Source organism: Pseudoduganella sp. jia 12 (assembly GCF_055502675.1).
In genome coordinates this window covers 1-57,671 of the sequence record NZ_JBUXKP010000016.1, presented here as the reverse complement: position 1 = coordinate 57,671, position 57,671 = coordinate 1, and the positions used below count along the sequence as shown (strand labels likewise).

The 57,671-nt window shown below is 65.0% G+C and carries 46 protein-coding genes and 1 pseudogene (1 of these 47 running past the window's edge); 29 read left to right on the top strand and 18 right to left on the bottom strand.

Annotation, left to right across the window (positions count from 1 at the left end; all coding sequences use genetic code 11):
* The 4 genes from ACY65G_RS27520 to gcl all read right to left on the bottom strand — a co-directional run.
* On the bottom strand, positions 1–687 hold the 5' portion of the coding sequence (locus tag ACY65G_RS27520; protein WP_465000465.1) for a glycerate kinase type-2 family protein. It extends 576 nt beyond the left edge of the window; the window shows 687 of its 1,263 coding nt (coding positions 1–687); its start codon is at positions 685–687; its stop codon lies beyond the left edge, outside the window.
* On the bottom strand, positions 684–1,586 hold the full coding sequence (locus tag ACY65G_RS27515; protein ID WP_465000464.1) for a 2-hydroxy-3-oxopropionate reductase: 903 nt from the start codon (positions 1,584–1,586) through the stop codon (positions 684–686). The genes ACY65G_RS27520 and ACY65G_RS27515 overlap by 4 nt, the downstream gene beginning before the upstream one ends.
* A gap of 72 nt (positions 1,587–1,658) precedes the next feature.
* Positions 1,659–2,435: a hydroxypyruvate isomerase gene (gene hyi / locus ACY65G_RS27510; RefSeq protein WP_465000463.1), complete on the bottom strand. Its 777-nt coding sequence runs from the start codon at positions 2,433–2,435 to the stop codon at positions 1,659–1,661.
* A gap of 79 nt (positions 2,436–2,514) precedes the next feature.
* Positions 2,515–4,302, bottom strand: coding sequence for a glyoxylate carboligase (gcl, locus tag ACY65G_RS27505; protein ID WP_465000462.1), 1,788 nt, complete (start codon positions 4,300–4,302; stop codon positions 2,515–2,517).
* A gap of 103 nt (positions 4,303–4,405) precedes the next feature.
* On the opposite strand from gcl, the gene ACY65G_RS27500 reads away from it, so the two are divergent.
* Positions 4,406–5,320 (top strand): LysR family transcriptional regulator, encoded by a 915-nt coding sequence (locus tag ACY65G_RS27500; RefSeq protein WP_465000461.1) that lies wholly within the window; start codon positions 4,406–4,408, stop codon positions 5,318–5,320.
* Positions 5,321–5,504: 184 nt separating this feature from the next.
* Here ACY65G_RS27500 and ACY65G_RS27495 read toward each other — a convergent pair whose 3' ends face one another.
* On the bottom strand, positions 5,505–6,338 hold the full coding sequence (locus ACY65G_RS27495) for a 3-keto-disaccharide hydrolase (protein WP_465000460.1): 834 nt from the start codon (positions 6,336–6,338) through the stop codon (positions 5,505–5,507).
* Between the two features lie 220 nt (positions 6,339–6,558).
* On the opposite strand from ACY65G_RS27495, the gene ACY65G_RS27490 reads away from it, so the two are divergent.
* From ACY65G_RS27490 to ACY65G_RS27435, 12 genes are all read left to right on the top strand, one after another.
* Positions 6,559–8,172 carry an EAL domain-containing protein gene (locus ACY65G_RS27490; protein WP_465000459.1) on the top strand — a complete coding sequence of 538 codons (1,614 nt, stop codon included), beginning with the start codon at positions 6,559–6,561 and terminating at the stop codon, positions 8,170–8,172.
* A 118-nt stretch (positions 8,173–8,290) separates the two neighbouring features.
* The gene (locus tag ACY65G_RS27485) at positions 8,291–9,172 is read left to right on the top strand and encodes an AraC family transcriptional regulator (RefSeq protein ID WP_465000458.1); all 882 of its coding nucleotides are present in this window, start codon (positions 8,291–8,293) and stop codon (positions 9,170–9,172) included.
* A gap of 92 nt (positions 9,173–9,264) precedes the next feature.
* Positions 9,265–9,867, top strand: a complete 603-nt coding sequence (locus ACY65G_RS27480; protein WP_465000457.1) for a gluconate 2-dehydrogenase subunit 3 family protein — start codon at positions 9,265–9,267, stop codon at positions 9,865–9,867.
* Positions 9,868–9,869: 2 nt separating this feature from the next.
* A complete protein-coding gene (locus ACY65G_RS27475; protein ID WP_465000456.1) occupies positions 9,870–11,609 on the top strand; it encodes a GMC oxidoreductase in 1,740 nt (579 codons plus the stop codon).
* 28 nt (positions 11,610–11,637) lie between these two features.
* Entirely contained in the window at positions 11,638–12,480 is an 843-nt protein-coding gene (locus ACY65G_RS27470) for a sugar phosphate isomerase/epimerase family protein (RefSeq protein ID WP_465000455.1), read from the top strand.
* A 1-nt stretch (position 12,481) separates the two neighbouring features.
* Positions 12,482–13,972, top strand: a complete 1,491-nt coding sequence (locus tag ACY65G_RS27465; RefSeq protein ID WP_465000454.1) for a sugar ABC transporter ATP-binding protein — start codon at positions 12,482–12,484, stop codon at positions 13,970–13,972.
* Positions 13,950–14,963, top strand: a complete 1,014-nt coding sequence (locus tag ACY65G_RS27460; protein ID WP_465000453.1) for an ABC transporter permease — start codon at positions 13,950–13,952, stop codon at positions 14,961–14,963. The genes ACY65G_RS27465 and ACY65G_RS27460 overlap by 23 nt, the downstream gene beginning before the upstream one ends.
* Positions 14,964–14,980: 17 nt before the next feature.
* Positions 14,981–15,928 (top strand): substrate-binding domain-containing protein, encoded by a 948-nt coding sequence (locus tag ACY65G_RS27455; protein ID WP_465000452.1) that lies wholly within the window; start codon positions 14,981–14,983, stop codon positions 15,926–15,928.
* A gap of 11 nt (positions 15,929–15,939) precedes the next feature.
* The gene (locus ACY65G_RS27450) at positions 15,940–16,995 is read left to right on the top strand and encodes a sugar phosphate isomerase/epimerase family protein (RefSeq protein ID WP_465000451.1); all 1,056 of its coding nucleotides are present in this window, start codon (positions 15,940–15,942) and stop codon (positions 16,993–16,995) included.
* The gene (locus tag ACY65G_RS27445; protein ID WP_465000450.1) at positions 16,992–18,158 is read left to right on the top strand and encodes a Gfo/Idh/MocA family protein; all 1,167 of its coding nucleotides are present in this window, start codon (positions 16,992–16,994) and stop codon (positions 18,156–18,158) included. The genes ACY65G_RS27450 and ACY65G_RS27445 overlap by 4 nt, the downstream gene beginning before the upstream one ends.
* A gap of 32 nt (positions 18,159–18,190) precedes the next feature.
* A complete protein-coding gene (locus ACY65G_RS27440) occupies positions 18,191–18,826 on the top strand; it encodes a CatB-related O-acetyltransferase (RefSeq protein ID WP_465000449.1) in 636 nt (211 codons plus the stop codon).
* 182 nt (positions 18,827–19,008) lie between these two features.
* The gene (locus ACY65G_RS27435) at positions 19,009–21,201 is read left to right on the top strand and encodes a TonB-dependent siderophore receptor (RefSeq protein WP_465000448.1); all 2,193 of its coding nucleotides are present in this window, start codon (positions 19,009–19,011) and stop codon (positions 21,199–21,201) included.
* A 105-nt stretch (positions 21,202–21,306) separates the two neighbouring features.
* Here ACY65G_RS27435 and ACY65G_RS27430 read toward each other — a convergent pair whose 3' ends face one another.
* On the bottom strand, positions 21,307–24,171 hold the full coding sequence (locus ACY65G_RS27430) for a TonB-dependent receptor (protein WP_465000447.1): 2,865 nt from the start codon (positions 24,169–24,171) through the stop codon (positions 21,307–21,309).
* Between the two features lie 500 nt (positions 24,172–24,671).
* Between ACY65G_RS27430 and ACY65G_RS27425 the strand changes: the two genes are divergently transcribed.
* The 9 genes from ACY65G_RS27425 to ACY65G_RS27385 all read left to right on the top strand — a co-directional run bounded on the left by ACY65G_RS27425 (position 24,672) and on the right by ACY65G_RS27385 (position 35,413).
* Positions 24,672–25,091 (top strand): hypothetical protein, encoded by a 420-nt coding sequence (locus tag ACY65G_RS27425; protein WP_465000446.1) that lies wholly within the window; start codon positions 24,672–24,674, stop codon positions 25,089–25,091.
* A gap of 178 nt (positions 25,092–25,269) precedes the next feature.
* Positions 25,270–26,511, top strand: a complete 1,242-nt coding sequence (locus ACY65G_RS27420; protein WP_465000445.1) for an efflux RND transporter periplasmic adaptor subunit — start codon at positions 25,270–25,272, stop codon at positions 26,509–26,511.
* Between the two features lie 12 nt (positions 26,512–26,523).
* Complete coding sequence (locus ACY65G_RS27415) at positions 26,524–29,673, top strand: efflux RND transporter permease subunit (RefSeq protein ID WP_465000444.1); 3,150 nt, start codon at positions 26,524–26,526, stop codon at positions 29,671–29,673.
* Positions 29,670–31,118, top strand: a complete 1,449-nt coding sequence (locus ACY65G_RS27410) for an efflux transporter outer membrane subunit (RefSeq protein ID WP_465000443.1) — start codon at positions 29,670–29,672, stop codon at positions 31,116–31,118. The genes ACY65G_RS27415 and ACY65G_RS27410 overlap by 4 nt, the downstream gene beginning before the upstream one ends.
* The gene (locus tag ACY65G_RS27405; protein WP_465000442.1) at positions 31,115–31,795 is read left to right on the top strand and encodes a winged helix-turn-helix domain-containing protein; all 681 of its coding nucleotides are present in this window, start codon (positions 31,115–31,117) and stop codon (positions 31,793–31,795) included. Before ACY65G_RS27410 ends, ACY65G_RS27405 begins: the two co-directional genes overlap by 4 nt.
* Before the next feature lie 25 nt (positions 31,796–31,820).
* Positions 31,821–33,200: a sensor histidine kinase gene (locus ACY65G_RS27400; protein ID WP_465000441.1), complete on the top strand. Its 1,380-nt coding sequence runs from the start codon at positions 31,821–31,823 to the stop codon at positions 33,198–33,200.
* Positions 33,201–33,405: 205 nt separating this feature from the next.
* Positions 33,406–33,576 (top strand): hypothetical protein, encoded by a 171-nt coding sequence (locus tag ACY65G_RS27395; RefSeq protein ID WP_465000440.1) that lies wholly within the window; start codon positions 33,406–33,408, stop codon positions 33,574–33,576.
* Between the two features lie 16 nt (positions 33,577–33,592).
* Entirely contained in the window at positions 33,593–34,030 is a 438-nt protein-coding gene (locus ACY65G_RS27390; protein WP_465000439.1) for a hypothetical protein, read from the top strand.
* Positions 34,031–34,717: 687 nt separating this feature from the next.
* Complete coding sequence (locus tag ACY65G_RS27385; RefSeq protein ID WP_465000438.1) at positions 34,718–35,413, top strand: DUF2268 domain-containing putative Zn-dependent protease; 696 nt, start codon at positions 34,718–34,720, stop codon at positions 35,411–35,413.
* Between the two features lie 54 nt (positions 35,414–35,467).
* On the opposite strand, the gene ACY65G_RS27380 is transcribed toward ACY65G_RS27385, so the two are convergent.
* The 3 genes from ACY65G_RS27380 to ACY65G_RS27370 all read right to left on the bottom strand — a co-directional run bounded on the left by ACY65G_RS27380 (position 35,468) and on the right by ACY65G_RS27370 (position 41,242).
* Positions 35,468–37,084: a SagB/ThcOx family dehydrogenase gene (locus tag ACY65G_RS27380; protein WP_465000437.1), complete on the bottom strand. Its 1,617-nt coding sequence runs from the start codon at positions 37,082–37,084 to the stop codon at positions 35,468–35,470.
* Entirely contained in the window at positions 37,081–39,327 is a 2,247-nt protein-coding gene (locus ACY65G_RS27375; protein ID WP_465000436.1) for a TOMM precursor leader peptide-binding protein, read from the bottom strand. The genes ACY65G_RS27380 and ACY65G_RS27375 overlap by 4 nt, the downstream gene beginning before the upstream one ends.
* A gap of 208 nt (positions 39,328–39,535) precedes the next feature.
* Positions 39,536–41,242 (bottom strand): hypothetical protein, encoded by a 1,707-nt coding sequence (locus ACY65G_RS27370; RefSeq protein ID WP_465000435.1) that lies wholly within the window; start codon positions 41,240–41,242, stop codon positions 39,536–39,538.
* A gap of 959 nt (positions 41,243–42,201) precedes the next feature.
* On the opposite strand from ACY65G_RS27370, the gene ACY65G_RS27365 reads away from it, so the two are divergent.
* On the top strand, positions 42,202–42,525 hold the full coding sequence (locus ACY65G_RS27365) for a hypothetical protein (RefSeq protein WP_465000434.1): 324 nt from the start codon (positions 42,202–42,204) through the stop codon (positions 42,523–42,525).
* Between the two features lie 154 nt (positions 42,526–42,679).
* Here ACY65G_RS27365 and ACY65G_RS27360 read toward each other — a convergent pair whose 3' ends face one another.
* Entirely contained in the window at positions 42,680–43,624 is a 945-nt protein-coding gene (locus ACY65G_RS27360) for an alpha/beta hydrolase (RefSeq protein ID WP_465000433.1), read from the bottom strand.
* Positions 43,625–43,793: 169 nt separating this feature from the next.
* Here ACY65G_RS27360 and aspS point away from each other — a divergent pair, with 169 nt between their 5' ends.
* Positions 43,794–45,599, top strand: a complete 1,806-nt coding sequence (gene aspS / locus ACY65G_RS27355) for an aspartate--tRNA ligase (protein ID WP_465000514.1) — start codon at positions 43,794–43,796, stop codon at positions 45,597–45,599.
* Between the two features lie 72 nt (positions 45,600–45,671).
* Here aspS and ACY65G_RS27350 read toward each other — a convergent pair whose 3' ends face one another.
* From ACY65G_RS27350 to ACY65G_RS27325, 6 genes are all read right to left on the bottom strand, one after another.
* The gene (locus tag ACY65G_RS27350; protein ID WP_465000432.1) at positions 45,672–46,553 is read right to left on the bottom strand and encodes a hypothetical protein; all 882 of its coding nucleotides are present in this window, start codon (positions 46,551–46,553) and stop codon (positions 45,672–45,674) included.
* 33 nt (positions 46,554–46,586) lie between these two features.
* A complete protein-coding gene (locus ACY65G_RS27345; RefSeq protein ID WP_465000431.1) occupies positions 46,587–47,012 on the bottom strand; it encodes a hypothetical protein in 426 nt (141 codons plus the stop codon).
* Positions 47,006–47,422 carry an alpha/beta hydrolase gene (locus ACY65G_RS27340; RefSeq protein WP_465000430.1) on the bottom strand — a complete coding sequence of 139 codons (417 nt, stop codon included), beginning with the start codon at positions 47,420–47,422 and terminating at the stop codon, positions 47,006–47,008. The genes ACY65G_RS27345 and ACY65G_RS27340 overlap by 7 nt, the downstream gene beginning before the upstream one ends.
* 283 nt (positions 47,423–47,705) lie before the next feature.
* Positions 47,706–48,446: an LrgB family protein gene (locus ACY65G_RS27335; protein WP_465000429.1), complete on the bottom strand. Its 741-nt coding sequence runs from the start codon at positions 48,444–48,446 to the stop codon at positions 47,706–47,708.
* Positions 48,439–48,786, bottom strand: coding sequence for a CidA/LrgA family protein (locus ACY65G_RS27330; RefSeq protein WP_465000428.1), 348 nt, complete (start codon positions 48,784–48,786; stop codon positions 48,439–48,441). Before ACY65G_RS27330 ends, ACY65G_RS27335 begins: the two co-directional genes overlap by 8 nt.
* A 31-nt stretch (positions 48,787–48,817) precedes the next feature.
* On the bottom strand, positions 48,818–49,753 hold the full coding sequence (locus tag ACY65G_RS27325) for a LysR family transcriptional regulator (protein WP_465000427.1): 936 nt from the start codon (positions 49,751–49,753) through the stop codon (positions 48,818–48,820).
* A 62-nt stretch (positions 49,754–49,815) separates the two neighbouring features.
* Between ACY65G_RS27325 and hmgA the strand changes: the two genes are divergently transcribed.
* Together hmgA and fahA are read left to right on the top strand one after the other, a co-directional pair.
* Positions 49,816–51,126 (top strand): homogentisate 1,2-dioxygenase, encoded by a 1,311-nt coding sequence (gene hmgA / locus ACY65G_RS27320; protein WP_465000426.1) that lies wholly within the window; start codon positions 49,816–49,818, stop codon positions 51,124–51,126.
* A gap of 9 nt (positions 51,127–51,135) precedes the next feature.
* Positions 51,136–52,437: a fumarylacetoacetase gene (fahA, locus tag ACY65G_RS27315; RefSeq protein ID WP_465000425.1), complete on the top strand. Its 1,302-nt coding sequence runs from the start codon at positions 51,136–51,138 to the stop codon at positions 52,435–52,437.
* A gap of 118 nt (positions 52,438–52,555) precedes the next feature.
* Here the strand turns inward: fahA and ACY65G_RS27310 are convergent, their stop codons facing one another.
* Both ACY65G_RS27310 and ACY65G_RS27305 read right to left on the bottom strand, forming a co-directional pair.
* A complete protein-coding gene (locus ACY65G_RS27310) occupies positions 52,556–53,857 on the bottom strand; it encodes an ATP-binding protein (RefSeq protein WP_465000424.1) in 1,302 nt (433 codons plus the stop codon).
* 9 nt (positions 53,858–53,866) lie between these two features.
* Positions 53,867–54,553, bottom strand: coding sequence for a response regulator (locus ACY65G_RS27305; protein WP_465000423.1), 687 nt, complete (start codon positions 54,551–54,553; stop codon positions 53,867–53,869).
* Positions 54,554–54,725: 172 nt separating this feature from the next.
* Between ACY65G_RS27305 and ACY65G_RS27300 the strand changes: the two genes are divergently transcribed.
* The 3 genes and pseudogenes from ACY65G_RS27300 to ACY65G_RS27290 all read left to right on the top strand — a co-directional run bounded on the left by ACY65G_RS27300 (position 54,726) and on the right by ACY65G_RS27290 (position 57,663).
* Positions 54,726–54,983, top strand: coding sequence for a hypothetical protein (locus ACY65G_RS27300; protein WP_464977524.1), 258 nt, complete (start codon positions 54,726–54,728; stop codon positions 54,981–54,983).
* Positions 54,984–55,073: 90 nt separating this feature from the next.
* The gene (locus ACY65G_RS27295) at positions 55,074–56,276 is read left to right on the top strand and encodes an acyltransferase family protein (protein WP_465000422.1); all 1,203 of its coding nucleotides are present in this window, start codon (positions 55,074–55,076) and stop codon (positions 56,274–56,276) included.
* Positions 56,277–56,485: 209 nt separating this feature from the next.
* A pseudogene (locus ACY65G_RS27290) lies at positions 56,486–57,663 on the top strand (IS3 family transposase).
* Positions 57,664–57,671: the final 8 nt, after the last annotated feature.

Sequence of the window (57,671 nt, the reverse complement as noted above, 5' to 3'; positions counted from 1 at the left end):
TTCCAGCAGGCGGCGCGCGCCGGCGGGCAGCTCGATGCCATAGCGCTTGACGATGGCCAGCGCATCCGCGCAGGTCGTCGCGTCGCCCACGGTCGGACCGGAGGCGATGTCGGCCGGGTGGTCGCCCGGCACGTCGGAAATCAGCAGGTTGACCACGCGCGCCGGGTAGCAGGCCGCTGCCAGCCGGCCGCCCTTGATGGCGGACAGATGGCGGCGCACGCAGTTCATCTCGGTGATCGTGGCGCCGGAGGCCAGCAGCGCGCGGTTGATCGCCTGCTTGTCCTCCAGCGTAACGCCCTCGCCCGGCAGCGGCAGCAGCGAAGAGCCGCCGCCGGAGATCAGGCAGATCACCAGGTCGTCGCTCGTCAGCCCCTGCACGGCGCCGAGGATGCGCTCGGCCGCAATGCGGCCGGCCGCGTCGGGCACCGGGTGCGCCGCTTCGAGGATCTCGATGCGTTCGCACGGTACGGCATAGCCGTAGCGGGTCACGACGATGCCGTCGATCTTGCCCGGCCAGTTTTTTTCCAGCGCCTGGGCCATCGCCGCCGACGCCTTGCCGGCGCCGATGACGATCGTGCGGCCCTTGGGCGCGGGCGGCAGGTACTTGCCGATGGTGAGCGATGGCTGCGCCGCGTTCACGGCGGCGGTAAACATTGCCCCTAACAGTTCACGCGGCGCGGCGATCATTTCGAGTTCCCTGCCTGCTGGCCGATCTCGAAGTTGGCCATCACTTCCAGGGCACGCACCATGGCCGAGTGATCCCAGCCGCCGCCGTCGCGCGCGGCGCAGGCGTTGAACAGTTCCTGTGCGGTCGCGGTGTTCGGCAGCGACATGTTCAGCTGGCGTGCGGTCGTCAGGGCCAGGTTCAGGTCCTTGCGGTGCAGGTCGATGCGGAAGCCCGGATCGAACGTGCGCTTGATCATGCGCTCGCCGTGCACTTCCAGGATGCGCGAATTGGCGAAACCACCCATCAGCGCTTCGCGCACGCGGGCCGGATCGGCACCGGCCTTGGCGGCCAGCAGCAGCGCCTCGCCGACCGCTTCGATCGTCAGCGCCACGATGATCTGGTTGGCCACCTTGGTGATCTGGCCGTCGCCGTTGCCGCCCACCAGCGTGATGTTCTTGCCCATCAACTGGAACAGCGGCTTCACTTTCTCGAACGCTTCCGGGCTGCCGCCGACCATGATCGTCAGCGAAGCGGCCTTGGCGCCGACTTCACCGCCGGATACCGGCGCATCCAGGTATTCGCAGCCCAGCGCGTTGATGCGCTTGGCGAAATCCTTCGTGGCGACCGGCGAGATCGAGCTCATGTCGACGACGATCTTGCCGGCGGTGAGGCCTTTCGACAGGCCGTGCTCGCCGAACAGCACGTCTTCCACGTGCGGCGTATCCGGCACCATCACGAAGACGATGTCGGCGGCCTTGGCCACGTCGGTACCGCAGGCGCACACGTTGGCGCCGGCTTCGATGAGGTTCGACGGGGTCGGGGTCTGCGAGTACGTGAACAGCGTGTTGCCGGCGTCCGCCAGGTGTTTCGCCATTGGGGTGCCCATGATGCCCAGGCCGATGAATCCGATATTTGCCATGATGTTCTCCTCTGTGTTCTCTTCAGTTGTCCGGGGTGCTGCCATATGTACTGCGTGTACTGCGTGTACTGCTTACTTGACGTCCTGCAGCCAGCTCAGGCCTTCGCGCGTATCGCCGGCCGGCTTGTATTCGCAGCCGATCCAGCCGTCGTAGCCGATCTTGTCGATATGGCGGAACAGCCAGCCGTAGTTGATCTCGCCGGTACCCGGTTCATTGCGGCCCGGGTTGTCCGCCACCTGGATGTGGCCGATGCGGTTCAGGTGGCGCGTCAGCGTGGCCCCCAGTTCCCCTTCGGTGCGCTGGGCGTGGTACACGTCGTATTGCACGAACAGGTTGTCGGAGCCCACGTCGTCCAGCAGGCGCAGCGCCTGTTCGGTGCGATTCAGGTAGAAGCCGGGAATGTCGTACGTGTTGATCGGTTCGACCAGCAGGCGGATGCCCGCTTCCTTCAGTTTGGCCGCGGCGTATTTCAGGTTGTCCACGACCGTCTGGCGCAGCACTTCCTCGGTGACGCCGGCGGGCGCGATGCCGACCAGGCAGTTCACGGTGCGGCAGCGCAGCGCGGTGGCGTATTCGATCGCCCGGTCCACGCCTTCGCGGAACTCTTCCACGCGGTCCGGATGGCAGGCAATGCCACGCTCGCCCTTTTCCCAGTTACCGGCCGGCAGGTTGTGCAACACCTGCGTGAGGCCATGCTGCTCCAGCTGCGCCGCCAGTTCTTCCTTGGCGAACGGGTACGGGAACAGGTACTCGACGCCCTTGAAGCCCGCGTCGGCGGCGGCCTTGAAGCGTTCCAGGAACGGCAGCTCGTTGAAGAGCATGGTCAGGTTGGCTGCGAATCTTGGCATGTGGTTCTCCTTGTTTGCTCGTGCAATGCTTGTTGCGACCATCCCGGCACACTGCCGGGATGGTCTACTGTTGCTTCTGTTACTTCGCTTGCTTCAGGCGCGGCGCGACGGCGGTCGGTGCATCGCCCTCTTCCGTGGCCAGCGCCTCGAACTCGTTGATGGCGTTGATCTCGGTGCCCATCGCGATGTTCGTAATACGTTCCAGCATGATCTCGACCACGACCGGCACGCGGAATTCCTTCATCAGCTCCTTGGCCTTGGCGAATGCCGGCTGGATGTCGGCGATTTCACGGACACGGATCGCCTTGCAACCCAGGCCTTCGACGACGGCCACGTGGTCGACGCCGTACACGCCCAGTTCCGGCGCGTTGACGTTCTCGAACGCCAGCTGCACGCAGTAGTCGATGTCGAAGTTGCGCTGCGCCTGGCGGATCAGGCCCAGGTATGCGTTGTTGACGACGACGTGCAGGTAAGGCAGGTTGAATTGCGCGCCCACGGCCAGTTCCTCGATCATGAACTGGAAGTCGTAGTCGCCCGAGATGGCCACGACCTGGCGTTCCGGATCGGCGGCGCACACGCCCAGCGCGGCGGAGATGGTCCAGCCCAGCGGGCCGGCCTGGCCGCAGTTGATCCAGTTGCGCGGCTTGTACACGTGCAGGAACTGCGCGGCGGCGATCTGCGACAGGCCGATCGTGCTGACGTAGCAGGTTTCCTGGCCGAACGCCCTGTTCATCTCTTCGTACACGCGCTGCGGCTTGATCGGCTCGTTGTCGAAGTGCGTCTTGCGCAGCATGGTGCGCTTGCGTTCCTGGCACTCGGCGACCCATTGCGAACGGTCCGGCAGCGCGCCCAGCGCGTCCAGGCCGCAAGCCACGTTGATCAGCTGGTCCAGCGCGGCGCCGGCGTCGGAGACGATGCCGAAGTCCGGGCCGAACACGCGGCCGATCTGCGTCGGTTCGATGTCGATGTGGACGAACTTGCGGCCTTCCGTGTACACCTCGACGGAACCGGTGTGGCGGTTGGCCCAGCGGTTGCCGATGCCGATCACGAAGTCCGATTCCAGGATCGTGGCGTTGCCGTAGCGGTGCGACGTCTGCAGGCCGGCCATGCCCGCCATCAGCGGGTGATCGTCCGGCAGCGCGCCCCAGCCCATCAGGGTGGGGATGACCGGCACGTTCAGGATCTCGGCGAATTCCTGCAGCTTGGCTGCCGCGTCGGCGTTGATCACGCCGCCGCCGCAGACGATGACCGGGCGCTTGGCCGCGTTCAGCATTTCCAGCGCTTTCTCGGCCTGGGCACGCGTTGCCTGCGGCTTGTAGGCCGGCAGGCTTTCGTACGTGTCCAGGTCGAATTCGATTTCGGCCATCTGCACGTCGAACGGCAGGTCGATCAGCACGGGGCCGGGGCGGCCCGAACGCATGATGTGGAAGGCTTGCTGGAATACGCGCGGCACCAGCGCCGGCTCGCGCACGGTGACGGCCCACTTGGTGACCGGCTTGGCGATCGACTCGATGTCGACGGCCTGGAAATCTTCCTTGTACAGGCGGGCACGGGGAGCCTGGCCGGTAATGCAAAGGATAGGTATCGAATCAGCCGACGCGGAGTACAGGCCGGTGATCATGTCGGTGCCGGCGGGGCCGGAGGTGCCGATGCAGACGCCGATGTTGCCGGCCTTGGCGCGGGTGAAGCCCTCGGCCATGTGCGAGGCGCCTTCCACGTGGCGTGCCAGCACGTGCTTGAAGCCGCCTTCCTTCTTCATTGCCGAGTACAGCGGGTTGATGGCGGCGCCCGGTACACCGAATACCGTGGATACACCTTCTTTTCGCATCACTGCTGCTGCTGCATCGATCGCTCTCATGCGGGCCATGCTTGTCTCCTGGGGGTTAATGTCAATGGACCCATCCTACGGAGATGGCGCAATCTGTTGAATTGCTGCTAGTATTCGATCAGTCGATACTTGGAGTATGCAATTGGACCGTTACACAGAAATTCGCAGTTTTTTGCTCGTTACCGAAAAAGGCAGTTTTGCCGCTGCCGCCGTCGCCGAAGGCGTCACGCCCGTGGTGATGGGCCGCCGCCTCGATGCACTCGAACGCCGCCTGGGCGTGCGCCTCATGCACCGCTCCACGCGGGGCCTGACCCTTACCGCGCTGGGCGAACAATTCATCGAACCGTGCCGCCAGCTGTTGCGCGATTTCGACATCGCCGAAAACAGCATCAGCGCCGGCCGCGCCACGGTGCGCGGCCACCTGGTGGTTTCCGCGCCGGCCGCCTTCGGCCGCTCGCACGTGGCGCCGCACGCGCCGGCGTTCCGCTCCAGCCACCCGGAACTGAAAATGTCGTTCAACCTGACCGATGGCGTGGTGGACCTGGTGCGCGAGGGCTACGACATGTCGATCCGCATCGGCGAAGTGACCGATCCCAATTACGTGGCCGTGCCGCTGTTCCCGAACCGCCGCGTGGTATGCGGCACCACCGCGTATTTTGAACGCCACGGCATTCCCCGTACGCCGGACGACCTGGTGCGCCACAACTGCCTCGCGTTCAACCTGCAGGGCGGCCAGCAGCGCGGCTGGATTTTTCAAAACGAAGGAAAGCCGTTCGCCGTGCGCGTGGACGGCGACCTGTCGTGCAACGACGGCGAACTGCTGTTCGACTGGGTCAAGCAGGGCCTGGGCATCGGCTGGCGCTCGACCTGGGAAATCCAGTCCGAACTGAAACGGGGGGAACTCGTGACGGTGCTCGACGAATACGCCGTGCCGAGCTACCCGATCCAGGCCGTGTATCCGCAGCAGCGGTATTTGCCGGCGAAGATCCGGCATTTCATCGATCACCTCAAGCTCGTGTACAACTCGCCGGGATACTGGGAAAAAGCACGCACCTGATTCGCCGAGGAAAAACTGGGGACGGACCCCTGTTTCTGGGAAACAGCGGCCAGCCAAGCGATGCGGCGAGTCGGAACATTGCGTGGAAACAGGGGTACGTCCCCTGTTTGCAGGAAAGACCGGGCTCAATTCGATGGAGCCGCTATGTTGCCTTGAAACAGGGGTACGTCCCCTGTTTTGCTGATCAGAACTTCGCCACCGCCGCCGGCCCATCGAGCTGCTTCACGACGATATTGCGGTAGAAGGTCTCGGCCCCCTCCGACTGGATCTGGAACTTGCCGCGCGCCAGCGGCACGGTCTTGCCATCGACCTTCTGCAGCGAGTTTTCGCCGCGGAAGACTTCGTGACCGTTGACGATATGGATCAGCGTCTTGCCATCGGCGATGACTTCCATCGTGTTCCATTCGCCCGACGGTTTCTCGTAGTTGCCCTTCTTCAGGATACGGGCGGCCAGGCCGGTGCGCAGCGGCTGGGATGGGTGGTAGCGGAAGAACTTCCAGTCGCCCTGGTTAGCATCGCCCACGCGGGCGTCGACGGTCACGCCGTCGAGGCTGTGGTAATCGCCGCAGTCGCCTTCCTGGATCTGGAATTCATGGCTGCGCATCCAGTGGCCGCTTTGCGCGCCTTCGGGGCCGACGGCGTAGTACAGCAGGCCGCTGTCGCGCGGGGCGTCCAGCCGCGGGAACCATTTTTTCTCGCCCCACTTGACGTCGAACTTCAGGTGGAAGTTCGCGTACTCGCCCGTGGTCGTCACCCCGCCCCACTCTTCTCCCGATACCCGCAACATGCCGTCGACCACCGAGAACACCTTTTTCGGATCGTTGTTCGCCCCGCGGATCGTAGTCGGCGTCTTCATGTTGTCGGAGGTGGGCTGCATGCTGACCCACGTGGTCCAGCCGCTCAGGTCCTTGCCGTTGAAGAGCGATTTCCATGTGCCGTCGGCGGCACTGGCGTGGCCGGCAAAGGCGATGGCGGCGGTCATCAGGCCCAGGCGGGCGGTACGGAGCAGGAAGGTCATCGGTGTCTCGCAGTATTGTAAATGGTAGCGCAATCTAGCACGACGCAAGCATGGCTGGATAGCATGGAATCGGCAGATGCACGTGTGCGCCGGGCAGCTTGGCGAGCATAACCGCGCGGCCCCGGCTTGCACTTGTCACTATACTGGCCGCGGATGTCGACGAAGCGCTGGCGCCGCACCCGGCGGGTGCACGCAGGGCGCACGGGAGGTGCGAAACCTGATGAAGAACGCGATCCGGAAACGGTTCCTGCTGGCCTGCACGATGCTGGCCGCGCTGGCGGCACTGCTCGCCCCTCCGTGGCTGGCGTGGCACGAGGCCGAGCGCCATGCCTACGCCACGCAGGCCGACCTGGCCCTGCAGTATGCGCGCCAGGTGCGGCACCGGTCCGACGAGATGGTGCGGCCAACGCTGGCCGGCATCCGCCAGCTGGCGCGGTCCCCTGCCGCGCCGTGCACACCCGACCAGCTGGCGCTGATGCGGCGCATCGACCTGACGTCGACCTACATCCAGGCCATCGGCCACGTGCGCGACGGCGTGATCCGCTGCTCATCGCTGGGCGACACGCCGATACCGCTCGGCGACCATGTCCTGCGCTCGTCCGACGGCATAAGGGTCTACTCGCACATTCCCGTCGACGGCGATTCCACGACACGCATGATGGCCATCGAGCGCGATGGCTATGCGGCCCTGCTCCACAGCGACCTGCCGCTCGATGCCAGCAGCGCCGTTCCCGGCATGTCGCTGGCCGCGCTGCACCTGGAACGCCGTCCGGACGAACCGCTGTCGATGTCGACCGGTTTCGTCGACAGGGCGTGGCTCAAGCGTTTGGGCAACCAGCGCGAGGTCACGTTCACGGACGGCCGCTACCTGGTTGCCGTAACCCGGTCGCAGCTGTTTCCATCGGCCGGCGTGGCGGCGCTGCCCCTGGAAGAGTTGCCGGCGCTGCGCAACGCCATCGCGCTGCGGCTGGTGCCGGCCGGCGCGGTCGCGGGCATCGCCATGGCCGCGGCTTTCCTGCTGCTGGCCCGCAGGCAGACGTCGCTCGCCACCGCATTGCGCCAGGGCTTGCGTGACGACGAGTTCTTCATGCTCTACCAGCCGGTCATGGCATTGCAGTCGGGCCGGTGCGTCGGTGCCGAGGCGTTGCTGCGCTGGCGCCGGCCCAACGGGGAACTGATCGGCCCCGACGTGTTCATTCCGCTTGCCGAGCAGACCTGTACGATCACGGCACTGACCGCGCGTGTCCTTGAACTGGTCGAGCACGATACAAAGCACTTCCTGGCCCGGCACCCCGACTTCCACGTGGCCGTCAACGTTTCCACGACCGACCTGGAGTCCGATCCGATCGTCGAGATGTTCGACGCCATGCTGGCGCGCGGGGGCATCGTGGCCGGGAACCTCATCGTGGAAATCACCGAGCGCGGCATCCTCGACATCGGGGCCGCGCGGACGGTCATCGGCGCACTGCGCGCACGCGGCATCAAGGTCGCCATCGACGATTTCGGCACCGGCTACGCCGGCCTGTCCTACCTGGAATCGCTGCAGGTCGACGCGCTGAAGATCGACCGTTCGTTCATCGAAGCGATCGGCACCACGGCGCCGACCAACCAGGTCGTCAGCCATATCATCGCGATGGCGTCCGCGATGCGGCTGGTGATGGTCGCCGAGGGGGTGGAAACGCCCGCGCAGGCCGATTACCTGCGCACCCGCGATGTCGAGTATGCGCAGGGCTGGCTGTATGGCCACCCGCAGCCTTTCGAGGCCGTGGCGGCGTTGGCCGAGAGCGATACCGCCGCCCTGCCCCAGCTTGCGAGAGCGGCCACGCACGGTTAGATCCGTCGCACGGCCAGGCACCCGCGCCGAATTCGTTATAAATTTTTCCGATTTTCTGACACGCCGAAAATTACCGGAATGCTACTATCCGGACATAATGAAAACGGAGACAGCCACGATGAGCACGATCGTCATTGGCAGGGGAGTGGTGGTATCGCAGGGCGCGCCCGGCGAGCGCCTGCAGGCGGGCACCGATACCCGCACCGGCGCCGCCACGCAGGCGGATTGTGCCAATTTTTTCGCAGCCCACGGGATCTCCAAGCCCAGCGCGCTGTTCGACACCCTGTCCGACATGTACTACTTCGCCAAGAACAGGGCGGGCCAGTTCGTGTGGGGTAACCGCCTGCTTCAGGAACAGCACGCGGTTGGGGATGTGAATCGGGCGGACGTGAACGACATCCTCGGCAAGACCGACCACGATTTCTTCCGGCGCGACATCGCCGACCGCATCCGCGCCGACGACCTGTCGGTGATGGAACGGGGCGTCACCGTGAAAAACAAGCTCGAAGTGCTCGGCAGCGAAAGCGGCGAGCTGACGTGGCTGTTCACGACGAAGGCGCCGATCCGCGACCGGCATGGCGAAATCGTCGGCATCGAGGGCTTCTCGCGCGACGCCAAGCGCTCGCAGGACGTCATCGCGCCCTTCCACGAATTCCGCGCCTGCATCGAATACCTGCAGGAACACCTGATGGAAAACGTCAGCATCGAGCATCTCGCGCGGCTTTCATGCATGTCGCTGTCCACGTTCGAACGCAAGTTCAAGCAGCATTTCTCGCTCACACCCAAACAGTACATCCTGCACCTGAAAGTGCACGAGGCATGCCGCCTGCTGCCGCAGGTGAACAACATCGCCCGTGTGGCGGCCGAAACGGGCTTCGGTGGACAGAGCTACTTCACCAAGCAGTTCCGCACGGTGGTGGGCATCACGCCGAAGCAGTACCAGCTGTCGCTCGTCGGCCGCGGCACGGCCGCGCGCCGCCCCAGGCTTACCCCTGCCTGATTTACCCACGCCTGAGTCGCCGAGGCACCCGCCCGGCAACCACGCAACGCGTTGAACCACGCTTGAAATCGTTGTCTTATTGGAGGAGATGCATGTTCCATCCTGGAGAAAAAGGGCCGCGAGAGCCCGCCGAAACAACCATTGTTCATGCACGCCGTTCCGCCCTGCTGCGCATCGGTGCGCTGTGCGGGCTGGCACTGTCCGGCGACATCCTCGCCGCCGTGGCCGCACCCGGCAAGAACGCCGCGCCGGAACTGCTGACGCGCGACGAACTCGCGCTGACCGCCGTGCTGGCCGAACTGATCATCCCGCAGACGGACACGCCGGGCGCGCTGGCCGTGGGCGCGCACCGCACGATCGACCACCTGCTGAAGGCCTGCGTGCCGGAGCCGGATCAGGCCGCATTCCGCGCTGGCCTGGCGCGCATCGAGTCCGTGGCCCAGGCGCAGGGCGGCAAGCGCTTTGGCGCCCTGCCCCATGCGCGCCAGGTGGCGCTGCTGCATGCCATCGATACCGGCACGGCGCCGTTCAATGCCGACGATATCGGGTTCTTCCGCCGGCTGAAAGGCTACGTGGCGTTTGCCTACTACACGTCCGAAGCCGGCGCGTCGAAGGAACTGGCGTACCTGCCCTTCCCCGGCGGCTATACCGGCAATGTCAAGATCAACCGATCCACACGCACCTGGGCACTCTGAACATGGAACCTGTCTCGTCGTTTTACATCAAGAACAGCCCGGAGACGTTCGACGCGATCGTCGTCGGCTCGGGCATCACGGGCGGCTGGGCCGCCAAGGAACTCACGGAGCGGGGTCTGAAAACGCTGATGGTCGAGCGCGGCCGCCCCGTCGAACACGGTGTCGACTACATCGGCGAGAACAAGGACCCGTGGGTCATGCCGAACCGCGGCAAGGTCGACGCGAAAGTGGCCGACGAACAGTTCTTCAACCAGAAGGCGTGCTACGCGTTCGACGAGCACACGCAGCAGTTCTTCAACAACGACCGCGACATGCCGTATTCCACGCCCGAGGGCCGGCCGTTCAGCTGGATCCGCGGCAACCAGCTGGGCGGCAAGTCGCTGATGTGGGCGCGCCAGTCGTACCGCTGGAGCGACCTGGATTTCGAGGCGAACCTGAAGGATGGCCACGGTGTGGACTGGCCGATCCGCTATGCGGACCTGGCGCCGTGGTATAGCCATGTCGAGCGGCACGTCGGCATCAGCGGCAGCAAGGAAAACATGGCCGTGCTGCCGGACAGCGAATTCCTGCCCGCGTTCGACTTCAATACGGTGGAACTGGCGCTGAAAAAGCAGTTCGACGCGAAATATGCGCCGGCGCGCATGATCATGGGGCGCACTGCCAACCTGAGGACGCCGGGCGAAACGCAGCTGGCGCAGGGCCGCGGCCAGTGCCAGGCGCGCAGCCAGTGCCACCGCGGCTGCTCGTTCGGCGCGTACTTTTCCACGCAGAGCTCCACCTTGCCGCCGGCGATCGCCACCGGCCGGCTGCGCATCGCCACCGACAGCATCGTGCACAGCGTGATCTACGACGCAAGGACGAACCGCGCCACCGGCGTGCGCATCATCGATGCCAACACGATGGAAATGCGCGAGTTCCACGCGAAGGTCGTGGTGCTGTGCGCCTCGACCCTGGGCTCCACGGCGATCCTGCTGAATTCCACCTCCGAAGCGTTCCCGAACGGGCTGGCGAATTCGTCGGGGGTGCTGGGCCACTACCTGATGGACCACCTGTTCGGCGCGGGCGCCAGCGGCCGGATCGAAGGCTTCGAGAACGATTACTACCAGGGCCGCCGCCCTACCGGGCCGTATATCCCGCGCTTCCGCAACGTGCTGGAAAAACACGAGAAATTCCTGCGCGGCTATGCGTTGTCCGGCGGGGCGGGCCGCGAAGGCTGGACGTCGGCGGCCTACAAGCCCGGCTTCGGGAAGGACTTCAAGGCCATGATCAGGAAGCCCGGCGCCTGGCACTTCGTCCTGGGCGGCCAGGGCGAGATGCTGCCCCGCTACGAGAACATGGTGAGCCTGCACCCGACGAAGAAGGACAAGTGGGGCATGCCGCTGCTGCACATCGACTGCAGCTATTCGGACAACGACCGCAAGATGCAGGAGGATATCGCCGACACGGCCGCCAACATCCTCGAAGACCTGGGCCTGAAGGAAATCCGCAAGCACATCAAGTCGCTGGAAGACTGGCCGCCCGGCCTGTCCATCCACGAGATGGGCACGGCGCGCATGGGCCGCGATCCGAAGACTTCCGTGCTGAACGGTTTCAACCAGGCGCACGACGTGCCGAACCTGTTCGTGACGGACGGCGCCGCCATGGCTTCCTGCGCGTGGCAAAACCCCTCGCTCACCTTCATGGCCATGACAGCCCGTGCCTGCGCCCACGCGGTGGACGAGCTGAAAGCCGGCCGCATCTGATAACCCGTCCACACATCACGGAGACAACATGAAAAAGATCCATATCACGGCGCTGCTGGCGCTGGCCGGCGCAGCCACTCTTGCCCAGGCGGCGCAACCGCGCCTCGGCGTGCAACTGTGGTCCGTCAAGGACGAGATCAAGCAGGACTTCGAGGGCACGCTGGCGAAAATCGGCAAGCTGGGCTTCCAGGGTGTGGAATTCGCCGGCGAGTTCGGGCCGTACAAGGACAACCCGGCCGGCCTGAAAGCCTTCCTGGAGAAGAACAAGCTGCAGTGCGCCGGCGCGCACATGCACTTCGATGCGCTGGCCGATGCGAAATTCGAAGCCACCACGGCGTTCTACAAGACCCTGGGCTGCTCGAACCTCGTCATCTCGATGGATGCACGAGGCAAGACCACCGAGGGCAGCGCGGACATGAGCAAGCAGCTCACCGCCCTGTCGGGCAAGCTGGCCGGCAAGGGCATGCGCATCGGCTACCACAACCACGCCGACGAATTCGCCGGCGCCGTGGGCAGCACGCCGTGGGACGTGATCGCGAAGAACACGCCGAAGTCGTCGATCATGCAGCAGGACGTGGGCTGGACGACCTATGCCGGCAAGGATCCGGTCGAATACGTGCAGAAGTACCCGGGCCGCACCACCACCACGCACTTCAAGGCCAAGCTGGCCGAGGGCGTGGCCGGCACGCCGATCATCGGGCAGGACAAGACCGACTGGGCCGGCCTGGCGCGCGCCGTGCGCCAGGTGGGCGGCACCGACTGGATCATCATCGAGCAGGAAGAGTATCCGAACGGCATGGGCCAGCTGGAAACCGTGGCCGCGTCGCTGAAGGGCCTGCAGGCCGTGCTGGCGAAACTGCCGAAGCAATAAGATGAGCCTTTCCGTACGCTTCAGCCACGTCGTCAAGGAATTCGGCCCCGTGCGCGTGCTGCACGGCGTCGACTTCGCGCTCGAGGCGGGCCGCGTCGTCGGCCTGCTGGGCGAGAACGGCGCCGGCAAATCCACGCTGATGAAGATCCTCGCCGGCTACGAGCGCCCCACCGGCGGGCAGCTCGTCGTGGACGGCGTCGAGCGCCGATTCGCCAGCGCGCGCGACGCGGAGGCGCTCGGCATCGCGCTGATCCACCAGGAATTCAACCTGGCCGAGCACCTCTCCATCGCCCAGAACATCTTCCTGGGCCACGAGAAAACGCGTGGCTGGCTGCTCGATCACCGTGCCATGGCGCGCGAAGCCGCCCAGTACCTGCAACAGGTGGGGCTCGACGTCGATCCGGATACCCGCGTATCGGAACTGATCGTGGCGGAAAAGCAGCTCGTGGAAATCGCCAAGGCCGTGTCGCGCAAGGCGCGCCTGCTGATCATGGACGAGCCGACGGCCACGCTGTCGCCGGGCGAAACGGCCAAGCTGTTCACGCTGATGGCCCGGCTGAAGAGCGAAGGCGTGACGATCGTCTACATCTCGCACAAGCTCGACGAGATGGAAAAGCACACCGACGAAGTGGTCGTGATGCGCGACGGTAAGTTCGTCACCCGCGCCAACACGGCGGACGTGACGCGCCAGCAGATGGCCAACCTGATGGTGGGCCGCGACGTCTCCGACATGTTCCTGGCGAAGGCGCCACCGCCCGCCAGCGCGCCGGTGCTGCTGGGCGTGTCGAGCCTTACCGTGCCGGGCTGGGTCGAGAACCTGGGCTTCGATGTGCGCGCCGGCGAGATCCTCGGCTTCGCGGGGCTGGTCGGCGCCGGCCGCACCGAGGCGTTCGAAAGCATCGTCGGGCTGCGCCCCCGCAGCGCCGGCACCATCACGATCGCCGGCAAAACGGTAAAAATCCGCAGCCCGCGCGAGGCGATGGAACATGGTCTGACTTACCTGAGCGAAGACCGCAAGGGCAAGGGGCTGCACATGGACCTGGGCCTGCGCGAGAACCTGACGATGATGACCCTGGAACAGGATGCCAGACCCTGGGTCGACCCGAAAGCGGGCCGCGCCGCGCTGGACCAGGCGATCGCCGACTTCGGCATCCGCCTGCGCGATCCGGACTGCGCGGCCCGTTCGCTCTCCGGCGGCAACCAGCAAAAGCTCGCGCTGGCGAAATACCTGCGGCCCGGCCCGAAGGTCGTGGTGCTGGACGAGCCGACCCGCGGCGTGGACGTGGGCGCCAAGCGCGACATCTATGCGCTGATCCACCGGCTGGCGGCCGAGGGCCGTGCCGTCGTCGTCATCTCGTCCGAACTGATCGAACTGATCGGCCTGTGCCACCGCGTGGCCGTGCTGCACGGCGGCCGCCTGAACGCCGTGCTCGGACCGGACCAACTCACCGAAGAAAACCTGATCTCCCATGCAACCAACACCCACCACTGAGCGCAGCCCCGGCCAGCCCGCTTTTGCCAGCCTGTTTTCCAGACTCAAGGGAGCGGGCCCCGTCATCGCATTGGTCCTGCTGTGCATCGCCGGCGCCGCGCTGAACCCGGATTTCGCCACCGTCGACAACCTGATGAACGTGCTCACGCGCACGGCCTTCATCGGCATCATCGCCGTCGGCATGACCTTCGTGATCGCCTCGGGCGGCATCGACCTGTCCGTCGGCTCGATGGCGGCGCTGATCGCCGGCGTGATGATCGTGGCCATGAACGCGCTGGCGCTGGGTGCCTCGCCGCCCTCCCCCCTGGCGACCGTGGTGCTCGGCATCGCGCTGGCCCTTGCCTTCGGGGCCGTGGCCGGCGGCGCGCACGGCTTCCTCGTCACGCACGGCAGGATCGAGCCGTTCATCGTCACGCTCGGCACACTGGGCATCTTCCGCGCCGTACTCACGTGGCTGTCCGACGGCGGCGCCATCACGCTGGACTACAACCTGTCCGAGACATATGGCCCGGTGTACTACCAGAGCCTGCTGGGCATCCCCATCCCCGTGTGGATCTTCGCGCTGGTGGCCGTCGCCGGCGTCGTCATCCTGAACCGCACGCCGTTCGGCCAGCACGTGCAGGCGATCGGCTCGAACGAGCAGGTCGCGCGCTATGCGTCGATCCGCGTGGACCGCGTGAAAACGCTCACTTACCTGCTGCTGGGCGTGTGCGTGGCCATCGCCACGATCCTGTACGTGCCGCGCCTGGGCTCGGCCACGCCGACGACCGGCATCCTGTGGGAGCTGGAAGCCATCGCCGCCGTCGTCGTCGGCGGCACGTCGCTCAAGGGCGGCTCCGGTCGCATCATGGGCACCGTGATCGGCGCGATCCTGCTGTCCGTGATCGGCAATATCCTGAACCTCACGAGCATCATCAGCGTGTACCTGAACGCCGCCGTGCAGGGTGTCGTCATCATTACCGTGGCCTACCTGCAGCGTGGCCGCCGCTAGTCTTCAAAGGAATCGTCATGCATTTACTGAACAAGATCACTGTCGCCTGCCTGCTGGCCGGCGCCGGACACGCGCTTGCAGCGCAACCCGTCACCCTCGGCGTGGCCATCCCGACCGCCACCCACGGCTTCACCGGCGGCATCGTGTGGTGGGCCAACCAGGCCAAGAAGGAACTGGAAGCGGCGCATCCCGGCCTGAAGGTCATCGTCAAGACGGCCGGCAGCACGCCCGAACAGGCCAACCAGGTGCAGGACCTGCTGGTCGTGAACAAGATGAATGCGCTGGTGATCCTGCCGCTGGAATCGGCCTCGCTCACGCAGCCGGTGGCGCAGGTCAAGAACAAGGGCGTGTACGTGACGGTCGTCGACCGCGGCCTCACGAATCCGGCCGCGCAGAACGCCTACGTCGCCGGCGACAACACGGCCTTCGGCCGCCTGCCCGCCGAGTACCTGGCGAAAAAGCTGAACGGCAAAGGCAATATCGTCGTGTTGCGCGGCATGCCCAGCACGATCGACAACGAGCGCGTCAACGCGTTCAATGCCGAAATCAAGAAGCATCCCGGCATCAAGGTGCTCGATGCGAAGTACGGCAACTGGAACCGCGACGATGCGTTCAAGGTGACACAGGATTACCTGACGCGCTTCAAGTCGATCGATGCCGTATGGGCAGCCGACGACGACATGGCCATCGGCGCACTGAAGGCCATCGAGCAGGCGAAACGCACCGACATCAAGGAGGTGTTCGGCGGCGCCGGCGCCAAGTTCGCCGTCAAGAAGGTGATCGACGGCGACAAACTGATCCAGGCGAACGTTTCCTACTCGCCGAAGTTCATCTACGACGCGATCAAGATGACGGCCAACGCGCGCCTGAAGGGCGAAACGCTGCCGGCCAAGACGATCATCCCGTCGGTACTGATCACGCGCGCCAACGCCAGCCAGTTCTACTACCCGAATTCTCCCTATTAAGAAAGACCAGCATGAAGACCATCAAGGGACCGGCGATCTTCCTCGCCCAGTTCATGGGCGGCGAAGCGCCGTTCGACACGCTGGCCGGCCTGGCCGGCTGGGCGAAGGGCCTCGGCTACGAAGCCGTGCAACTGCCGACCGACCCGCGCCTGATCGACCTGGACAAGGCCGCCGAGAGCCAGACGTATTGCGACGAGATCACCGGCGTGCTGGCCGAACACGGGTTGCAGATCACGGAACTGTCCACGCACCTGCAGGGCCAGCTCGTTGCCGTGCACCCCGCCTACGACAAGCTGTTCGACGGCTTCGCGGCCCCGCACGTGCGCGGCAATGCGCAGGCGCGGCAGGAGTGGGCCGTGGGCCAGGTGAAGGCCGCGGCAAAGGCTTCGCGGCGCCTGGGCCTGACGACGCATGCGAGCTTTTCCGGGGCGCTGGCCTGGCCTTACCTGTACCCGTGGCCGCAGCGCCCGGCCGGCCTCGTCGAGGAAGCGTTCGGCGAGCTGGCCAAGCGGTGGAAGCCGATCCTCGACGTGTTCGACGACGCGGGCGTGGACATCTGCTACGAGCTGCACCCCGGCGAGGACCTGCACGACGGCGTGACATTCGAGCGCTTCCTGGCCGCCGTGGACAACCACCCGCGCGCCAACATCCTTTACGACCCGAGCCACTTCGTGCTGCAGCAGCTCGATTACCTGGCGTTCATCGACATCTACCATGAGCGCATCAAGGCGTTCCATGTAAAGGATGCCGAGTTCCGGCCCGATGGCCGGCAAGGCGTGTACGGCGGCTACAGCGGCTGGGTGGACCGTGCCGGAAGGTTCCGTTCGCTGGGCGATGGCCAGGTCGATTTCACCGGCATCTTTTCGAAGCTGGCGCAATACGACTACACCGGCTGGGCCGTGCTGGAATGGGAGTGCTGCCTGAAGCACCCGGAAGACGGCGCCCGCGAAGGCGCGGAGTTCATCCGCCGCCATATCATCCGCGTGGCCGAACGGGCGTTCGACGACTTTGCCGGCAGCGGCACCGACCGCGCCGCCGTGCGCGAACTGATGGGACTGCAGGCATGAGCACACCCCGCAAACTCCGCCTCGGCATGGTCGGCGGCGGCGACGGCGCCTTCATCGGCGCCGTCCACCGCATCTCGGCCCGGCTGGACGACTGCTATGAAGTCGTGGCCGGCGCCCTGTCCAGCAACCCGGAACGCGCTGTCGCCAGCGGCACGGCGCTGCGCTTCGATCCGTCGCGCTGCTACGCCGACTACCGCGAGATGGCCCGCGCCGAAGCCGCGCGGCCCGATGGCATCGATGCCGTGGCCATCGTCACGCCGAATTACCTGCACGCGCCCGTGGCCACCGCGTTCCTCGAAGCGGGCATCCACGTCATCTGCGACAAGCCGCTCGGCATCACCACGGCCGAAGGCGAGGCGCTGGCGGCTCTGGCCCGCGACAGGAACCGCGTGTTCGCGCTGACCCACACGTACAGCGGCTATCCGATGGTGCGGCATGCGCGCGAACTGGTGGCGTCCGGCGCCATCGGCGACGTGCGCCTGGTCCACGTCGAGTATGCCCAGGACTGGATGGCCGAAGCGGGTCCGCAAAGCGAGCAATTCCAGCGCACGAACTGGCACAACGATCCCCAGCGCGCCGGCCCGACCGGCTGCACGAGCGACATCGGCACGCACGCGTTCCACCTCGCCGGGTTTGTCAGCGGCATGCAGCCCAGCGAACTGCTGGCCGAACTGCACTCGTTCACGCCGAACCGCGTGCTGGATGACCATGTGCAGGTAATGCTGCGCTATCCGAACGGCGCGCGCGGCATGCTGTGGTCGAGCCAGATGGCGACCGGCTGCGAGAACGCGCTGGCGCTGCGCGTGTTCGGCACCAAGGCCAGCCTGTCGTTCGACCAGGAAAACCCGAACGAGCTGTGGCTGACTCCCCAGGGGGGCAGCGCGCAGCGGCTCACCCGCGGGCGGGTACGCGGCGCCGCGGCCGAACATGCGACCCGGGTGCCGTCCGGGCACCCCGAGGGATACCTGGAAGCGTTCGCGCAACTGTACCGCGATGCCGCTGCCCGTATCCATGCCGTGGATGCCGGGCTGCCGGTGCCGGCCGAAACGGCCGACCTGCCGACCGTGGACGACGGCGTGGCCGGCATGCGGTTCATCGATGCCGTGCTGGAGAGCGACCGGGCGGGGTCGCGGTGGGTTGGACTGGACGGGCGAACAGGGTAGAGTTGCATTCCAGTTCCTTCGAAAGGTGTGCCATGTACGGTCCCGATCCCGCCAATCCGTTCCCCATGCCGGGTTTTCCGCAGGTTTGCTACCTGAAGAACGTGATCGACGATCCGCATATCGAGATCGGCGACTATACGTATTACGACGATCCCGATGGCCCGGAGCAGTTCCGGCGCAATGTGCTGTATCACTTCCCGTTCATCGGCGACCGGCTGCGGATCGGGAAGTTCTGCGCGCTGGCCCGCGGCGTGCGGTTCATCATGAACGGCGCCAATCACCAGATGAACGGCATCTCGACCTACCCTTTCGGCATCTTCGCCAATGGGTGGGAGTCGGCCATGCCGGCGCAAGGCGACCTGCCGTACAAGGGTGACACGGTGATCGGCAACGACGTGTGGATGGGCTACGAGGCGCTGGTCATGCCCGGTGTGTCGATCGGCGATGGCGCCATCGTTGCCGCTTGTTCCGTGGTGAGTGCCGACGTGCCGCCTTACACGATCGTCGCCGGCAATCCGGCCCGTCCCGTTCGCGCCCGCTTCGATACGCAGACCGTGCGGCGCCTCACGGCGATCGCATGGTGGGACAGGCCGGTCGAATGGATCGGCGCGCACCTCGACCTGATCCGCGGCGCCGATGTCGATGCGCTGGAGCGTGCCCTGCCCTGAAGCCGCGCTGCCGGAAACCGCGAGCGCGAAGCACTGGCGTCTGCCATCGAAAATATTGTCGTCCAGTTACATTGTTTACATTGACATAAGAATGCGAATCGTTATCATTCACGTTCCTTAGTCAACTGACCGCCGTTGCGTGCCGTTTTGCGCACGCCTGTGCATCGCCAACTGGACAAACAATGAAGAAAAATCCCCGCGCCGCCGGCAGCAAGCTGGCCCGCCTCCCCCTGTACGCCGGCCTGGCGATGCCGCTGGCCGCCCTCGCCCAGGTTGCCGAGCAGTCGCAGCCCGTCATGCCGACCGTCGAAGTGCAGGCGCAGAAGGAAGGCGATGCCGGCTACACCACGCGCGTGACGGGCACCGCCACGCCGCTGGGCCTGTCGATCCGCGAAACGCCCCAGGCGGTTTCCGTGATCACCCGCGAGCGCATGGAAGACCAGGGCCTGGCCACGATCACGGACGTGGTCAACAACACCACCGGCGTCTCGGTGAACCAGTATGAAACGCACCGCGCCGGCTTCACGGCACGCGGCTTCGATATCACCAACCTGCAGATCGACGGCATTCCCACCACCTGGGAACAGTCGTGGAGCGCCGGCGAAACGCTGGGCAGCCTGGCGATCTACGAACGTGTGGAAGTGGTGCGCGGCGCGACCGGCCTGATGACCGGCGCCGGCAATCCTTCCGCCGCGATCAACCTGATTCGCAAGCGCGCCACCAGCAAGGAACTGAGCGGCACCGCCGAACTGGGCATCGGCCGCTGGAACGAGCGCCGCGCCATGGTGGACGTGGGCACGGGCCTGAACCAGAGCGGCAGCGTGCGCGCCCGCGTGGTCGGCGAATACAGCAAGTCGGACAGCTGGGTCGACTACCTGGAAAACACGGACAAGACGGTGTTCGCGACCGTCGAGGCGGACCTCGCCCCCGGCACCCTGCTGTCGGCCGGCTTCAGCCGCCAGGAAACCGATCCGAAAGGTTCGATGTGGGGCGGCCTGCCGTACTACTACACCGACGGCACGCCGACCAACTGGGACCGCTCGAAGACCACCGCCGCCGACTGGACGACGTGGAGCAGCAGCTACAACAACGCGTTCGTCACGCTCGAGCACAACTTCGCCAACGGCTGGCAGGTGCGCGGTTCGTACAGCCGCGGCGATCGCCGGGGCGACACATACCTGCTGTACCTGTCGGGCGTTCCCGACCGCGTGACGGGTCTCGGCGTGTCCGATTTCTCCGGCTCGTACAACACCCGCGTCAAGCAGGACGACTTCAGCCTGCACGCCAGCGGCCCGTTCGCGCTGGGCGGCCGCCAGCACGAGGCGGCATTCGGCTACCTGCACTCGAAGCAGGAGTTCAATTCGGACAGCCGCGCCGCGGACTACGGCAATGCCAATCACGCCGTGGGCGACTTCAACAACTTCAATCCCGGCGCATACCCGGAGCCGAGCTGGGGCCCGCGTACCTTCTACGAACGCAGCGAAACAAAGCAGGAAGGCCTGTACGGCGTGGTGCGCTTCTCGCTGGCCGATCCGCTGAAGCTGATCGTCGGCGCGCGCGTCAGCAACTACGAGAAGACCGGCGTCGGCCTGTGGACGGCCGCGTACACGGTCAAGAAGAACCGCGAAGTGACGCCGTACGCCGGCCTGGTCTACGACATCGACCGCAACTGGTCGGCCTACGCCAGCTACACCGACATCTTCCAGCCGCAGAACCTGAAAGACTTCAACGGCCGCCTGCTCGACCCGGTGGTCGGCAAGAGTTATGAGACGGGCATCAAGGGCGCGTTCCTGGACAACCGCCTGAACGCGCAGTTCTCCGTATTCCGCATCAAGCAGGACAAGCTGGGCGTGGAAGTCGGCAATGTCGACCGCGACGGCGACGCCGGTCCGCTGCTGCCGGAAACCTATTACCGCGCGGCCGAAGGCGCTGAAAGCAAGGGCTTCGAGGCCGAAGTGTCCGGCGAACTGGCGCGCGGCTGGAACGCCACCGCCGGCTATGCCTACTTCAAGGCCGAGGACGCGGAGGGTGTCGAGTTCAACAGCATCTACCCGCGCAAGACGTTCCGCGTGTTCACCACCTATCGCTTCCCGGGTGAGCTGAGCAAGCTGACGGTGGGCGGCGGCGCCAACTGGGAAAGCCGCACGTGGACCAATGACCCGACCGCGCCGGCCAATACCGGCGGCCGCATCGAGCAGGGTTCGTTCGCACTGGTCAACCTGATGGCGCGCTACGACATCAACGACCGCCTGTCGGCCCAGTTGAACGTCGACAACGCGTTCGACAAGACGCACTACGCGATGTTCTCCGCGTTCAACGCGATCACCTACCAGGCGCCGCGCAGCGTGTCGGCCACGCTGCGGTACCGGTTCTGATGCAGGCCCCTGGCGCCAACTGAACTGAACCCAAAAAAATGGGCGTTGCGGGTATCACCCGGCAACGCCCATTTTCGCTGGCGGAGTCTTCTTGATCGCCGGGGCTTACATCTTCCAGCGCAGACCGAACGAGACCGAACGTCCGATCTGGAGCGTACCGAAATTGCTGACCTGCGCGTTACCCGCATTGCCGAAGTGGTAGTACTGCTGCTGCATTTCGTTGGTCAGGTTGACCCCGCTGATATCGACCGACATGTTGTCGTTGATCTTGTAGGAGATCTGCATGTCCAGGCTCTTTTCGGGATGACGCCAGATACCGATCGGATTGGCAAACAGGGCCGCTTCGTTGCTGGACAGGAAGCCGGAGCGCCAGACATGGGACAAGCGCGCGCTGACCGGGCCCTTTTCGTAAGCCAGGGTGGCGTTATACGACTTGTCGGACACGCCGAAGAACGGTGTCTCGAGCTGGGAGACGATGACGCCGGCTTCATTGGCGGTCGGCACATTCTGCGACGAGCTGAGTCGTGTATAGCTGGCCTGGATGCCCAGACCGTCCAGCAGGCTCGGCAGCCCTTTCGGGAAATAGATCAAGCCCAGTTCGGCGCCCTTGATCGTGCCGTCAGAGGCGTTGACCGGCGAGTTGATGACGTAGTCGTAACCATTCGTATGGTCGCCGCCCGAGGTCGAGTTGCGGAACGGGTCGTCCGCCGGATCGACGTGCACCTTGCGGCGCAAGTCCACCACCAGACCGTTGATCTTGCGCTTGAACAGCGTGCCGTAGAGCGCGCTGTCTTTCTGGAAATACCACTCGGCCGTCAGATCGAGGTTCTTGGAGCGCGTCGGTTCGAGGTCGGGATTGCCGCCGCTGCCTGAACCATAACCCACTTTCGACACGTCGTCACCGAGTTGCAGGACAGGATTCAAGGCACCGAAGCCCGGGCGGCGCAGGGTTTCACCATAGTTCATGCGCACCACCACGTCCTGGACCGGGTCATAGATCAGGGTCAAGCTGGGCAGCAGCTTGCTGGTCGACTTGCTGGCACTGGTCGCTGTGACCGCCTTGGTGGTGGCATCGACCTTGTAGAAGGTCATGTCGGTATCGACCTTGACGTAGCGCACGCCGAAATTGCCACGCAGGCGATGGCCGAACAACTCGTTCTGGGTATTCGCCATCAGGAAGAGGTTGGCCGTCTTTTCATTGACCTTGAACGTCTTCTGCAGGCGGAGCTGGTCCGTCGTCAGGAAGTTCGCATCGGCCGTGTTATAGAGCTTGCGCCACTCGTCGAGATTGTCGCGGATATAGTAGGCATTGGGCTCCAGCCACGTGCGCGGAACGTCCGAGATGTCCGTGCCGAAGTTCGAGTTGGTGGATTGATACCTCGAATCCAGCGAGGCGAGGTTGCGGCCCAGGAAGGCCGACTGCGTCCGGTTGGCCTCCGATGCCTTGCGATCGTCGAAGCGCAGGCCAAAGTTGAGCGTCTGCAGCGGTCCCCAGTCGGCATCGTAGACGCCCGTCAGGTTGGCCGTCGCGGCGCTGCCCTTGTTGCGGTTGGCGGTATCGTAGAACTGCGCGACGTTCCACTTGGTCGGGTCGGTCAGGTCGGCGTTGTTATTGAAACGGAAGGCCGTATTGTCGCCGCCGTCATTGAAGTCGACGGTGATGGACGGTGCGGTGCGCTCGATCCGGGTAGCCGTGAACTCCGAGTGGAAAGTGCTGCTTTGGTAGGACAGGTCACCTTCCAGCTTCAGCCTGTCGCCAATGTCCCATTTGCCGTTCAGGGCATAAATGCGGGAATCGGTTGCCGACGTGGTGTAGTCGCCGCTGTTGAAACCATAGACGTTACCGACGGTACGGCTCTTGATGATGTTCGTTCCCGGGAACGTCGTGATGGTCCCGGCAGGGTTGCTGCCGAGATCTCCCCACCAGTCGACAAAGCTGAACAGCAACTGGTTGAAGGCCTTGTCACGATAACCGTTGTACATCGATTCGAACGTATAGACCGAACTGCTGTTCGGTTTCCACTGCAAGGCAATATTGGCGGAGGGGCGCTTGCGATCTCCCTGCAGGTCGGACTGGAAAATGGCGTCGCGCGACAGGTAATATGGATGAGCCTTGCCATTGAAATCCAGCGTCGATCCCACCGCTGTCGGCAAGCCGGTGAGGGTGCCAGGCGTCCAGATACTCGTGTCGGTGATCCGCTGCAGGGGCGTGTAGCCTGCGGGCACTTCGGCGGCATTGGGGCTGGTGAACGGCACCATGGCACCCGGCGTCACGCTCTCATTGCGGTATCTCGTCCTGGTCTGCGACAGGTTGACCAGGGCACCGACTTCGCCGAAGCCCGTCTGCCAGCGGTTGCTCAACATGGCGCTGAGCTGCGGGTTGGTCTTTTCGGCGGGGTCGAGATAGGTTCCCCGCGCCGAAAGCGACACTTTCGGCCCCTTGAAATCGAACGGCCGCAGCGACTTGACGTCAACCTGGCCTGCAATGCCCGTCTCCAGCTGGCTGGCGTCGCGCGTCTTGTAGACGTCGATCTGGCGAACCAGGGTCGAAGGAATGTCCTGCAGCGCGACCTGCGTGCCGGACGCGGTAAAGATACTCCGGCCGTTCCAGGTTGTCTGGACGTCGGGCAGGCCACGGATGGACAAGGTACCGACTTCCCCGCCGGCGCGGTTGGTGACCTGGATGCCCGTCACGCGCTGCAGCGCTTCGACGACATTGTTATCAGGCAGCTTGCCGATATCTTCGGCGACGACCGATTCCACGACCTGGTCGCTGGTGCGCTTGATCGCCAGGCTCTTGATCAGCGAGGCCTTGACGCCCGTGACGACCACCGTCGGGGTTTCGGTCGGTGCTGTCTGTTCGGCAGCCGCTTGCGCCCATACCGAGGCGCTGCTGAGCATGCCGGCCCCCATCAGCGCAGTAACCGTCAGCTTCAAGGCCAAAGGACGTGCAGATACTTGCGATTTCATACAATCTCCTATGTTCTAATTCTTTTATGCGTGGTCTGGACCACGTTTCATGGCGCTACCGAATCATCTTAGTAACGGGGAAATTACCGATCCAATCAAATTTTTCCGCTTTTCGATATCCAAACAGGTATCACCTCGCGAGGATAAACGCACGACCGATCGCAAGACCCAACGTACGATGCAGCGCCCGTGAAGGCCCGGTTCATGCGGCTTTCAGAGGGAAAACACCCTCATGCCATGGCCTTGCCGCTGCTTCCCGCACCGGCTTGCCGACTCGCCTTCAGTGCCGGCGCTGGCGGCCGTGGCGGCTCGGACACGGGACGATTCGCGCACTGATGTGACGAATTCACAACAAGTCATCCCGGAACGGGTCATTTCAGTCCCCGGCCTGAAGCACAAATTGCTTTGCATCAGGGCACGATGCAGGCTAATCTGGGAAAAGAAGCCGTGCCTGGAGAGTGGCCGGCGGCCTCGGGATTCGATGAGCACCAGGAGAACGGATGCGAGATTCACGCCGGGATACCGCGACAGCGCGCACGATCGATATCGCGCTGATCCTGCAAAGGTTGCGTGGCATGGAAGCGGCAGTGGAGTACCTGCGCTTGGCGCACATGGCCGATGACCTGGTCGCGCGCGTGCTTTCGGCCGGCCTGTCCCGCACCTCGATGACAGCGCTGCCCGCGGCCCCGCCCGACAGCGCCGAACACCCACCGGAAGTGCCGAAAGGTCCAGGCTTCTATCACGTCGGCGGCCGCCGGCGCGACGTCGTCAGCGCGGCTGTCGTGGAGGCCGCCATCACGCTGGTCGGGGAACTGGATAATGCCCGTGCCGAACGCATGCTGCGCCGCGAGGCGCTGCCCGACGAAGTGATCACCCGCGTGCTCGGGCAGGACAACAGCCGGCGGCGCATCCGTCAGTAACGACCTGTGGCGGCGTCATGGCAACGCCGGCAGCAATGCGCGAGAGCGGCGGTAGCGGCGCCGCCGTTCGCGCAGATTAACGATAATTAATGATTCGGCCATTCCGCCTTTAGCCGGCAACCGGCATAGTGCGGGGGTTCGAGGATTCCATCGTTAACCCTTGTCACCTGGACCATCCATGCCATTCCCTTACCGCCCGCGCCGCGCGGGCCTTGCTGCCGCGCGCGCCGCCTCATCGGCCCCCATCGCGGCCGCCACGCTGGCCGCCACGCTGGCCCTGGCCGGCTGCGGCGCCGAGAAGGCGGCGCCGAAAGCCGCCGCCGTTCCCCAAGTCACCACGCAGACCGTCGAGCGCACGACCGTGCCGCTCGCGCTCGAACTGCCCGGCCGCACGGCGCCGTTCCTGCTGGCCGAAGTGCGTGCCCGGGTCGACGGCATCGTGCAGGACCGCCGCTTCACGGAAGGAGCGGATGTGCGCAAGGGCGATCCGCTGTACGTGATCGATCCGGCACCGTACCGCGCCGCGCTGTCGAGCGCCCAGGCGACGCTGCAGCGCGCGAAGGCAAACCTGGTCAGCAGCACGTCGCAACTGGAACGCTACAAGGTGCTGGTGGGCGGGAATGCCGTCAGCAAGCAGGCATATGACAATGCCGAGGCGGCGCAATTGCAGGCCGCCGCCGACGTGGCCGCGGCGGAAGCGGCCGTGACGACGGCCCGCATCAATCTGGGCTACACGAGCGTGAGCGCCCCGATCAGCGGCCGCAGCAGCGTGTCGCAGGTGACGCAGGGAGCTTATGTGCAGGGCGGTTCGGCCACGCTGCTGACGACGATCCAGCAGCTCGACCCCATGTATGTCGACCTCCAGCAGTCGAGCGCCGAAGGGCTGGCTCTGCGCCGCGACATCGCCAGCGGCAGCCTGAAACTGGAGGGCGCGGGCAAGGCGCGGGTGCGCCTCAAGCTGGAAGACGGCAGCACCTATGCGCACGCCGGCGTGCTGGAATTTTCCGGCGTGACCGTCGACCGGGATACCGGCTCCGTCACGCTGCGCGCGCGTTTCCCGAACCCGGAGAAGCTGCTCTTGCCCGGCATGTTCGTGCGCGCCAGCGTCGACCAGGGCATGCGGCAAGGCGTGGTGCGCGTGCCCGCGCCGGCCGTGACCCGCAACCCGCAGGGCGAAGCGACCGTGATGCTCGTCGGCGCCGGCAACAAGACGGAAGTGCGCACCGTGGAAACGGGCGCGCTGGTCGACGGCCACTGGCTCGTGGAGCACGGCCTGAAGGAAGGCGAACGCCTGATCGTCAGCGGCGTGCAGAAGCTGCGGCCCGGCACCATCGTCGAGGCGCGCGCCGCGGCGCCGCGCAAGCTGGCCACCGCCCCTGCTTTCGCTCCTGCTTCCACGACTGCCCCGGCAGCCCGATGAGGATGACCGCGCATGGCTAAATTCTTCATCCAGCGGCCCATCTTCGCGATCGTCATTTCGCTGCTGATCATGCTGGTCGGCGGCATCGCGCTGTTCAAGATGCCGGTCGAGCAGTATCCGCCCGTCTCTCCCCCGTCCGTGCAGATCCAGGCCACGTTCCCCGGCGCTTCGGCCGAAACCATGGCCAACACCGTGGTGCAGGTGATCGAGCAGCAGATGACGGCGATCGACAACCTGCTGTACATGACGTCGACCACCGACGATACGGGGCAGTCGACCACCTCGCTGACGTTCGCGCCCGGTACCGATCCGGACATCGCCCAGGTGCAGGTGCAGAACAAGCTGCGTTCGGCCGAGCCGCGCCTGCCGTCCGAAGTGCAGCAGTCGGGTCTGCGCGTAACGAAGTCGACGAGCGACTTCCTGATGGTGGCGGCCTTCGTTTCCGAAGACAACAGCATGACCAAGTTCGACATCGCCAACTACGTGGCGTCGAACATCCAGGATCCGCTGTCGCGCATTCCCGGCGTGGGCAGCCTGAACGTGTTCGGCACGCAGTACGCGATGCGCATCTGGCTCGACCCCGTGAAACTGACGGGCTACGCACTGACGCCGCTGGACGTGAACCGCGCGATCCAGGCGCAGAACGTGCAGATCTCCGGCGGCCAGCTGGGCGGCTCGCCGGCCGTGGCGGGACAGACGCTGTCGGCCACGATCAACCAGGCCAGCCTGCTGCGCACGCCCGACGAATTCCGGCGCATCCTGCTGAAGGTGCAGCCGGACGGCTCGTCCGTACGCATCGGCGACGTGGCCCGCGTGGCCCTCGGCCCGGAAAACTACAACGTGGACGTGCGCTACAGCGGCAAGTCCGCTTCCGGCATCGGCATCCAGCTGGCGCCCGGCGCCAACGCGCTGACCACGGCGGATGCGGTGCGCGCGCGCCTGGACGAGCTGAAGGCGTTCTTCCCGCCCGGCCTGAAGGTCGTGTACCCGAACGACGTGACGCCGTTCATCGAAGTGTCGATCCATGAAGTGGTGGTCACGCTGCTCGAGGGTATCGCACTGGTGTTCCTCGTCATGTACCTGTTCCTGCAGAACTTCCGCGCCACCCTGATCCCGTCGATCACCGTGCCGGTCGTGCTGCTCGGTACCTTCGGCATCATGTCGGCGCTGGGCTTCACCGTCAACACGCTGTCGATGTTCGGCCTCGTGCTGGCGATCGGCCTGCTGGTCGACGACGCGATCGTGGTCGTGGAAAACGTCGAGCGGGTGATGCACGAGGAAGGCCTGGAGCCCTACGAAGCCACGGAAAAGGCGATGAGCCAGATCACCAGCGCGCTGGTGGGCGTGGCCCTCGTGATCTCGGCCGTGTTCGTGCCGGTGGCCTTCTCCAGCGGCACGGTGGGTGCGATCTACCGCGAGTTCTCGCTGACCGTCGTGGCGTCGATGCTGCTGTCCGTGTTCATCGCACTGACCCTGACGCCGGCGCTGTGCGCGACCATGCTCAAGCGCCCCGACCCGGACCATTATGAAAAACGCGGGTTCTTCGGCTGGTTCAACCGCAGTTTCGACGCGAGCCGCGACCGCTACCTGGGCGGCGTGGCCGCCATCGTGCGCCGGCGCGGCGTGTGGATGGCGCTGTACGTGGTGCTGATCGGCGCGGTCGCCCTGCTGTTCCTGCGCCTGCCCGGCGGTTTCCTGCCGCGCGAAGACCAGGGCTACATGTTCGTGCAGGTGCAAACGCAGCCCGGCAGCACGCTGGAAACCACCGGCAAGGTGCTGGAGGAGATCAACCATTACCTGCTGAACGACGAGAAGGCGATGGTCGATTCCACGTTCGCCACGATCGGCGCCAGCCAGCCGAACCGGGGCCAGAACCAGGGCCGCCTGTTCGTGCGCCTGAAACCATGGGACGAGCGCACGGACAAGGACATGTCCGTGGCGGCGCTGAGCAGCCGCATCTCGGCCCGCTACGGCGATTTCCAGGGCGCGCAGGTCACCGCAGTGGAACCGCCGCCGATCCGCGGCCTGGGTTCGGCCACGGGCTTTTCGCTGCAGATGCAGGACCGCGGCGGCCTTGGCCACGAGGCGCTGGCGAAGGCGCGCGACCAGTTGCTGCAACTGGCGAAGAACGAGCCAGCGCTTTCGCGCGTGCGTTTCACGGGCCAGGCCGACAACGCCACCTACAAGATCGACATCGACCGCGAAAAGGCGGCCGCGCTGGGCGTGAACCTGACGGACGTGGACCAGACCTTCTCCACGGCCTGGGGCTCGCGCTACATCAACAACTTCCTCGACACGGACAACCGCATCAAGCGCGTGTACGTGATGGCCGACGCGCAATACCGCATGAACCCGGACGATATCCGCTTCCTGCACGTGCGCAACGGCGCCGGCACCATGGTGCCCTTCTCCGCGTTCGCCAGCGCCCGCTGGACATGGGGCGCGCCGGCCGTGCAGCGCTATAACGGCATCGCGTCGGCCGAGATCCTGGGCCAGCCCGCGCCGGGCCACAGTACCGGCGAGGCCATGGAAATCATGGACCGCCTGATGGGCGAGCTGCCGGAAGGGATCGGCTACGAATGGAGCGGCATCTCGCTGCAGGAAGCGCAGGCCGGCGCCCAGGCGCCGCTGCTGTACGCGCTGTCGATCCTCGTGGTGTTCCTGTGCCTGGCCGCGCTGTATGAAAGCTGGGCGATTCCCGTCTCGGTGATCATGGTGGTGCCGATCGGCGTGCTGGGCGCGCTGGCCGCGGCCACGCTGTTCGGGCTGGAGAACGACGTGTTCTTCCAGGTAGGCCTGCTGACGACGATCGGCCTGTCGGCCAAGAACGCGATCCTGATCGTGGAATTCGCGCGCGAACTGCAGCTCGAGGGCAAGGGCGTGATGGACGCGGCGATGGAAGCGGCCAAGCTGCGCCTGCGGCCCATCCTGATGACGTCGATGGCATTCATGCTCGGCGTGCTGCCGCTGGCGGTCGCCAGCGGCGCCGGCGCGGCCAGCCAGAACGCGCTGGGCATCGGCGTGATCGGCGGCATGCTGACCGCCACGTTCCTGGCCACGTTCATGATCCCGCTGTTCTTCGTGCTCGTTGCCGGCAAGATGAAGGGAAAACGGCGCGCGTACAAGAGCGCCGCCATTGCCGCCCAGGAGGTGAATTCATGAAGCGCCTGACTACCCTGCTGTCGGTGGCCGCGCTGGCATCCGGTTGCGCCCTGCAGCCGCCCTATCAACGTCCGGCCGGCGCGGCACCCGCCGCCTATCCTTCGGGTCCGGCCTACGACGCGGCGGGGGCGGTTACCGCTACCCCTGCGGGCGATACGGGCTGGCAGGATTTCCTCGTCGATGCGCGCCTGCGCCAGCTCGTCGGCATCGCCCTGGCCAACAACCAGGACCTGCGCATCGCGCTGCTGCGCGTGGGCCAGGCCCGCACAGCCCTGCAGTTGCAGCGCAGCGCCGCCCTGCCCCGCGTCGACGTCGAAGCGTCGGGCACGCGCGGCAGGAGCACAGGAAGTGGCAACACCTCGCACAGCAACTTCGCCGGCTTGTCGGCGGCGTGGGAGGTGGACCTGTTCGGCCGCCTGCAAAGCCTGACGGATGTCGCCCGCGAACAATACCTGGCCAGCGCCTACGCGCGGCAGGCCACGCACATCCTGCTCGTCGCCCAGGTGGCCGAGCAGTACCTCGCCATGCTGGCCTACGAGGAGCAGCTGGCCGTCACCGGAGAAACCTTGGCGGCGGCGCGCGAGTCGTACCGCATCGTGAAGCTGCAGTTCGACACGGGCACCGTCTCCGAGCTCGATGAAACGCTGGCGCGCGGCACCGTGGAACAGGCGCTGGCCAACCAGGCGGCCCAGCAGCGGCTGCGGGCGCAGGCGGAAAACGCGCTGGTGCTGCTCCTTGGCCAGCCGCTGCCGCCCGCGACTGCGCCGGCGACGCCACTGGACCGGCAGCCGCTGCTGGCCGCGCAGTTTCCCGATATTCCCGCCGGCTTGCCATCGGACCTGCTGCTGCGCCGGCCCGACGTGCTGCAGGCGGAAGCGCAACTGCGCGCGCAATATGCCAACATCGGCGCGGCCCGCGCGGCGTTCTTCCCGAACATCGGGCTGACCGCCGCCGCCGGCACCGCCAGTGCCGCGCTGGGCAAGCTGTTCGAAGCCGGCACCGGCGTGTGGTCGTTCGCGCCCAGCCTCGTGTTGCCGCTGTTCGATGGCGGCGCGCGCCAGGCCGATCTCGACAACGCCCGCATCGCCCGTGACATCGGCGTGGCCCAGTACCGGCAAGCGGTGCAGGCGGCGTTCCGCGAGGTGGCGGACGGCCTGGCCGCGCGCGGCACCTACGTGTCCGAACTGGCGGCGCGCCAGCGCGATGTCGCCGCCCAGCAGCGCAGGCTGGAACTGGCCGAGCTGCTGTACGCCAGCGGCACGAACGACTACCTCTCCGTGCTGACGGCGAAAACGGACCTGTACAATGCCCGCGTTTCGCTGATCGCCGCCCGGCAGAACCAGCTGGCCGCCCTCGTGGGCCTGTACCGCGCGCTCGGTGGCGGGTGGATCGAGCGCACCGGCGATGCGCCCGCCGCGGCGGATGCGGGCCTGGCGGGACCATGAAACTTCTCCTCGTCGAAGACAACGAGCGGGTCGCCCGCTTCGTCAGGAAAGGCCTGACGGAAGCGGGCCACACGGTCGATCACGCCGACAACGGCCGCGACGGCATGTACCACGCCGTGAGCGAACCTTACGATGCCATCGTGATGGACCGCATGCTGCCCGGCGGTGTCGATGGTCTCGCGATCGTCGAGGCGCTGCGCCAGGGCGGCAACCGCGTGCCGATCCTGATCCTCTCCGCGCTCGATGGCGTGGACGACCGCATCCACGGCCTGAAGAGCGGCGGCGACGATTACCTCGTGAAACCGTTCGCGTTCGGCGAACTGCTGGCCCGCCTCGACGCGCTGCTGCGCCGCTCCCAGCATCGGCCGGTGGAAACGACCATGACATTGGACGACCTGCACATGGACATGCTGGCCCACAAGGTGACACGGGCCGGCAGGCCGGTGGCGCTGCAGCCCCGCGAATTCAAGCTCCTCGAATACCTGATGCGGCACGCGAACCAGGTGGTCACACGCACGATGCTGCTGGAGAACGTGTGGGATTACCACTTCGATCCGCAGACCAATGTGATCGACGTCCACGTCAGCAAGCTGCGCCAGAAGATCGATGCCGGCTTCGGCAAGCCGCTGCTGCGCACCGTGCGCAATGCCGGCTACATGCTGACCGACCAGCCATGAGCCGGGCAAGGAAAGGAGCAATAGCGTGAGGCTGCCCGGCTTTTCCGCGCGCACGATCGCGCTCGGCTACGGTATCGTCAGCCTGCTGGTGCTGGCGATGTTCGCCGGGCCGCTGTGGTATGCGTGGCATACCAATATCCAGAAGGTACGCACGGAACTGATCACGGCCGACTCGCAGCGGCTCGCCAACCTGTTCGCGCGCGGCGGGCCGTTCGCGCTGACGACCGCCATCGAGAGCCAGGTGGTGGGCACCAACGACGGTGTGCGCAAGATCATCCTGTTCATGGCGCCGAACGGCGTCAAGCTGGCCGGCAACCTGCCCGGCTGGCCCGCCGGCCTGCCGGACCGCGACGGCACGGGGTCGGCCACGATCCACGTCGATGGCGAACCGCGCCGCATCGAACTGGTGCGCGTCACGCTGGGCGACGGCTACCGCCTGCTGATCGCCAGTAACCTGAACCGCTTCGACGAACTGGAACGGCTGTTCGTGTGGGGCCTGCTGGCCTGCGCCGCCACGGTGCTGATGGGCGCCGCGCTGGGCGGCGTGCTGATCCGCCGTGCGCTGCTGGCAAGGGTACAGGGCATCAGCCAGACGACCGCCGCGATCATCGAAGGCAAATTGTCGCGCCGCCTGCAGGAACCGCGCGACGGCGACGAGCTGCAGCTGCTCACGCGCACCGTGAACCGCATGCTGGACCAGATCGAACACCTGGTGACGGGCGTGCAGGATGTGTCGAATGCGATCGCGCACGACCTGCGCACGCCGCTGTCGGAGCTGCGCGCGCGGCTGGAAGAGCTGTCGGTGACGCGGCCGGCCGAGGAAGAAACGTTTGCCGAGATCGACGCGGCGATCGGCGACGTGGACCGCGTGATGAACATCTTCAATGCGCTGCTGCGCCTGGCCGAAATCGACAGCGGCAGCCGCCGCAACGGTTTCGTGCAGGTGGACCTGGCGAAGCTGGCGGCCGAGGTGGCCGAGTTCTACGCACCGGTGGCGGAACTGAAGGACATCGCGCTGGCCTTCACGCCGCGCGGCGCGCCGTGCGTCGTCGGCGACCCTGTTCTGCTGGCGCAGGCGCTGGGCAACCTCGTCGAGAACGCGTTGAAATACGCGCCGCAAGGCGGCGAGATCGCCATCTCGATCCACCATCCGCAGCGCGATACGCTGGAAATCGTGGTCGCCGACAATGGCCCCGGCATCACGGCCGATGAACGGCCCCGCGTGGTGGAACGCTTCTACCGCGGCGACACCAGCCGCGGCACGCCGGGCGTGGGCCTTGGTCTTTCCGTGGTATCGGCCGTGGCCCGGCTGCACGGCGGCGCGCTGCTGCTGGCCGACAACCGGCCCGGCTTGCGGGCGACGCTGCAGGTCGCCGTCAGCCCCGCGAGCGGCACGCAGGCGTAGAGCGGGATGGCGGGACACACATCAGCGGTGCCGCAAGGACTCTCTACCGGTGCCAGTGAGTTCTCGCTATCGTGCACGAGCCATTCGATCAGGTGCGCTATGGACGCAATCGGCCTACAGTCGAAACATTATGAAGAACCCGATGAATACCCCCAGCAAAAGTCCGGCGCCCGTTCGCCGCCATGCACGCCAACAGGCACCACGCGTGTTCGATACTGTCGACATGGCGCTGGCCGAGGAATCGGCCGACCGGAACTGCATCTGCGAGCTGGTCGCCGTCGCCGAGCGCTCGGCCCGGCGGGTCGACGATGGCATGAACGCGACCGAAGCCAGCGAAGAACAGCACGCCGTGGCGGAAGCCCAGGCGATGTGCTGACAATACCGCAAACGCCATGCTCACTGACCGCCGACGCGACATGGCACAAGCGCGCGTATTCGAAACAGCGCTGCGCATCAATATCGTGCTCGGTTCCACCGATGCATGGTGCCACTTGCGCCTGCGTGACGTGGAGCCGGCTACCGCGCTCAGGGCAATCGCCTGCGACAGCCGGCGCCGGCAAAGCGATGAGGACGCGATGCGGGAAGCGCAGCTATACAAACATACGCACTGGCAATCGGAATGCGAAACCATGGTGGACGTTCGGCATGGCGAGCAGCGCCGCCGCCGCGATACCATCACGGCGCAGGTCGCCGATCGCGCCGTGGAGCTGTCGATGGGAAATCGCCGAACCGAGGCGGAAGATTTGCTCGACGAGTATGGCATGACCGCGGCGGCGACTCTGCGCCTCATGCTTGAACCGGACCGCCGCAGGGCCACGCGCTGGTACTGACCGCTGGTCCGCAACTGGACGCCATTGCTGCGCTGTTCTCGCCGAGGCGGGCAATGCGGTGGACCTCGCTCACGAATCGGGCAATGGCCACCGGCACCATCGATCCCCCTCCAGCTTCGCCATGCCTGGCAAATGCTTTCGCATGCGGGCATGCCGTGCCATCACTTCTTCCATACCTGCAGGGCGAACAGCAATGTGCTGTAGCCGCATACCAGCGGATGCAGGCCAGGATGACATTGATCGGAAACGCTTTCCTTTGAAGCTGAGCATGGCCAATAATCCAGGGTTTGGGCGTCACAGCCTGCCTGAGACCGGCAACGGCGCAGATCATGCGACAGAACCTGTATTTCAGCCAGTACGGGCATTGTTGACCGGTGACTTGACGCGGCAATCCCGGGGATGAAAATCCAGGCAAATTCACCTTCCTGCCAAAATTCTGCAGACAAATCAGCATGGAACTTTCAAGCCGTTGATTTTTATCGAATATTCAGCCTATAGTTACCGCGAACGGCCAATGCAGACGAATTTCCCTCGCATTGCAGACAAATTTACCTTCCACTACGGCGGCCTGGCTGTCGCCGGGCCGACGTATCCGTGCTGGTCGCAACAAGGAGGATGTGTGGAGCCAGTCGTACCGAATTGCGCATGGTATGGCGATGCGTGCCGTCGGCAAGGCGGGGAGCCGTGATGCGTGCGGTATCGGAATCCGTGCAGGCGTGGCTGTGCCGGGCGCTGGGAGATCATGTGTCCATCGGCGGCCTGCGCATCCATTTTCTCGAAGCCGGCACCAGCAAAATCGTTGACAAGCCGGTCATCAAGGATTTGATTTTCCGTGCCTATCGCCATACGCGGCACGCGTTGCCTGCGAGCGCCCTGGGCGACGTCGACGTTGTCGTACAGGTGCAACCGCCGATGACCTTGCCCGAAATCGGCATCGGCGGCTATTCGCCGTCGGCGAACCTGGTGTTCCTGTTCATCGACCCTGCCCATCCGGACCTGCGCGCGATGGTGCCGCGGCATCTTGCCCCGATGCTGGTGCATGAGTTGATGCACTGCGCGCGCTGGCGCGGCCCGGGGTATGGCATGACCCTGGGCGATGCACTCGTTTCCGAAGGCCTTGCACTGCATTTCGAAGCCGGGTTCCGGGGCGAGGCGCCCTGGTACGCGACCGCACTGGATGACATCGCCCTGGCGAACGCCGAGGCCGAGGCGCGCGCGGACTGGCAGAACCCGCACTACGACCGGATGGCCTGGTTCTCGCCCTTCAGCGCCGGGGGGGCGTATCGTGGCTATTCCCTGGGCTACAGGCTGGTCGGTCGCCGCATGGCGGCATCAGCGCGCTCGTGCGTCGATCTGTACGCCGCGCCGTCGTCCGGGTTCTGATGCCGCGCTTGCGTCGTGCCGCGTCGATCCTTGGCGGCGCACGCCACTCGCCCGCTAGCCGGGGACACCGAGCATGAACTCGCCGACCGATGATTCCACCAGGTAGTCGGTGTCGGCGAGTCTGGCGAAGCGCGCTGCATTGCCCAGCCCGAGCGCGCAGCCGGCCAGGTTCATGGCGGTGGCCACAAGATAAAAAGTCTGGTACAGCACGCCGACATTTTTCAACTGTACCGCGTAGGCCATGCCCTCGTACTTCCAGCCCACACGCTGGAAACGGCTGGCAAGGGTGATCAGCACCTGCGGCCTGCAACTGCGCGCGGCCGAAATGAAGGCGTCGTCGAGCAGCGCTTCCATCTCGTCGTCGGGGGCGCGCACAAGGCACAAGGCATGGGCCGCCGGATCGTAATAGTAAAAGCCGCGCGCAAGGCCGGCAGCCTGGTTCACGCACAGATAAATTTCGAGCTCGTAGCTGGCGCCGCCGCTGGGGTAGGGGCGCGAGGTCAGTTCGCCAATCTCGGTTTGCTGGCGCCCGCGCACGCGCGCTGCACGATACAGGAACTCGCCGATTTGCAGCGCGCTGATGTGCCGCAGGCTGTCATGCGAGCGCAGCGAACGTCGCCCTTCCAGCACCATGCCGAAAGGCAGGTCGCGGGCGGCGAGCAGGTTGAGATCGGGGCGAATCAGGGGGATCGCGCGATCGCGCCACGGATTCGGCTTTGTCGCGGGCTGTGGCTCGAGCACACCCTTGAAGCGGAATCCCGCGCCCATGGGATGGCTGTGGCGCCCTTGCCTGCTGCGGAAGTGAAACAGCAGATCGTGATATTCCCACTGCCGCTGGACCGCATCGACGTCTTCGCGCAGCCGTCCCTGCTCGTCCGTCGGCTCGATCACGCCGGCGACGGCCAGCAGATACAGGAACTCGGCGGTCATACCCGCACCGTCATGCGAACCGTCCTCGGCCGCATACAGGTCTGCCGTGTCGCGCGCAGTCAGCAGTTGGGCGAACAGCGCCGCCAGGCGAGGCGCATGTTCGCCGGCCAGGTGGGTCGTGATGGTCGTGCGCGGGTTTTCGATGAAGATGTCGGCCTGGCCGGTGGCGTCGCGTTCGTGGCGCAGCGAGGCGAACCGCGTGGCGCGCCAAGTGCCTTGCAGATTGCCCACCCCCAGGTTCAAGGTGTCGTTCTGGGCGGCTGGTCGTATCTCGAGCGCGGGCGCGACTGCGGAAGAGCCAATGGCGATCGCCTGCCAGGCCCATAGCCTGGCCAGCAGCAGGAAGGCGGCCGCGATGTCCACGGGACGCGCGGTATCGCCGGAGACGGACGTACAGGCGCCCGTTTCGAACTGGCGCAGGCTGACCGGTCCGTCCTGGAGGGCCAGCCAGAGCGCCTCGGCACCGGCAGGCACCAGTGCGTGGAGGTGTTCGAAGCCCGGTATCGACTTGGGCAAAGCCAGGCGAATGGCGATGCCGGCGGGCGTCGTCGAGACGATCGCTGCCGGTGCCGGTGCCGGTGCCGGTGCCGGTGCCGGTGCCGGTGCCGGTGCCGGTGCCGGTGCCGGTGCCGGTGCCGGTGCCGGTTCCTCCGTATCGCCGGGCGGAGCCGGCTGCTGCGGGACATCGCTGGGCATTTGCGTGGCATCGGCCGGTGCCCGCGCCGTCGATTTGCGTTTCATAGGAACATGGGCGTCGGGTTGAGGTCCGCTTCCGCGGTCGCTTGGGCAAGCCTGCCTTGTTTGACCGGGACGTCGAACAGGCGTCCGGGCGCGAAGCGTGCCCAGAAGTGACGCAAGCCAGGCACCACCATCTTGACGACAGGAAGACCGATGTCAGGCCGGGTCTGGTCGAGTACGAGCACTTCATGGCCGGCCGCCTGCAATTGCCCGATGAGGGAGGTCAGCAATGCAGCAACCGATGTGCTGGCCGGCGGGCCATAGGTATCCGGGCCACAAGGTGCCTGGCTGTCATCGCCTGGCAGATAGGGTTGATTCGCCACCGTCGCCGTGCGCCACCAGTCCAGCGCGTCGCGGTCGCCCATCATGTACATGGTGCTGCCGTCCGGGTTCAGGTTGAGCAGGGCAGGAATGAACTGGTTCAACTCGGTGAGCGCCCGGTTCAGTGCGATGCCCGCGTCCAGGTGGGCGCCAAAACCCATCATGATGTCCTCGGTCGGGCCGCGGGTACGGCGGCTCAGTGCCACGAAGCAGGGTACGCCGAAGTCGGACGTTATGTCGAGGACCCAAAACTCGCGCTCGTGCTGCTGATAGAACTCGCGCATTTGCGTAATGAAGCCGTCGTCGAATGCCGCCAGATCGACGGCGGGACACCGCAGGCGGTTGTACCACCAGATGGCGACGGCGTCGCGTTCGATCAGTTCCAGCAAGCCTTGCAGCATTGCGTCTTCGATTGACGAACCGGCGGCGCAGCCATTCGAATCGGCCCAACAATAGAATTGATGCGGGGGCGCAGGGTAGTTGTAATACAGGTAGCTGGTAGGCAGGAATTTCTGGCACTGCCCGGTCAGCGACCAGAGCGGTGTCCATTCGATGACGGCGTTCGCGTCGAAGGCTTGCGGCACCACCTGGAAGCGTCCCCCACGGGCAAGCCAGGCCTCGCGCTCCTGATACTGGCGCTCCGAGAACAGCATGCAGTTGCGTGGGTCGACGCCCTCGGCGCCCAAGGTGGCGAGCGAGGCCCGGCGGCGCGGTTCCTCTCCGCGGTAGACGCCTGAATAGCGTTCCAGCGCTTCGCACAAGGCACTTGTACGTGCCTGCGCGTCGGTGCGGCCCTTGCCGGAACTGCTGGTCCGCAGGCCATCTTTCAGGAACCAGAGCTGGTCGCTCTTCAGCGCGAAGTTGTGCCCGGCCATGTAGCTTCGGATGGGGCCCGCGCCATGCCAAAAAGCAGGCGTGACGGCGGTCACGACCCCTGTAAATGGACTGATGTGGTGAGACAGCCTGGCAAACACGGTTTCCGGCGGTTCGAGGCGCAGCCCGCCCTGGTTCGACACCGTGGCGCCACGGTCGACAATCGACATTGGCTGCCCCGCTGCGCTCGCCAGGGTGGGGTTGCCGCAGGCAATGCACTGCGGTCGCCGGACGACCTGGTGGAACTCGAAGGAGAAGGACATCAGGTCGGCAACCAGTACGCGGGACTCCAGCTCCGGATTGCTGCCGGTGACGATCCAGCGCGCCAGTTGCGTGGCGACCATCGCGTGCGCCTGGAGCTCGCCCAGGGCCGTGCGTGCCCGCACCAGCGGCAGGGGACCAGGCTGACCGGTCCTGCGCTCGACGTAGGCTTCGACCTCCCGGTTGCCGCGCAGGCGGCTTGCGAGGCATTGCCAGCATGCGGTCCGGCCGGCCTGGATCAGTGGTCCGATCCAGAGGCGTACACCGACGGGCTTGACCAGCAGCAGCGGCATGTGACGGGCCAGGCACTCCGCGTTGAGCTGCGCGAGACGGGGATGCAGATAATCTTCCACGAGCGCGACGCAGACCGCACCGGCAGGATCGACCTGCATGCCCAGCGCACGCAGCGCCTGTGCCAGTCCACCGGGATCGACCGAGCCGACACTTTCCAGACGCACGTGCGTGTTGGCCAGTACCGCCAGCGCAAATGCGCCATCGACACCGAGCTCCGACCAGTAAGCCTCGTATGGCGGGTGCAGCGCCATGTCGGAATTGGCCAGGTGGCCGGCGCGGTGCAGCATGTTCAGGGCCTCATGCACTGTCTGCGGCGGCACGTATGCGCTGCAGGCCATGACGATCTCGTCAACGGTGTGGCGGCCGTCGAGCAAGGGGATCAGGTGTTCGAGCGGCTGCCCTTCCAGCACATGCGTGTCCCGTTCGGAGAGCAGGAAGACGCCATCGCCCCTCACCTGTTCGACGTGATATCGCTCTTTCAATCTCGGTCTGAACATATCTGCCTTTCAGATGCGTACAGCAATGCGGCAAGCGCGCATCGCACAGGATGCGAGGATGCGCGCGGCCATTGGGGCCCTGCTCCAACAGGTGCGCATCGGGCCGAAGCGTGCCGACGCCACCAATGCAGCCGGGAATGCTCAACAGCGAAACCCGGCACCGGCCGGCGGCGCTCCCGGAACCAGCCACCGCCGCGCCGGCACGGTCCTACCCCTGCATGGCACTGCCAAAGGTGCCCACCGTGGCGGCACTGCCTGCCGTGCCGCAGTAACTGCCCAGGCAGCCGGCGGTACCGATCGACCCGACGCAGTTGAAGCGCATGTCGCCGCCCGTGCCCGCGGTGCCACCGATGCCGCCCGACAGTCGCGTCGATTGCAGGTTGCCGCCCGAGCCGAGGCAGCCGGCCATCGCGCTCTGGCCACCGTAGCCCCCGGCCATGGTCCCGGTGGCACCGTCCGGCCCTTGCGTGATGGCGCTGCCGAAGGTGCCCACCGTGGCGGCACTGCCTGCCGTGCCGCACCAACTGCCCACGCAACCGGCGGTACCGATCGACCCGACGCAGTTGAAGCGCATGTCGGCGCCGGTCCCCGCGGTGCCGCCGGACAGCCGCGTCGACTGCAGGTTGCCGCCCGAGCCGAGGCAGCCGGCCATCGCGTTCTGGCCACCGTAGCTCCCGGCCATGGCCCCGGCACTGTTCGGCCCTTGCGCGATGGCGCTGCCGAAGGTGCCCACCGTGGCGGCACTGCCTGCCGTGCCGCACCAACTGCCCACGCAGCCGGCGGTACCGATCGACCCGACGCAGTTGAAGCGCATGTCGGCGCCCGTCCCCGCGGTACCACCGATGCCACCGATGCCGCCGATGGCGCCGGACAGTTGCGTCGACTGCAGGTTGCCGCCCGAGCCGAGGCAGCCGGCCATCGCGTTCTGGCCACCGTAGCCCCCGGCCATGGCCCCGGTGGCACCGTCCGGCCCTTGCGTGATGGCGCTGCCGAAGGTGCCCACCGTGGCGGCACTGCCTGCCGTGCCGCACCAACTGCCCACGCAGCCGGCGGTACCGATCGACCCGACGCAGTTGAAGCGCATGTCGGCGCCGGTCCCCGGTCCGCTGGCCAGGCCTGCCGCGCTGCGGCCCATCATGTTGCCGGACAGCTGGGTCGATTGAAGGTCGCCGCCGCAGCCGAAGGTGCCGCCGGTGCCGATCGTGCCGGCGGTGCCGCAATAGCTGCCGGCCGAGCCGATGCAGGCCGCGCTGCCCCAGCAGTTGAAGCGCATGTCGGCACCCGTTCCCGGTCCGCTGGCCATGCCTGCCGCGCTGCGGCCCATCATGTTGCCGGACAGCTGGGTCGACTGAAGGTCGCCGCCGCAGCCGAAGGTACCGCCGGTGCCGATCGTGCCGGCGGTGCCGCAATAGCTGCCGGCCGATCCGATGCAGGCCGCGCTGCCCCAGCAGTTGAAGCGCATGTCGGCGCCCATCCCCGGTCCGCTGGCCAGGCCTGCCGCGCTGCGCCCCATCATGTTGCCGGACAGCTGGGTCGACTGAAGGTCGCCGCCGCAGCCGAAAGTGCCGCCGGTGCCGATCGTGCCGGCGGTACCGCAATAGCTGCCGGCAGAGCCGATGCAGGCCGCGCTGCCCCAGCAGTTAAAGCGCATGTCGGCGCCCATCCCCGGTCCGCTGGCCAGGCCTGCCGCGCTGCGGCCCATCATGTTGCCGGACAGCTGGGTCGACTGAAAGTCGCCGCCGCAGCCGAAGGTGCCGCCGGTGCCGACCGTACCGGCAGTGCCGCAATAGCTGCCGGCAGAGCCGATGCAAGCCGCGGTGCCCCAGCAGTTGAAGCGCATGTCGGCACCGCCGGCGCCGCATGCGGCAGCCATCGCGCCTGTCATTGCGCTGCCGGAGAGTTGGGTCGATTGCATTGGCTGGGCGTAGGTCCAGCAAGTTCCGTTGCAGGCCTGGCACATGCAGCCACAGTAGTTCGTGGCCACAGGGCCGGCGGCGCACTGTATGCACTGCAGTGCTTGCGCCCCCTGCGCACCCTGCGCACTCCAGCACGGCAAATTGCAGGCCTGGGTCGCGCTGCCCTGGCAGGCGCACAAGCTTGGGTCCCCGCCACAGCCGGATGTGAACTGGACCTTGCCTGCCCCGTTATCCTGAGAAGACTGCTGCTGCCGTTGCTGGTTGATCGTGTCCAGCGCGGCTTGCAGATTGCCTTCCACATGGCGAGACAGCTGCTCCTTGTCGCCACCCGTGAACCCGTACTCGGCAAAAACGGCGACCGGGTCCTCGGTCAAACGCTTTCGGAATGCGACGTCGGTGGACGTACGCGCGACGATCTTCGCCCACGCCAGTTTGAATTCTGGTGAATCGTTCACTTCCATGACGACCTCCGTTAGCTCGGCGCCGGCGAACATGTGAAGCATTGATGGGAGCATTGCCGGCAATGCCACAACAATGCTCGGGCCAGAATACGCCTCCTCAAAAATACATAGCAAGCTCGATCGACGATACAGGCGCCTTATTCGCAAGCCGTTGCGAATCTGCCACTGTTAGTTATTTTTATACGGATACTTTTGTAACGCGCAAACATCCATACGCTGGCTATGCAAAACCAAACGTCCTCTTCCGCGAAAAAAAATATGAATGGTGCTCAAACGCGCAAGCGCTCGCCAATTATCGGTCGCTATCAGCGCGGCCGATTTGCCTGTGTGCTGCGCTGATTCACGTGTATAGTAGATTCACGCTTCATCGAGCGCTGCCAGTTGCTGGCCTCCTTCCTGTCCTGCCTTCGCTGGCGATTCCCGTCGGACTTCCAATTCCATCCTCCGCTTGAGGCTCACCCTTTCACCATGCGCCGCCACGCGGCATTGGAGCCGACATGACCGACCTGCCCATCCCCGCCCAAGCCGCCACTGCGCTCGAGGTCACATTCGATGGCAAGTACTACCATTTCCGCGAGTATCGCTATGAGCGCCTGGACGATGCGCTGCGCTATGCCGACGCGCAGCATCGCAAGCCGGACTACAAGGCGGATCCATCCTTCGTGCCCCGGTGGCTGCCCGCGTGGGAACCGGACGCAACCCAGCGTGCGACGATGAGCGACCTGGCAATCGGCTTCGGCGCCGGGCGCTTCAGCGTCGGCCCTTATCACTATGACCGGCTGGAAGACGCGATTGCCTTTGCCCGCCTGCCGAACTCGTGATCACGGGAAAACCAGGTAGCTCAGTGCATTAAAGCAGCAGCTGTTCACCCGCTCCTTCGTCACGATCGTCAACCGCCGCAACCGGCAGACGGGCGAAACGCTGAGCCGCGAACCGTTTTTCGCGATGGCGCACATCGTGGTGCCGCTGCCGGGATCAACGGATCAGGGCCAGCGTCGCTCCTGCGATCAGGGACTGTTCGGCAGCCATCGCGTCGAGAATCTCAAAGTGGTTGATGCCGTCCAGGACATAGGTCCCTGCAAGTCGCCCGGCGGCACGCAGTTCCCGTGCCATCAACATTCCCTGGCGTTTGAACTCGGGGCTCTCGGCGGTACCCCATGCAACGATCGCGGGGCAGCGCACCGTTTGCAGGCGATGCACGGGGCTCAGTTCGCGCAGCTTGTCGGCCGTCAGCCTCAGGTGGCGGTTGCCCGCCGCAAGCACCACAGGCTCCAGGTCGCACAAGCCGCTGAGCAGCAGTCCGCCTTTCAGCAAGCCGGCCGGCGCGCCGAAGCGGGTCCAGTCGGTGCTCAGCATCACGGCGGCCAGGTGCCCGCCGGCCGAATGGCCACCCACATGGATGCGGTCGGGGTCGACGCCGAGGTCACGCGCATGGCGCCACGTCCACAGGATCGCCCGCCGGCATTGCGCCACCATGCCAGGCAGCGTGGTCGCGGGAATGGTGTCGTATTCCGGCGCGATGAAGACTGCGTCGTTCTTCACGAAACCGGGAGCGAGGTACGACACCGACTCCTTCGTGCCCACCCGCCAGTTGCCGCCGTGGATGAAGACCATCGCCGGCGATGCACCCGTGCCGCCCGATGGCGCGAAGACATCGAGCTTTTCCGACGGCTGCGTGCCATAGCTCGCCGTCTTCGGCGGTAACGCCGCACGGATCCGCGCACCGGCGGCGGCCTGCCTGCCAAGCAGTTCGCGCATGTTCGGCGCCCATTTCGCATCGGAATACGCGTCGTCGAGTTCCTGCTGCGAGTACTGGAGATAGGCTTTTTCGCTGCCGCCGCGTGCCGTGGCCGCCGGGGGTGAGAGCAGAAGTCCCGCTGAGAGGAAACTTCCATACCGCATGAATTCCCGCCGCTTCATGTTGCCTCCCGACCGCCCCGCGGGGCAATGACGCATGGCTTTGCATCGAAAGCATCACCGACGCTACTATATCCACATCGGTCTAGCCAGTATATCCGGCACGTTTCCGGTCACGCCGCCCCGGGCGCTACAGTTCAAGGTCCTGTCAACTGGAGCGAAACCGATGATCATGCCGATGCGTACGCATTATTGTGGCCTTGTGACCGAGGCGCTCGTGGGCCGGACTGTCAGTCTGTGCGGCTGGGTACGACGTCGCGAGGATGTCGCTGGCGCCATCCGCATCGAACTGCGCGACCGCGAAGGCATCGTGGTGGTCGTGTGCAGTTCCGCCGAGCCGGAGGCATTCACCGTTGCTGGAGAGGTGCACGAAGCGTACTGCGTGCGTGTCCAGGGTGTCGTGGCTGATCTCCCCCCTCGTACGATTGCGGGCAGCATACAGCCAGGCACCATCGGCGTCGTGTGCCATGAGCTGGAAGTGTTGAATGCTTCCGTGGCGGTGCCCATCCGGTTCGACGACGATCGTCCCTGCGAAGCCAGCCGGCTGGCAAACCGCGTGCTGGACTTGCGGCGTTCGCGGATGCAGGAAAACCTGCGCCTGCGCCACAGGGTAACAATGGAAGTACGCAAGCACCTGGACGCCCTGGGATTCATCGACATCGAAACACCCGTCCTGGCGATGCCGACGCAGGAAGGCGCGCGAGAATACCTGGTGCCCTCCAGGGTCAATGCGGGCCAGTTCTTTGCCATGCCGCAGTCGCCGCAGCTGTTCAAGCAGCTGCTCATGGTCGCAGGCTTCGACCGCTATTACCAGATCGCGAAATGCTTCAGGGACGAGGATCTCTACGCCGATTGCCAGCCCGAGTTCACGCAGGTCGACTGCGAAACCTCCTTCCTGGACGAGCAGGAGATCCGTGACCTCTTCGAAGACATGGTGCGCAGGATCTTCAAGGACACGCTGGATATCGACCTGCCGAACCCTTTCCCGGTCATGGACTTCGCCGAAGCGATGCGCAGGTATGGATCGGACAAGCCGGACCTGCGCGTGAAGCTGGAATTCACGGAAATGACCGACTTGATGAAAGACGCGGGCCTGCACATGTTTTCCGCCGCCGCCAACTTGCCGGACGGCCGCGCGGTGATTCTGCGCGTTCCAGGCGGAGCGGGCATCGGGCAATCCGAGATCGGCGCCCATGCCCGGTTCGTGGCCACTCGAGGCACGACGAACCTTGCCTGCATCCGCGTCGTCGAACGGGGCAAGGGCCGCGCCGGCCTGCACTCACCGATCGTCGAGGACCTGGGCGACGACGTCCTGGCCAGGATTCTTGAACGCACGGGCGCTTGCGACGGCGACCTGCTCTTCCTCGGCGCCGGCAAGGCAAAGGCGGTCAACGAAGCGATCGGCGCCCTGCGCCTGAAAATCGGCCACAGCGAATTCGGCAGGACGAACGGCCTGTTCGAAGACACATGGGCACCGCTGTGGGTCATCGACTTTCCGCTGTTCGACTATGACGAGGCGGACGGACGCTGGGTCGCGACGCACCATCCGTTCACGGCGCCACGGGACGGCCACGAAGCCATGCTGGAAACCGACCCGGGCGCCTGCATCGCCAAGGCCTACGACATGGTGCTGAACGGCTGGGAACTGGGCGGCGGCTCGATCCGCATCCATCGCAAAGAGCTGCAGTCCCGGGTCTTCCGCACCCTCGGTATCGGCGCGGAGGAGGCGCAACGGCGGTTCGGCTTCCTGCTCGATGCGCTGCAGTACGGCGCCCCGCCCCATGGCGGCCTTGCATTCGGCCTGGACCGCATGGTGGCATTGATGACGAAATCCGGGTCGATCCTCGACGTGATCGCCTTTCCGAAGACGCGGCAGTTCCGCGACCTGCTGACGCATGCTCCTGCGGTGGTCGACGAGCAACAGCTGCGGGATTTGCATGTGCGGCTTTCGCCCGGCGAAACCACGGTTACCGGCTGACGGTCGGCGATGGCCGGCTGAACGCTTTACCGCGCTGTTTCGCTGTACCGGAGCCGGCACGGCATTTTCCGTTCACCGGGGCGTGGTCTTGGAGATGGCATCCGCGACGGGCTGCACCTGCGTCATCAGGCCGGCGCGCAGGGCCGGGATGGCACGTGCGATGTCGCCCTCCAGTGCGGAGTACGTGGAATACTCGTTCTTCCACGCACCCGGATTGAATTCAAAGGTTTTATTGCCATAAAACTCCTTGGTCCGGCCATTATAGACAGCCACGCCGACACTGACGCGTACGCGGTAGTTGTTGAGTGGTCCTGGCGCCATGTAGTAAGCCATCGGACTGAACTGGACCAGCAGATCGGCGTCGACCGTCGGGAGATCGCGGTCATCGCGGGTGAGGTAGCCCGGCTGGAGCTTCGTATCGCCGGGCAGCCAGCGGAATCGCACAGGGGAGCTGTTACTGTCTTCGACCAGCGTGACCGTGATTCCCCTGGAAGCAAGGGATGCCTGCAGGGCTTCGCTGTACTCCCTGCGCAGGTCCAGGCCCGGAAGTTGTGCCATGACCAGTCCATGGAACCCTTGGGCCTTGCGCTGCGTTTCCGCGGCAATGCCGTCGATGATTCCCCCGACGACCGATGCACCCACGATCTGTCCTGCCGATACGTTGCTCCCGGCCGCGTTGATGTGCGCCGCGACGGCGACTTCGCCGATGTTGTCGCTCAAGCCGGGAGTGCTTTTTCCGCCGTTCGTATCCGCCAGGATGAAACCATAGTCGGCCAGCGGCATGTAATGGATATCGAGAAAGTACGGGCTGCCGATGACCGCGATATTGCGCATTGCCGGTGGCTGCACGAGTGCCACGGTCCTGGGAGTGGAAAATTTCTCGGACTGGATGCGGGGAGCGCTGCCGCATGCGCTCAGGAACGCGCAAGCCAGTAGTATCGAAAGATATTTCATGATTACATCAAAAATTTCTAAATTGTAATTATATCAGCTCCTTATGCAGCGAATCCGGACTCCTTGTCTGCCAAGACTCAACGCATCATTGCCAGTGTCGCTCCCGCGAGCGGCGACTGTTCCGAAGCCATCGCGTCGAGAATCTTGAAATGGTTGATGCCTTCCAGGACGTACGTCCCGGCAAAGGCGCCCGGCGGCGCGCAGTTCGCGTGCCATCAGCATCCCCTGGCGCTTGAATTCCGGGCTTTGGGCGATGCCCCACGCAACGATCACCGGACAGCGCACCGTTAGCAGGCGATGCACGGGGCTCAGTTCGCGCCGTTCGTTCGCCATCAGCGTCAGGTGGCGGTTGCAGGCCGCGAGCACGACGGGCTCGAGGTCGCACAGACCGCTGAGCACCAGTCCGCCCGTCAACAAGTCGGCGGGCGCGCCGAAGCGGGTCCAGTCGGTGGTCAGCATGACGGCGGCAAGATGCCCTCCGGGCGAACGGCCAGCGACATAAATGCGCTCGGGATCGATGCCAATTCCCGCGCATGATGCCACACCCACAGGATCGCTTGCCGGCATTGCTCCAGCATGCCGGGCAGCGTGGTTGCGGGAATGGTGTCGTATTCCGGCGCGATGAAGACTGCATCGTTCTTAACGAACGCGGGCGCGAGGTAGGACACCGATTCCCTGGTGCCCACCCGCCAGTTCCCGCCATGGATGAATACCATCGCCGCCGACCCGCCTGCGTCACCCGCGGCGCCCACCGGCGAGAACACATCGCGCTTCTCCGACCGCCGAGTACCATAGCTTGCCGTCTTCGGCGCAAACGCTGCCCGTACGCGCGCACCGGCGGCAGCCTGCCGGCCGAGCAGCTCGCGCATGTTCGGCGCCCATTTCGCATCCGATTACGCGTCGTCGAGTTCCTGCTGCGTGTAATGGAGATAGGCTTTTCCGGTGCCGGCATTTGCAGTCGCCGGTGGAGACTGGAGTAGAAGTCCCGCTGGAAGTAAACTCCCGAACCGCATGAAATCGCGCCGCTTCATGTTGCCTCCTCATCGCCCCGCGGGGCACCGCTGCATGGCTTTGCATCGAAAAGGCAGGTTACCGCATTACGACCCGGCGCCCAAACGGTGTCCTCCGTCGGGCTGGCCCTCCTGCTCTTTGCTACGCACCCAGCCACCGCAGCACCAGCGGAATCAACCCCGGCGCCAGCAACGCCGTCACTACCCCGTTCAACCCCATCCCCAGTCCGGCAAACGCCCCCATCTCGGCACTGACCTGGAACGCCCTTGCGGTGCCGATGCCATGCGACGCGACGCCCAGTGCAAAGCCGCGTACTTCGTGCGAATGGATCCTCATCCAGCCGAACAGGAACCTTGCGAAGACGGCGCCGAAGATGCCGGTGCCGATCACCAGCACGGCGGTCAGCGACGGCAGGCCGCCCAGCCGTTCGGAGACGGCCATGGCGATCGGCGTGGTGGCCGACTTCGGCCCGATCGAACGTGCGAGTTCGGCCGTGCCGCCGAGGGCGACGACGATGCAGACGGCGGAAGCGATCGCCGTGACGGACCCGCACACCAGTGCGACGGCGATCGGCACGAAGGTGCGGCGCAGCCGGGGCAGCTGCCGTACCAGCGGCACGGCCAGCGCCACGGTGGCCGGGCCGAGCAGGAAGTGCACGAATTGGGCGCCGGCAAAATAGCGCTCATACGACATGCCCGACAGCCACAATGCCGCGCAGACCAGCGCGATCGCGATCGCCACCGGGTTGGCGAGCGGCGAGAACTTGCACCGCGCATAGATGGCCTGCGCCACCGCGTAGGCGCACAGGGTCAGCGTCAGCCCCAGCAGCGGCGAGGCGGAAAGATAGACCCAGAACGAGCGCAGTTCGGCCAGCTCAAACATCGCGGTCCTTCGGCATGAGGGCACGCAGCACGAGGGCCGTCATCGCCAGCGTCAGCAGCGTGCTGCCCATCAGGCCCGCCAGCAGCGCCAGCCAGTGGCCGCTGCTCGACGATGCCGCCGCCACGATGCCCACGCCGGCCGGCACGAACAGCAGCGACAGGTGGCGCAGCAGTTCGTTGGCATCGGCTTCGATTTTTGCGAGGAGCGCGGGCGAGACGACGAGCGCGGCGAACAGCAGGAGCATGCCGGCGACGGGGCCGGGAATGGGCAGGTGCAGCACGTAGACGATGCCCTCCCCCAGGCACTGGAACAGCAGCAGGATGGTGAAACTGACGAGCATTGGTTTTCCTTTTGTGATGTTTGCGTGCCGGTTATTCCCCGAATGCTTCCGCCACCAGCGTGCGCAGCCAGCGGTTGCCCTCGTCCTGGTTGTAGCGCCGGTGCCAGAACACGTTCGTCTGCAGCGCCGCCAGCCGCAGCGGCGATTTTACATACACGAGGCCGAACGGCGCGGCCGCACGCTCGGCCAGCTTTTGCGGCACCGTCACCACGAGGTCCGTCGTGCTCACGATGTACGGCGCAGCCGAGAAATGGGGCACCGAAAAACCGGCGGACGTGAGGATCCCGGCTTTCTGCAGCGCCGTGTTGATCCGGTCGTACGGGCTTTCCAGCGCCGCCACGACGAGGTGGCGGGCTTCCGTCAGCCGTTTCATCGTCAGCGTTCCGGTGGCCAGCGGGTGGCCGGCGCGCAGCAGCGTCACGTATTCCTGCCGGAACAGGCGCCGCTGGTACAGTGCGCCGGGCGCATCGTCGAACGCGCCGATGGCGAGGTCGATGCGCCCCGCTTCCATCTCGGCCCGCAGGTCCGCGGCGCCCGCCCGCACCGACGCAATCCCGACGCCGGGCGCCACGGTACCGCACAGCTCCACCAGCCGGGGCATGAAGTACACCTCGCCCACGTCCGTCATGGCGATGTTGAAGCGGCGCCGGCTGGCGGCGGGGTCGAACGACTCGGCGGGCGCCAGTGCCTGTTCGAGGTGGGCAAGCGCCGTGGCCACCGGCTCGGCCATGCGCTCGGCGTACGGCGTGGGCTGCATGCCCGCCGCGGTGCGCACGAACAGCTCGTCGCCGGTGGCGCGGCGCAGCCGGGCCAGCGCATTGCTGACCGCGGACTGGGTCAGGCGCAGCCGGCGGGCCGCTGCCGAGATTTGCCGCTCGCGGAACACTTCCTGGAAGACGAGCAGCAGGTTCAGGTCCAGTTCGCGCAGCTCCATCGCACCTCTATTCATCGCGTAAATAAAGCTCATTTTGCCATTCACAATGCAAATGGTCTACAGTGCATGCCACGTAATCACTCACTGGAGACGACGTGAACACGACCGATCTGCATCCGGGTTACCTGTCCGGCTTCGGCAACGAATTCGCCACCGAAGCGCTGCCCGGCGCCCTGCCGCCGCACCGCAACTCGCCACAGCGTGCCCCCTACGGCCTGTATGCCGAGCAGTTGTCCGGCACGGCGTTCACCGCCCCGCGGGCGCACAACCGCCGCAGCTGGCTGTACCGCATCCGGCCTGCCGCCATGCATCAACCGTTCACCCGCATCGACAGCGGCCGCATCGCAAGCCGTTTCGACGAGGTGCCCACGCCGCCGAACCAGCTGCGCTGGGATCCGCTGCCGCTGCCGGACGCTCCGACCGATTTCGTCGACGGCTGGGTCACGATGGCCGGCAACGCCGGCGTGGCGATCCACCTGTATGCCGCCAATGCGCCGATGACGGACCGTTTCTTCTACGACGCCGATGGCGAACTGCTCGTCGTGCCGCAGCAGGGCCGTCTGCACATCGCCACCGAATTCGGCATCGTCGATGTGGAACCGCAGGAAATCGCCGTCATCCCGCGCGGCGTGCGCTTCCAGGTCGCGCTGCCCGACGGCGAGGCGCGCGGCTATATCTGCGAGAACTTCGGCGCGCTGCTGCAGTTGCCCGACCTGGGCGTGATCGGATCGAACGGCCTGGCCAATCCGCGCGATTTCCTCACACCGCAGGCGGCCTACGAAGATCGCGAAGGCGACTTCGAACTGGTGGCGAAATTTTCCGGCAACCTGTGGCGCGCATCGATCGGCCACTCGCCGCTGGACGTCGTGGCGTGGCACGGCAATTACGCGCCTTATAAATACGACCTGCGGCACTTCAATACGATCGGTTCGATCAGCTACGACCACCCTGACCCGTCGATCTTCCTCGTGCTGCAGTCGCCGAGCGACACGGCCGGCGTGGACACGCTGGACTTCGTGATCTTCCCGCCCCGCTGGCTGGCCGCCGAAAACACGTTCCGCCCGCCCTGGTTCCACCGCAACGTGGCCAGCGAGTTCATGGGCCTCATCGCCGGCGAATACGATGCCAAAGCCGAAGGTTTCAGGCCGGGCGGCGGCAGCCTGCACAACTGCATGAGCGGCCATGGCCCCGATGCCGCCACGTTCGAAAAGGCCAGCGCGGCCGATACCAGCAAGCCGCACAAGGTGGATGCGACGATGGCGTTCATGTTCGAGACGCGCGACATCATCCGCCCGACCGCCCACGCCCTGGCGACGCCGCTGCTGCAGTCGAACTACCATGAATGCTGGGCCGGCATCCGCAAGCATTTCAATCCGGCCAGCCCGGCCAACGCAATCGAGGCATAAGGAAGCGCCATGCAAACGAACGAAACACACGATCCGTCGCTGACCAGCTGGGTGGCCTCGGCCAACGATCCCGCCAGCGATTTCCCGATCCAGAACCTGCCGTTCGCCGTGTTCCGCCGCGCCGGCTCCGCCGAGCCCTTCCGCGGCGGCGTGGCGATCGGCGACCAGGTGCTCGACCTGGCCGCGCTGGACCCGGCCACTGTTGGCGAGGAAGCGCGCGCCGCGCTGGCATTGGCGAGCCGCGATACGCTGAACGATTTCATGGGTGCCGGACCGGCCGCGTGGTCGGCGCTGCGCCTGGCCCTCTCGTGGCTGCTGCGCAGCGGCGCGGCGGAGCTGCCGCAGGTGCTGGTGCCGCAGGCCTCGGCCGAATTCACGGTGCCGGCGCGCATCGGCGACTACACCGATTTCTATACGTCGATCCACCACGCCACGAGCGTGGGCCGCCTGTTCCGGCCCGACGAGCCGCTGCTGCCGAACTACAAGTGGGTGCCGATCGGCTACCATGGCCGGGCTTCGTCGATCGGCGTCTCCGGCCAGCGCTTCCCCCGCCCGAAAGGGCAGACGCGCCCGGCCAGCGGCGAAAGCACGCCGCACGTCGGCCCGAGCCGCCGCCTCGACTACGAGCTGGAAGTGGGCATCTTCATCGGCACCGGCAATGCCGACGGCGACACGATCCCCGTCGAGGCGGCCGATGCGCACGTGTTCGGCCTGTGCCTGCTGAACGACTGGTCCGCGCGCGACCTGCAGGCCTGGGAATACCAGCCCCTGGGCCCGTTCCTGGCCAAGAATTTCGCCACGACGATCTCGCCATGGATCGTGACGACGGAGGCCCTGGCGCCCTACCGCGCGCCTTGGCAGCGCGATGCCGCCGACCCGCAACCGTTGCCCTACCTCGATTACCCGGCCCTGCGCGAAACCGGAGCGTTCGACATCGAACTGGAAGTGCTGCTGCAAACGGACACCATGCGCCGCGAGGGACAGGCCCCGGTATCCGTATCGCGCTCGAACTTCCGCGATTCCTACTGGAGCGTGGCGCAGATGGTGGCACACCACACGGTGAACGGCTGCGGCCTGCGCCCGGGCGATCTGCTCGGCTCGGGCACGCAATCGGGCCCGGAACCTGAAAGCGCGGGCTCCCTGCTCGAACTGTCCGGTGGCGGCAAGACGGCGATCGCGCTGCCGAACGGCGAACAGCGCACCTTCCTCGAGGACGGCGACACGGTCGTGCTGCGCGGCCGCGCGGTGCGCCCGGGGCTGCCGCGCATCGGGTTCGGCGAGGCTGCAGGCACCGTGCTGCCGGCACGCTGACTTGGAGCGACTGACAAAACCTTCCGCTTGTCGCAGGAGCAACATCCGCATACACTTTGCAATGCGACAGGCGGCTTTCGGCCAAGAGCTGCCGTTCAGGGGGGCATTTCGACGGGCGTCAGACAGGAAAATGCATGACGAAACGCGCACCGCCCGTCGGAGAATCGCTGGCGGCGATCGTGCCGCCATGCAAGGTCATCGCTTTGGCCGCAATGGCCAGGCCTAGCCCGAAACCGCCGGTCGTGCGATCGCGACTTCGATCCAGGCGGTAGAACGGTTCGAAAATCCTGTCGCGTTCGGCCGCCGGAATGCCGGGGCCGTCGTCATCGATCACGATGTCGATTCCGTCGCCGACTTCCACCGCGCTTAGCCTTACCTGCCGTTCCGCATACTTGGCGGCGTTGCGCAGAACGTTGCCGACGGCGCGGTCGATCAGCCTGGCGTCCGCTTCAATGGCGGCCAGCAGGCGCGGCAAATCGAGCTCGAGTTGCTTGGCACCCAGTTCATGCCGGGCTGCCGAAGCGCAATCGGAAAGCAGCGCGATGAGATCGACCGGGCTTCGCATCAGGGCCTGGGGCTGATCGAGCCGGCCAAGCTGGAGCAATTCGTTGACGAGCTCGTTAAGCTGCGCCAGGTCGCCCTGCATCAATCGGATACGCGACGAAATTCCATCGCCGCCGGTCTGCTTGAGCAGCATCTCGAAACCGAAATCGAGCCGTGTGATCGGCGTGCGAAGCTCGTGCGACACCGAGTGGACTAGCTCCTTCTGGGTGCGCAGCAGGCTTTCGATGCGCGTCGCCATGTCGTTTATGCATTCCGCCAGCGGATACACCGGCGAGCGCTTCGCGATCGCCGCTCGGGCGGCAAGCTGTCCCTCGCCGAACGACCGCGCCGTCTTCGACAGGGAATCGAGTTCCTTCCACAGGTGGCGCGCCCAGAGGGCCATTGGAAGCATCATCAGCAAGGCCAGCGACGTATAGCCGATCGTCACCATCATCGGAACTTGCTTCGGCCCCACCGGATCGAAGCGGATCACGTCGTCTGTCATAGGTTCGCCCGGCGCCGGCGGACGGTGGGCCGGTCCGAAATATGCCTCGGGCGAGATGTTGGCGACCCATTCGCCGTGCTGCAGCCGCGCAATTTTTTCCTGCGACAGATGCGCCTGCGCTTCTTTCATAGGTATTAGGGAGACACGAATGAAGTGCCGGCGCGTGTAATCATCGAAGCGGGCCAGCCACTCCGAAGGCGGTGCCGAGTCAAGGTATTTTCCGAGCAGGAAAATCTCACCCGACGCACGGTCCAGGGCATAGCGTTCCATTTCGGAGGAAAAATGCTGTCGCACTGAATGAGCGACGATGTAGCCGAACACGACCAAGGCGATCGCGGTGAGGAAATAAATACGAAAAAGGATGCGCAACATGCCGGCGCCTTATTTCCAGGCCGACGGGCTAAAGAGATAACCTTCGCCGCGAACCGTCTTGATGCGCTCGGCGGCGGCATCGTCGAACTTGCGCCGCAGCCGGGAAATGGCATTGTCGATGCTGCGGTCAAGTCCGTCGAATTCAATGCCGCGCATGCGGCGCAGGATGTCGTCGCGCGACAGCACATCCCCGGCGGATTCGGCTAGGATCAGCAAGAGCTTGAATTCCGAGCCGGTCATGGCGACCGGCGCATTTCTCCACGCCACGGTGCGGTCCTTTTTCGATATTGTCAGCGAGCCGAACAGCAGCGTTCCGTTTTCGATCTTGATTCCCGGCTGCCGCCGGCGCATCAGCGTACGCAGGCGCGCCAGCAGGATGCGCGGCGGAATCGGCTTGATCACGTAATCGTCGGCGCCCTGCTCGAGGCCCGACACTTCATCGAAGGCATCTTCGCGCGCGGTGAGGATCAGAATGGGCACATCGCTCACTTCGCGCAGCTGGCGGCATACCACCATGCCGTCCAGTCCCGGAAGCATCAGGTCGAGTATGACGATGTCGGGCTGCGATGCACGGAAGCGCTCCAGCACGATATCGCCGCGGGTAACCACTTCTACCTTGAATTCGTAGCTGCCGATGTATTCTCCCACCAGCTCGGCTATCCGCGGATCGTCTTCGACCAGCATCACATCAAACATCGTCTTCCCCTGTGCATTTACTTTGGATTCTAGCGCACGAATTCCGTAATGCTGACGGCTGCGACGTTTCCGTACGCACCGATACAGAAGCGTGACAATTCCCCCACGCTGTTGTGTATGACGCCGGTTCCGCTCATCCTAAGATGCCTTGGTCTGAACAAGGAGGGAAAAAATGACATTGAAGATCATTGCGTTAGGAACTTCGCTGGGCGTCGACGCCCAATTCGCCGACGCCGCCGCACCCGACAAACCCGTGCCCAAATCGACTGCCGAAGTGAAGCGGGCTGTCAAGAGAATCCTCCGGGACAGGCATTTTCGAGGGGGCGCCGTCTTCAGGAACGGTGAAGTTGACTGGCAGGGCGACCTCCGCATGGCCGACGTCGCCGCCGGACACCGAGGGCACCCTGTTCCGCATCGGTTCGATCTCTAAGGGCTTCGTCGAGCTGGCATGCAAACGGGATTAAAATCATGCATGGGTGGTAACAGGCGCTAAAACTATTAATTTTTTTTGATCGTCCATATGAAAACCAATTCCATAAACGAAGATCGCTTCCACTCCCTAGATGCAGTCCGTGCCTGTGCGCTCCTTGGCGGCATTCTGCTGCACGCGCTCATGTCTTACATGCCGGGTTTTCGGGAAGCCAATTGGCCGCTTTCCGACAATTCCACGAATGCCGGGTTGGGGGTCCTTTACTTCGTCATCCATCTTTTTCGGATGTCGTTGTTCTTTCTTATTGCCGGGTTCTTCGCGCGCCTTCTTCAACAACGTTTGGGGACAAAAGGCCTGATAAAAAACAGGTTGAGGCGCCTCGGATTGCCACTAATTGCCTTTTATTTTCTGGTCCTTCCGTTTGCTTTCATCGCTTTTATCTGGGGAATGCGGCAACTCGGTATACCAGGTGCCGGGAAGAATGCTGCTTTTCCACCCGTCATCGGCCCGCCGGTACCCTGGTTTCATTTGTGGTTCCTTTACCTGTTGCTGTTCATATGCTTGCTGGTGGTGGCGATGCGAGCGCTGGTAATACGTCTCGATACGGGCGGTACGCTTAGCTCCACCGTCAGCCGACTGCTCGGCTGCGCGTTCAGCCTCCGTATTGCGCCGGTATTGCTGGGTGCGCCGGTCGCTGTATCGATGTTCCTTTCTCCGTGGTGGGTGCAATGGAACGGGGTACCCTCGCCGATCGTGGGACTCGTGCCTAACTTTCCTGGTTTGCTTGCGTACGGCACGGCATTTCTCGTTGGGTGGTTTGTGCAGCGCGAACAGGAGAATTTGCGCATTCTTGCGTCGGATTGGCATTTGTATGCGTTGGGGGCGGTAGCAGGCACCTCCGTCGCCCTGTATGTTGTCGGCATTACGCCGAAGTTCGGAATTGTCGAACTCAGCAGCGTAGAGCGCGCAGTCTATGCAGGTGCGTACATGTTCGCCCAATGGTGCGGAATGTTTGCTGTCATTGGATTGGCTGTGCGCTACCTTCAGGCCCCGAGCGCACTTTGGCGCTACCTCGCAGATGCATCGTACTGGATGTACCTGGTCCATTTCCCCATCGTCCTGCTGTTGCAGGCGTGGATGTTGCGTTGGCCGTTGCACTGGTCAATAAAGCTTTCGATGGTTCTTGTGATCACCAGTGTTCTGCTTTTCACAAGCTATCACTACCTGGTACGGTCAACCTTTATGGGTGTGTTCCTCAACGGGCGAAAGTATCCTCGTGTTCCCGGCAACTGAAGCTATTCAAGATTCATGTGTCTAAGGGCAGTACACCTTGGTATGCATACTGTTTAAATGATTTAACACATTAATCGATAGCGTCATGCAAGCGTACCCGTCCTCTTGGCCGTGAACGTCTGCTTCGGCTCGGCAGCCGCCTGTCGTGTAGTGGTCTAATGTCCCCGGACACCTCGATAGGTGGATAATTCACCTTCGAAGGAGTTTACATGATCAGGCAGCGCCGCAATTTCGATCCCAGCTTCAAGCTGGAGGTCGTCCGAATGATCACAGAACAAGGCCTTAGCATTTCGCACGTCAGCCAGACGATGGACATTGGCGTGAGTTCGATCCGTCGGTGGATGGAGCAATACGGTGCCGAGCAAAATGGCCAGCCAGGTATCGGCAAGCCATTGACGGCTGAGCAGCAGCGTATTCGTCAGCTGGAGCAGGAAAACCGTCAGCTTCGTAGCGATGTAGACGTTTTAAAAAAGGCATCGGCCTTCTTTGCCCGCGAGCTCAAGTGAGCTACCGGCTCGTCGACGAGCTGCAAACGAAGGCCGTACCTGTTGCACAAACATGCCGTCTACTGGGCGTGAGCCGGGCCGGATTTTATGAAGCCAAGCGCCGCGCCGTTGCACCGATCTTTTGCCAAGCGAGCGTGCATCTGCGTGCCGCGTTCATGGGCAGCGGTCAAAGTTACGGCAGCCGCCGCCTGGTTACGGCGCTGGCAAATAGCGGCCTGCAGATCGGGCGTTACAAGGTACGCCGGCTGATGCAAGAAGCCAGCCTGAAGCCAGTCTGGAAGCGCAAGTTCGTGCACACGACCGATAGCAAGCATGCCTTGCCGATTGCGCCGAACGTGCTTGCCAGGCAGTTCAACCCGCCAGCGCCGAATCTGGCTTATGTGTCCGATATCACGTATATCCGCACTGGCGCCGGCTGGCTGTACTTGGCTATCGTGCTCGACCTATTCTCGCGCAGAGTCGTGGGCTGGGCGATGGCGCCGAGCATGCCGGCTACCTTGGTCTGCGATGCCTTACGCATGGCGATCCAGGCACGCCGGCCAGTTTAGGGATTAATCGTTCATTCAGACCGCGGCAGCCAATATGCGAGTGAGCAGTACCAGACCCTGCTGAGTGCACATAGCTTCGTCTGCAGCATGAGCCGTAAGGGCAATTGCTGGGATAACGCGGTTGCTGAACGATTTTTCCTGAACCTGAAGATGGAGCGCGTCTGGCAGCGCAATTACGCGAACCATGCAGAGGCCAAGCTTGACGTGGCTGATTACATTGCCGGCTTTTATAACAGCGAGCGCCTGAATTCTGTATTGGGCAATCTGCCGCCCAGCGTCTACGAACGCAAAATGGCAGAGAAAGAACTTATCGTCGTGTCCGGGATTACTTGACCACTACA

What these genes read in the sequence shown, in the direction of transcription:
- ACY65G_RS27450 (WP_465000451.1), top strand. Translation starts at nt 15,940, where the DNA reads ATGAAGACCATCAAGGGACCGGCGATCTTCCTCGCCCAGTTCATGGGC.
- hyi (WP_465000463.1), bottom strand. Translation starts at nt 2,435, where the DNA reads ATGCCAAGATTCGCAGCCAACCTGACCATGCTCTTCAACGAGCTGCCG.
- ACY65G_RS27485 (WP_465000458.1), top strand. Translation starts at nt 8,291, where the DNA reads ATGAGCACGATCGTCATTGGCAGGGGAGTGGTGGTATCGCAGGGCGCG.
- ACY65G_RS27475 (WP_465000456.1), top strand. Translation starts at nt 9,870, where the DNA reads ATGGAACCTGTCTCGTCGTTTTACATCAAGAACAGCCCGGAGACGTTC.
- ACY65G_RS27470 (WP_465000455.1), top strand. Translation starts at nt 11,638, where the DNA reads ATGAAAAAGATCCATATCACGGCGCTGCTGGCGCTGGCCGGCGCAGCC.
- ACY65G_RS27455 (WP_465000452.1), top strand. Translation starts at nt 14,981, where the DNA reads ATGCATTTACTGAACAAGATCACTGTCGCCTGCCTGCTGGCCGGCGCC.
- ACY65G_RS27335 (WP_465000429.1), bottom strand. Translation starts at nt 48,446, where the DNA reads ATGTTTGAGCTGGCCGAACTGCGCTCGTTCTGGGTCTATCTTTCCGCC.
- ACY65G_RS27415 (WP_465000444.1), top strand. Translation starts at nt 26,524, where the DNA reads ATGGCTAAATTCTTCATCCAGCGGCCCATCTTCGCGATCGTCATTTCG.
- ACY65G_RS27430 (WP_465000447.1), bottom strand. Translation starts at nt 24,171, where the DNA reads ATGAAATCGCAAGTATCTGCACGTCCTTTGGCCTTGAAGCTGACGGTT.
- ACY65G_RS27345 (WP_465000431.1), bottom strand. Translation starts at nt 47,012, where the DNA reads ATGCTGACCACCGACTGGACCCGCTTCGGCGCGCCCGCCGACTTGTTG.
- ACY65G_RS27445 (WP_465000450.1), top strand. Translation starts at nt 16,992, where the DNA reads ATGAGCACACCCCGCAAACTCCGCCTCGGCATGGTCGGCGGCGGCGAC.
- ACY65G_RS27375 (WP_465000436.1), bottom strand. Translation starts at nt 39,327, where the DNA reads ATGTTCAGACCGAGATTGAAAGAGCGATATCACGTCGAACAGGTGAGG.
- ACY65G_RS27380 (WP_465000437.1), bottom strand. Translation starts at nt 37,084, where the DNA reads ATGAAACGCAAATCGACGGCGCGGGCACCGGCCGATGCCACGCAAATG.
- ACY65G_RS27405 (WP_465000442.1), top strand. Translation starts at nt 31,115, where the DNA reads ATGAAACTTCTCCTCGTCGAAGACAACGAGCGGGTCGCCCGCTTCGTC.
- ACY65G_RS27460 (WP_465000453.1), top strand. Translation starts at nt 13,950, where the DNA reads ATGCAACCAACACCCACCACTGAGCGCAGCCCCGGCCAGCCCGCTTTT.
- ACY65G_RS27440 (WP_465000449.1), top strand. Translation starts at nt 18,191, where the DNA reads ATGTACGGTCCCGATCCCGCCAATCCGTTCCCCATGCCGGGTTTTCCG.
- ACY65G_RS27310 (WP_465000424.1), bottom strand. Translation starts at nt 53,857, where the DNA reads ATGTTGCGCATCCTTTTTCGTATTTATTTCCTCACCGCGATCGCCTTG.
- ACY65G_RS27515 (WP_465000464.1), bottom strand. Translation starts at nt 1,586, where the DNA reads ATGGCAAATATCGGATTCATCGGCCTGGGCATCATGGGCACCCCAATG.
- ACY65G_RS27465 (WP_465000454.1), top strand. Translation starts at nt 12,482, where the DNA reads ATGAGCCTTTCCGTACGCTTCAGCCACGTCGTCAAGGAATTCGGCCCC.
- ACY65G_RS27305 (WP_465000423.1), bottom strand. Translation starts at nt 54,553, where the DNA reads ATGTTTGATGTGATGCTGGTCGAAGACGATCCGCGGATAGCCGAGCTG.
- ACY65G_RS27350 (WP_465000432.1), bottom strand. Translation starts at nt 46,553, where the DNA reads ATGAAATATCTTTCGATACTACTGGCTTGCGCGTTCCTGAGCGCATGC.
- ACY65G_RS27390 (WP_465000439.1), top strand. Translation starts at nt 33,593, where the DNA reads ATGCTCACTGACCGCCGACGCGACATGGCACAAGCGCGCGTATTCGAA.
- fahA (WP_465000425.1), top strand. Translation starts at nt 51,136, where the DNA reads ATGCAAACGAACGAAACACACGATCCGTCGCTGACCAGCTGGGTGGCC.
- ACY65G_RS27490 (WP_465000459.1), top strand. Translation starts at nt 6,559, where the DNA reads ATGAAGAACGCGATCCGGAAACGGTTCCTGCTGGCCTGCACGATGCTG.
- ACY65G_RS27425 (WP_465000446.1), top strand. Translation starts at nt 24,672, where the DNA reads ATGCGAGATTCACGCCGGGATACCGCGACAGCGCGCACGATCGATATC.
- ACY65G_RS27370 (WP_465000435.1), bottom strand. Translation starts at nt 41,242, where the DNA reads ATGCAATCGACCCAACTCTCCGGCAGCGCAATGACAGGCGCGATGGCT.
- ACY65G_RS27330 (WP_465000428.1), bottom strand. Translation starts at nt 48,786, where the DNA reads ATGCTCGTCAGTTTCACCATCCTGCTGCTGTTCCAGTGCCTGGGGGAG.
- ACY65G_RS27325 (WP_465000427.1), bottom strand. Translation starts at nt 49,753, where the DNA reads ATGAGCTTTATTTACGCGATGAATAGAGGTGCGATGGAGCTGCGCGAA.
- ACY65G_RS27420 (WP_465000445.1), top strand. Translation starts at nt 25,270, where the DNA reads ATGCCATTCCCTTACCGCCCGCGCCGCGCGGGCCTTGCTGCCGCGCGC.
- ACY65G_RS27385 (WP_465000438.1), top strand. Translation starts at nt 34,718, where the DNA reads ATGCGTGCGGTATCGGAATCCGTGCAGGCGTGGCTGTGCCGGGCGCTG.
- ACY65G_RS27435 (WP_465000448.1), top strand. Translation starts at nt 19,009, where the DNA reads ATGAAGAAAAATCCCCGCGCCGCCGGCAGCAAGCTGGCCCGCCTCCCC.
- ACY65G_RS27365 (WP_465000434.1), top strand. Translation starts at nt 42,202, where the DNA reads ATGACCGACCTGCCCATCCCCGCCCAAGCCGCCACTGCGCTCGAGGTC.
- aspS (WP_465000514.1), top strand. Translation starts at nt 43,794, where the DNA reads ATGCCGATGCGTACGCATTATTGTGGCCTTGTGACCGAGGCGCTCGTG.
- gcl (WP_465000462.1), bottom strand. Translation starts at nt 4,302, where the DNA reads ATGGCCCGCATGAGAGCGATCGATGCAGCAGCAGCAGTGATGCGAAAA.
- ACY65G_RS27360 (WP_465000433.1), bottom strand. Translation starts at nt 43,624, where the DNA reads ATGAAGCGGCGGGAATTCATGCGGTATGGAAGTTTCCTCTCAGCGGGA.
- ACY65G_RS27495 (WP_465000460.1), bottom strand. Translation starts at nt 6,338, where the DNA reads ATGACCTTCCTGCTCCGTACCGCCCGCCTGGGCCTGATGACCGCCGCC.
- ACY65G_RS27480 (WP_465000457.1), top strand. Translation starts at nt 9,265, where the DNA reads ATGTTCCATCCTGGAGAAAAAGGGCCGCGAGAGCCCGCCGAAACAACC.
- ACY65G_RS27295 (WP_465000422.1), top strand. Translation starts at nt 55,074, where the DNA reads ATGAAAACCAATTCCATAAACGAAGATCGCTTCCACTCCCTAGATGCA.
- ACY65G_RS27410 (WP_465000443.1), top strand. Translation starts at nt 29,670, where the DNA reads ATGAAGCGCCTGACTACCCTGCTGTCGGTGGCCGCGCTGGCATCCGGT.
- ACY65G_RS27300 (WP_464977524.1), top strand. Translation starts at nt 54,726, where the DNA reads ATGACATTGAAGATCATTGCGTTAGGAACTTCGCTGGGCGTCGACGCC.
- ACY65G_RS27340 (WP_465000430.1), bottom strand. Translation starts at nt 47,422, where the DNA reads ATGCGCGAGCTGCTCGGCCGGCAGGCTGCCGCCGGTGCGCGCGTACGG.